This is a genomic window from Streptomyces sp. NPDC060232 (assembly GCF_042726555.1).
In the GTDB taxonomy this organism is placed as follows: domain Bacteria; phylum Actinomycetota; class Actinomycetes; order Streptomycetales; family Streptomycetaceae; genus Streptomyces.
Window position 1 is genome coordinate 1 of record NZ_JBHXAG010000034.1, and the last position, 54,920, is coordinate 54,920.

Below are 54,920 nucleotides of genomic sequence, written 5' to 3' on the forward strand. Positions count from 1 at the left end.
CACCCCCCACTCCCGACCCCGACCAGGGACACCACCCCCCAGCCCCGCCGGCGCTTGAGGCGCGACCACCGGCCCGCACCCGCGGAACAGGGGCAACCCCGCAGACGTGGGGCACGTCTCGTCGGACGGGACGGAAACGCGGCCCCGCCGTGACCTTTGTCATCCAGCGAGGCCGATTTTCCCCCGTGATGACGGCATATGACGGAGGCCCGCGCCAAGAACGGCATTCCGTTTGCGGGGCAGGGACCGCTAGGGTCTGCCGGACGAGCGCACCCTCGGGGGGAGGGAAGGAACCGGAAACGATGCCCGTACCCGTACCGCGGCAGAGGGAGACCCCCGCCACGGAGAGCGGTCAGGCCGTTCTGCACACCGCCGCACCGCCTGCCTCCACAGGTGCCGGCGTCGCGCAGGCGACCCCTCAGCCCACCGCCCTGACCCTCCTGGTCATCGAGGACGACCCCGCCGGCGGGCTCACCGTCCCCGAGATCCTCGACACCGACGGCCACCGCATCCGGCTCCGCACCGCCCGCAACCTCACCGAGGCCGAGCGGCTGCTCACCCCCGACGTGCACTGCATCCTGCTCGACCTGTCGCTGCCCGGGACCGGCGCCCGCATCCCGGCCGCCACGGCCGCCACGCCCGCCACGGCCGCGCCGACCGGGCCGGGGTTGGTCACCGCCACCGCCGACCCGCAGCTCGCCGTCCTCCACCAGGTGCTGCGCCTCGCCCCGCGCCATGCCGTCCTCGTCCTCACCGACGAGGACGACGCCGAGCGCGCCGCCGAGGCCGTCCGCGTCGGCGCCCAGGACTTCCTCTTCCGGGACGAGCTGGACGGCCGGCTGCTGAGCCGCGCCATCCGCTACGCCGTGGAGAGAAAACGGGCCGACATCGCCCAGTACAAGCTTGCAGAATCGAAACTGCGCGCCCAGGAGAACGCCCGCCTGGAGCGCGGCCTGCTCCCCACCCCGCTCCTGGAGGGCTCCGATCTGCGCTTCGCCGCCCGCTACCGCCCCGGCCGCAGCCGGGCCCTCCTCGGCGGCGACTTCTACGACACCGTCCGCACCCCCGACGGCACCGTCCACGCCATGATCGGCGACGTCTGCGGCCACGGCCCCGACGAGGCCGCCCTCGGCGTCGAGCTCCGCATCGCCTGGCGCGCCCTGACCCTGGCGGGCCTGTGCGGCGACGACCTGCTGGCCACCCTCCAGGAGGTGCTGGAGGTGGAGCGCCCGTGCGAGGAGATCTTCGCGACGCTGTGCACCGTCGACATCGCCCCGGACGGCCGCCGCGCGGGCCTGTGCCTGGCCGGCCATCCGGCCCCGCTGATCTCCCGGCCGGGCCGCCGCGCGCGGCTCCTCCCGTACGAGAACAGCGGCCCGGCCCTCGGGCTGCTGCCCCGGGCCCGCTGGCCGCGCCGGCAGGTCGAGCTCGGCGGCACCTGGAGCCTGATGCTCTACACCGACGGCCTCATCGAGGGACGGATCGGCGAGGGCAGGGAACGCCTGGGCCAGGACGGCATGGTCGAGATGATCAACCGCCACCTGGACCGCGGTCTGAGCGGCGAGGGGCTGCTGGAGGCATCCGTCACCGAGGCCCGCCGCCTCAACGGCGGCGAGCTCACCGACGACGTCGCCGTGGTCCTGCTCTCCCGCTCCGAGGGCTGACCTCCGCCGAGAACCGCGGCTGCCGGCTACCGTCCGCCGTTGTACGGGCCGTACGGGCCGTCGCTGCTGCTGCCACCGCTGCGGCGGCCGCCGCCCGAGACCTGCTTGAGGGCCGGCCGTACGTCCACGAAGAACACGATGGTCGCCACCAGGCCCGCGATCTGGAGGAAGAGCATCCCCAGGAAGGCGTCCACGAGCACGGTGATCCCGAGGATGACCAGCCAGAAGGTCTTGCTCTGCTTGTCGGCCGCCCGATAGGCGTCGTCCCGCGCCACCAGCGCGAGCCCGAACGCCACGACGGCGAGCACCAGCATGGCGAGCCCGAGAAGCGGGATCACCCCTCGATCGAACCCGTCCATCAACATCGCTTCGACCGCCTTCTCCTGCTCGTACCCGACACTTCCGGTGCCGCCTCACTCCACGCTACCGGCACCCGCCCCTCCATCAACCACAACGGGCCGGGCCCTTGAAGGGTGCCCGGCCCGTGATCGCCCATGCGGGCGTGCCCATGCGGGCGTGCGGGTCAGCTCGCGTCGTCCGCCGCGACGACGGCCTTCTTGGCCGTGGTCTTGCGCGCGGGCTTCTTGGCGGCGGACTGCTCCTCGGCAGCGTCCTCGGCCGCCGGCTCCGCGGCCCGCTCGGGCCGCGGCTCCACGACGACGGCGAAGTCGACGATCTCCTCGGAGACCTCGCCGCGCCAGGCCCGTACGGCCTGCTCACCGTGCTCGGCGACCTTGTCGTAGGTCTCCTTGGCGCGCACCGCGTACTCGGCGGCCACGCCGACACCGCGCAGCGCCAGGTCCTGGGCGCTCTCCCCGATCTTCTTCGGGTCGATCGCGCCGAGCACCTCGGCCACCTTGGCGGTGACCGCGTCCTGTACGGCCTTCGGGTCCGTGTTCTTCACGGCCTCGATGCGCGCGGGAGCCTCGGCGCGCAGCTGCTCGATGAGCTCCGGAACCTTCTTCGCCTGCTGCACGGCGAGATCGGCGGTGCCTGCGGCGAAGTAGAGGGGAGTGGGGTCGGTGAGGGTCTTCTTCAGGTCATCGGCGATGGCCATGTGCTGGTCCTCCCGGATCAACTTCAGTCGGTCTTCGACGGCATATCGTCAGCGGGAACGGCGGGAACTGCGGGAACATCGGGAACGGCGGGCTCGTCGAGCGCGTTCTCCTTGCGGAACGACTCGTAGATCTGGAGCAGCACCTGCTTCTGCCGCTCGTTGATGGACGGGTCGGCGAGTATGGCGGCGCGCGTCTCCACCTCGTCGCGGTCCCGCTCGTCAAGGATCCCGGCCTGCACGTACAGCGTCTCCGCGGAGATCCGCAGCGCCTTGGCCAGCTGCTGCAGGATGTCCGCGCTCGGCTTGCGCAGCCCGCGCTCGATCTGGCTCAGGTACGGATTCGACACCCCAGCGGCGTCGGCCAGCTGCCGCAGCGAGAGCTGCGCCTGCCGCCGTTGCTCACGGAGGTATTCGCCGAGGTTTCCGACGTTGAGCGATGCCATGCTGCAGATCCTGCCCGACGTCGCTAACTTTTGCAAGCAGATGCTTGCAACATCTCCCGCCGCGCCGCCGGATCCGGCCCCGACGGCAGGCCGGCTCAGGAGGTGCCGATCACCACCGTCGCGTACAGCTCCTCCGAGGTGACCGCGCGGACCGCGAGGCCCGCGGAGGTCAGCGCCGAGGCCGTCGACGGGGCCTGGCGCGCACTCGTCTCGATCAGCAGGTGGCCGCCCGGGGCCAGCCAGGGCAGGGCGCCCGCCGCGACCCGGCGGTGGACGTCCAGGCCGTCGGCCCCGCCGTCCAGCGAGACCAGCGGCTCGTGGTCGCGCGCCTCCGACGGCATCAGGCCGATCTCCTCCGTGGGCACGTACGGGGCGTTGACCACCAGCACGTCCACCCGCCCGCGCAGCCCGGCCGGGAGCGCGGCGTACAGGTCGCCCTCCCACACCCGGCCGCCGTACGGAGCCACGTTGCGCCGCGCGTACGCCAGCGCCGCCGGGTCGATGTCGGCCACGTGCAGCTCCACCCCGCCCGGGCACTGCGCCGCGACCGCCGCGCCCAGTGCGCCGACCCCGCAGCACAGGTCCAGCACCACCGCGCCCGGCCGGGTCAGCGCCACCGCCTCCTGCACCAGGAACTCGGTGCGCCTGCGCGGCACGAAGGCCCCCGCGCCCACCTGTACGCGCAGTCCGCAGAACTCCGCCCAGCCCACGACGTGTTCGAGCGGTTCGCCGCCCACCCGGCGGGCCAGCAGCTCCGCCAGGTGCGCGTCGTCCCGGGCGGCGCCGCTCAGCAACTCCGCCTCCTCCTCCGCGAAGACACAGCCGGCCGCACGCAGGGATTCCACAAGTGACGTCACAACCTCAGTCCCCAGTCCTCAGTCCTCAGCCTGCAGTCCTCAACACCCGGTATCCGCTGCCGGGTCGGCGATCTCAGAAGATGTCCGGGCACCACGGACGGCGCGCGGTGCGGAACACCGCGTCCGCCAGCGCGACCGCGCCCGGCCTCTCCTCGGCCACCCGCCCGAGCGCGGCCAGCCGTACCGCGGACGCGTCACCGAGGTACAAGGATCCCAGCACGGACACGTCCAGCCGCAGGTCGGCGGCCTCCTGCGTGCGCTCGCACACGCCCGCCGCCGCGTCCAGCCGGTACCGCCCCGCCGCCGGGCCCGCCTCGTCCGCGACCTCCAGGACGAGCACCCCCGGCACCTCGTACGTCCGCGCACCCAGCGCCCGTACGACGTCCAGCACCCGCACCCACAGGAAGTCCGCGGACGTCACCACCCGCGCCGACCGCGGGTCGGGCAGCAGCTCCGGGAGCAGGTCGTCGGGGGCGCGGTAGCCGGTGCGGACCCTCTGCACCCAGTCGATCGAGCACAGGAACTGCCACAGCGCCCGCTCCGCCTGCGGGGTGAGCGCCAGCAGGTCCCGCACCTGCACGGTGTTCTGCGGGACCTTCGCGTCCGTCCAGTGGTCGTCGGCGGTGTAGACGGCCACGCCGGCCACCTCGCCCCGCGCCGTGCGGTACACGGCGTGGAACTTCTCCTTGTAGGGCCGGTACGACATCTCCTCCAGCCCGGTCGCCACGTTCCACCAGCGCTCGTCGCGGTCCACCGCCCCCGGCACGGCCGCCCGCAGCCGGTCGTGCAGCCCGGGACCCAACCGCCGGAAGTCGGCAGCGTCCACCAGCTCGATCCGCCCGCCGTCCACCGGCGCCGACAGCCGCGGGTCCAGCCCGGTGCGCGGTACGTCGATCTCCCACTCCACGACGGAGGTGGCGGGCCCGAAGCCGTACCGCCCGTAGATCGGGTACTCGGCGGCGATCAGCGTCGCCAGCGCCTCGCCGCGCTCCGCGGCCGCGGCGAACTCGGCCCGCATCATGCGGGTCAGCAGGCCCTGCCGGCGGTGCGTGGGCAGCACGCCCACGTTGGAGATCGCGCTGGAGCGGACGGCCGCGCCGCCGGGCACGGTCAACTCCTGCGCGAAGGAGCGGAAAGCCGCCACGCAGCGGCCCGTGTCGGTGTCGAAGGCGCCCTGCATCCGGGCGAGGTCGTTGTACTTGGCGCGCTGCGCGACATCGGAGTCCGTCACCCGGGTCGCGGTCAGGAAACCGGTGTGGACGGCACGCAGCCAGTCGTGGAGGTCGGATTCGGCGATCGGCCGCACGTCAGCACTCATAACGGCCCACGCTAATCGCCCGACCGGCGCGGGTCGCCCGAATTTCCTTACACCAGCAGGTCGTCCACCTGCGCTTCTCCCTCCCGGTAGCGCCGGGTGATCTCCGCACTGCACTCGTCGACCGTGCGCTGGAGCTGCTGCCGGCGCCGCGAGACCTGCTGCTCGTAGCGCACCAGCCGCCCCATCCCGTCGTGCAGTTCGCCGTCCGTGCGTGCCTCCAGGTCCGACAGCTCGACGTCGGCGAGCATCTCCGCCGCCAGCACCCGGTACTCCTCGCTGTGCGGGGTGCCGAGCGTGACGTGCCGGGCGGAGGCGCTGCGGCTGGAGGGGGCGTCGGCGAGGATCACCGAGAGCCGGTCCACCACCGGCGCCTCGGGGTCGGTCCGCCGCGCCAGTTCGGCGCGCAGGATGTCGATACGGCCCTGCAGCAGTCTGCGCACGTAGCTCAGATCGGCCTCGTCGCGCTGCGCGTCGCGGCGCAGCGCCCGCAGTTCGGGCAGCCCGAGGGCGGTGGCCGGGGCCGCCGGCCCCTGCTCCTGTGTCTCGGCCGTGCGCTGCGCGGGCGGTCGTACCGCGGCAGCTGCGACGCAAGCGGGTGAGGCAGGTACGGAGGTACCAGAAGTATTCATACGAACGAGTCCGTCCCCTCGACCGGTGCGGCGCACCCGCACCGCCTGCGTGCATCGTGCCACTCTCCGTGGCCCTGGTGCAGTCCCACTCCACCCGATCGGCCCCGGACGGGTGCAAGGCTGATACACAGGTGGTATGCGAGCTGTGGTGCAGAGGGTGGACGGCGCGAGCGTCGTCGTGGACGGCGAGACCGTGGGCGAGATCGTCGGCGAGGGGCTGTGCGTGCTGGTGGGGGTGACCCACGACGACACGCCGGAGAAGGCGGCGGTTCTGGCCCGCAAGCTGTGGTCCGTGCGGATCCTGGAGGGCGAGAAGTCCTGCAGCGACAACGGCGCACCGCTGCTGGTGATCTCCCAGTTCACGCTCTACGGCGACGCCCGCAAGGGGCGGCGCCCCACGTGGAACGCGGCGGCGCCCGGCCCGGTCGCCGAGCCGCTGGTCGACGAGGTCGTAGCCCAGCTGCGCGCGTTGGGCGCGACGGTGGCGACGGGCCGCTTCGGGGCGGACATGCGGGTGTCGCTGACCAACCACGGCCCGTTCACCATCGTCGTCGACGTGTAGGTCGCCAGGCGCGGCGCGTCAGGGCGCTACGACGACCTCCTGCGCGGCGGCCGTCCCGCCCACCAGCAACGGCGCGTCGACCGGGACGTTCCGCTTGACCAGGGCGAGCGCGATCGGGCCCAGCTCGTGGTGGCGGACGGCGGTGGTCACGAAGCCCAGCTGGCGGCCCTCCTCGCCGTCCGCGGCGAGCCGTACCGGGGCTCCGTGGGCCGGGAGGACCACCTCCGAGCCGTCCAGGTGCAGGAAGACCAGGCGGCGCGGGGGCTTGCCGAGGTTGTGGACGCGGGCGACCGTCTCCTGGCCGCGGTAGCAGCCCTTCTGCAGGTGCACGGCGGTGCCGATCCAGCCCAGCTCGTGCGGGATGGTGCGGTGGTCGGTCTCCAGGCCGACCCGCGGCCGGTGCCCCTCGACGCGCAGGGCCTCGTAGGCGAGGAGGCCGGCGGCCGGGCCGTGCGCGGCGGCGAAGGCCTCCAGCTCGGTGCGGGGCAGGAAGACGTCACGGCCGTACGCGGTCTCGCGTACGACGAGCTCCTTGGCGACCTCGGCGATGGAGCCGGCCGGCAGGTGCACGACCGCGAACTCCTCGGTGCGGTCGGCGACTTCGACGCGGTAGAAGAACTTCATCGACTCCAGGTAGGCGATCAGCTCGCCCTGGGTGCCGGGCTCCACGTGCGCCCAGGTGGTCTCGCCGTCGTCGACGAGGTAGAGCGCGTGCTCGATGTGGCCGTTGGCGGAGAGGATCAGCGCCTCGGTGGCCTGCCCGGCCGGGAGCTCGGTGACGTGCTGGGTGATCAGCAGGTGCAGCCAGCTCAGCCGCTCCGGTCCGGTGACGGAGACGACCCCGCGGTGCGAGAGGTCGACGAAGCCGCGGCCGTCCGCGAGGGCGCGCTGTTCGCCGTACAGCTCGCCGTAGTGGGCGGCGACGCCCTCGTCGCGGCCTTCGGCCGGGACGGCGCCGGGAAGATGGAGCAAGGGGCTGCTGGTCATGCGACCAAGCCTACGACCCGGCTACGCGGAGGCGGCACCCTGTCCGGCGGCGCACTTCTTGCACAGCCCGAAGATCGCGAAGTGCTTCATGTCGGTCTCGAAACCGAAGGTCGTACGGAGCTTCGCGGTGAACTCGGCGGCGATGTCCACGTCCGCCTCGATGACGTCGCCGCAGTCGCGGCAGACCAGGTGGATGTGGTGGTGCCGGTCGGCCAGGTGGTAGGTGGGGGCCCCGTGCCCGAGGTGGGCGTGCGAGACCAGGCCGAGCTCCTCCAGGAGCTCCAGCGTCCGGTAGACGGTGGAGATGTTGACCCCCGAGGCCGTCTTGCGCACTTCCACGAGGATCTCGTCCGGCGTGGCGTGCTCCAGCGCGTCGACGGCTTCCAGCACGAGCTGGCGCTGCGGGGTCAGCCGGTACCCGCGCTTGCGCAGGTCGGCTTTCCAGTCGGCGCCCGGGGTTCCTTCGGTGCTCTCGGTGCTCACCACCCCGCCAGTGTATGTGTGCGAAGGGGACCGCGGTCGAGCCCGCGGTCCCCTTTCCTGCACAGCCTGTGGAGGTCTGCGCTCAGCGGAAGAAGGCGATGCCGTCGTCCGGCATGTCCGGGAGGTTGCGCGCCATCTCGGCGACCTCCTCGGGCGTGACGACCTTCTTGAGCTGGGCCGACATGTAGGGGCGCAGCTCGACCTCCGGGGTGGCCTTCTCGCCGACCCACATCAGGTCGCTCTTGACGTATCCGTAGAGCCGCTTGCCGCCGCTGTACGGGCCGGAGGCCGCGGTGCGGGCGACCGCGTCGGTGACCAGGTCGATCTGGGGCTTCTGGTCGGCGAGCTCGCCGTACCAGACCTCGACGACGCCCTGGTCGCGGACCATGACGATCTCGACCTTGCGGTCCTTGTCGATGCGCCAGTATCCCGCCTCGGACTCCAGCGGCCGCACCTTGCCGCCCTCGGCGTCGAGGACCCAGGTGTGGGAGGTGTAGTGCAGGAAGTCCCGGCCGTCGTGGCTGAAGACGACCTCCTGGCCGAAGTTGCACTTCTCCTCACCGGGGAAGTCGAAGACTCCCGCACCCTCCCAGTTGCCGAGGAGGAAGGCGAGGGGGACGAGGCCCGGGTTCAGGTCGGACGGGATCTGGATCATGAATGGCTGCTCAGGCGATCTGTGGGAGGGGTTCCGGGGCGGTCAGCTGAGCCGCTGCTCAGCGCTGACCCTGGTACAGCTTCTTGACGGCCAGGCCGGTGAAGGCCATGACGCCGACGCAGACCAGGACCAGCAGGGAGGTGAAGACTGCCTCAAGCACGGGGTGCTCCTCGGAATCGTTTCGGGGCTGTACGGGGCCGGTCCCCAAGCCTACTGGCCCGGGGACCGGCGCACGGTGTGAGGTGGGCCGTACGGCGCCCGCCCGCTGGTCAGCTCAGCAGCTGGCTCTGCAGGATCACCGTCTGGTGGAAGGGGACGGGCGCCACCTCGCCCTTGCGGGTCTGGATGACCATGCCCAGGACGTCACCCGTCCGGAGGCAGCCGACCTTGGTCTGCTCGTCGCCGAGGACGGGCTTGACCTCCTGGTACACGCTGAGGTCGGTGCCGTCGAAGTTGGCGGCCCCGGGGAAGTCCAGCGCGGTGCTGTTCATCTGCGTGTTCTTGGCCTTGCTCCAGAGGTCGTCCAGGTCGAGGGCCGAGACTCCGGCCAGCTGGGCGTTGCTGTCGCAGCCCTTGAAGGCGTCCACGAAGCCCGACGAGTGGAAGCGCAGCAGGTAGACGTGCGTACGTGTGCCGTCCGCCGTCGTCCAGCCCCGGCCGGCGATCTGCCGAAGCCCGTCCCATTCCAGGGACGCCTTGAGCTTCTCGCGGGCGTCGGGCGCGTACTCCTCCAGGAAGGAGTCGACCGGTACCGCCCCGTCCTTGTCCGCCTTGACCGCGTCGTCCGCCTTGGCGCCCTGGGGAGCGGGCAGGAGCAGGCCGGCGAGCGGCGCGTAGTGCGTGCCGTCCTTGTTGTCCGGGCCCTGGGGCAGGGGGGCGCCCGCGGGCAGCGCGGGCTGGGAGAGCTCCGGGTACGTCCAGCGGCCGTCACCCTCGGTGGACAGGCCGGGGACGTCGGTGCGCTCCGCCGCCGTGATCCCGTACGCGGTGCCCGCGCCGACCGCGGCGAAGACGGCGACGGCGGCGGTCCAGCGCAGGGCGGCGGCCAGCGCCCGCCGGTCCTTGGGCGGGGCCGGCGGGGCGGCCCAGGGGCCGGCCTCGGGCGCGGCCTGCGGGACGGGCGCGGACGCGGTCTCGACGACGGGCGCGGGCGCGGTCTCGGGCACGGCCTGGGGGGCGGCCGGGGGGACGGGCGCGGGTGCCGGCGCCGCTTCGGGCTCGGCCTCGGGCGCGGGCGCGGTCACCGCCTCGGGCTCGGCCTCGGGCGCGGTCACCGCCTCGGGCTCGGCCTCGGGGGTGGTGGTGTTCTGCTCGCTCACGCGGACTCCCCGGGGGACTTGAGGTGGTCGAGTTGCTGCTTGAAGAGGCTCGCGGCGTCCTTCACCGCGAATCCCTTGCTCCCGTACATGCGGAAGGTGACGAGGACGTCCCCTTCGACGGCCACGCAGTCGAGGGCGTCGATCTTCTCCTTGCCGTCCTTCCCGCCGGTGAGCGAGTCGTCCAGCCCGCACTTGGCCTGCGGATAGCCCTCCACCTGGGGCGCCTGGCCGCCGCCGGTGAGCTCGATGAGCTTCTTGGTGAACTCACCGAACTTGGCGAGCTGCTGCGGATCGGCCTGGATGATCCGGATCTCGGCGACGGCGGCGCCGTAGCCTTCGCCGCGTGCGTAGCTGCGCCCGGCCATGCCCTTGAGCTTCAGGTCCGCCAGCGACTTGTCCCGCTCGGCGCGCTCGCTGCTGGAGAGGCCCGTACGGGCGCCCTTGAAGCTCTGCAGCGCCTTGTCGCTCGGAAGGAAGTAGTGGTTGCCCTCGGGGTCGATGTCGGGGCCGGGCCAGTAGTCGGCGGGCAGCGGCATCAGCTTGCCCGTCAGGTCGTTCGGCGGCACGGACGGCACCGGGGCCTGCGTACCGCCGGTCGTGTGGTCCTCGGCCAGCCAGTACCGCGTCGGGGAGGTCCGGTCGGCATCCGCGAGCACGGCAGCGCCGGCGACACCGGCGCCCACGAGGACGACGACGCCCACGGCCGCCGCCACCACGGCGAGTGTCCTGCGGTTCGTCTTACGCGCGGGCTCGGCCGCGGGCGCAGGCTCGGGCGTGGCCACGGGCTCGGGTGCGGGCGTGGCCGTGGCCGTGGGCTCGGGCGTGGCCACGGGCTCGGGTGCGGGCGCCGACTCGGGCCCGGTTGCGTTCTGCTGCTCGCTCACAGCCGCTCCATCTGTCGCTTGGCCAGCTCGACCAGGGCCTTCTCGTCGACCTCGCCGCGGTTGTTCGTGTACTCGACGCTCATCACGATGTCGCCGCGGCGGACCAGGGCACGGCCCTGCCGGAGCGGGTGGTATCCGGGCTCCGTACGCGCCTTGGAGTCGATCCACAGGTGGCCGAAGTCCGCCGGGACACCCGGGAGGTCCTTGCCCGCGTTGCCCGCACGGTCCTTGTCGGGCATGTAGCTGACGGTGTCCGTGTAGAAGTCGTCGGCTCCGCCGCGGTCACTGAACTGGAGCAGGTTGATCTCGATGTAGTTCCGGTCGTTCTCGGACCACCGGGCGGTGGCGAGGCGCTTGCCCCGCCTGATGAGCGAGCCGACCGCCTCGGAGGGCTCCAGGAAGTACTCCGCCGAGAACGAGTCCGCGGAGACGGGCCCCGAGAAGCTGTCCTGTGCGCCGCCGGGGAGGTCCACCAGCTTCTTGGCCAGGTCCTCGTCCGCCTTGTGCCAGCGGTTGGCGTTGATCGAGCGGCGGCTCGTCGCATCGTTCATGGCCGCGGGCTTGGGCCCGGCCATCTTCTGCTGGGCCAGCGGCGGCAGCGCCGTGGGCTGGCGCTGGTACTGGACCGCGTAGCCGGTGACCGTGCCGGCGAGGACGCCGAGCACGGCCGCGCCCGCGATCAGGAGGGTCGTGCGGCCCATCCGGCGGCGGGGGGCCGAAGCGCCCGATTCCGGTACACTTTCCTCCCCTTTCCGCTGCTCAGGGATGGTCTGTTCGTGTTCCAACACTGTCCCCCACAAAACCGAAAAGCGCGGGCTGGTTACCCGCGCGTACCCCATGACCCGTAGCGGTGGGGAGCAGTTGTACGAGGGAAGATCACGTTCTCGTCTCGCAGGGTTTCAGTCCTCGCGGCGCCGCTTTCCGTCCAGTTCGTCCCACCACTCGTCGGACTTCGGGTCGCCCGAGGGGTCGTCCCACCAGCGGTCGTCCGGGCCGCGCCGGTTCGCGATCACCGCGGCGACGGGCGGGATGACCATGGCGACCACACACATGGCCACCGCCGCCTCGACCGACCACAGGCGCACGAAGGACCAGGCGGAGACGAAGAGGAACAGGCATCCGCCCATCAGCAGGAAGTAGGCGCGCCGGCGCCGGGCGTACATGCCTCCAGCGTAGAACCGCGCGCGCACGGCGCGAAGGGCCGCACCCCGTTCCAGTGGCGTCCAACCCCCGGGGGTGCGGCCCTTCGGCCGTTCGATCAGGCGATCACATAAGCGGTGCTCAGACCGCGATCGCCACGTCCGTCACGCCGCCGGCCTCGGCGACCACGACGGCACGGTCCGCCTGGGCGCCCGGGACGAGCGCGCGCAGCGTCCAGGTGCCGGTGGCGGCGTAGAAGCGGAACTGGCCGGTGGCCGAGGTCGGGACCTCGGCGGTGAACTCGCCGGTCGAGTCCAGCAGCCGCACGTAACCGCTGACGGGCTCGCCGTCCTTGGTCACCTGGCCCTGGATCGCGGTCTCACCGGGCTTGAGGGTCGCGAGGTCGGGCCCGCCGATCTGTGCTCCACACATGTTCTCTGTCCTGTCCTGGAGGGGTCGTACTACGAGGGCGTCGCGTGCCCGGGGAGGATTACTTGTTGGGGCCGAGCTCGATCGGCACGCCGACCAGCGAGCCGTACTCGGTCCACGAGCCGTCGTAGTTCTTGACGTTCTCCTGGCCCAGGAGCTCGTGCAGCACGAACCACGTGAGCGCGGAGCGCTCACCGATGCGGCAGTAGGCGATGGTGTCCTTCGCCAGATCGACCTGCTCGGCCTCGTAGAGCGCCTTGAGCTCGTCGTCCGACTTGAAGGTGCCGTCGTCGTTGGCGTTCTTCGACCACGGGATGTTGCGGGCGCTCGGCACGTGGCCGGGGCGCTGCGACTGCTCCTGCGGGAGGTGCGCCGGGGCGAGCAGCTTGCCCGAGAACTCGTCGGGGGAGCGTACGTCCACCAGGTTCAGGGAGCCGATCGCGGCCACGACGTCGTCGCGGAAGGCACGGATCGAGGTGTCCTGGGCCTTGGCCTTGTACTCGGTGGCCGGGCGGTTGGGGACGTCCTTGCCGTCGACCAGGTCGCGGGAGTCGAGCTCCCACTTCTTGCGGCCGCCGTCGAGGAGCTTGACGTCCTGGTGGCCGTAGAGCTTGAAGTACCAGTAGGCGTAGGAGGCGAACCAGTTGTTGTTGCCGCCGTAGAGGACGACGGTGTCGTCGTTGGAGATGCCCTTGGCGGAGAGGAGCTTCTCGAAGCCCTCCTGGTCCACGAAGTCACGGCGCACCGGGTCCTGGAGGTCGCTCCTCCAGTCGATCCGGACGGCGTTGGTGATGTGGTTCTTGTCGTAGGCGGACGTGTCCTCGTCCACCTCGACGATGACGACGTCGGCGTCGTTCAGGTGGGCCTCGACCCAGTCGGCGTCTACGAGGACGTCGCTGCGGCTCATGGTGTTCTCCTCCGGGGCAGTGTGCGGCGGGGCGGTGCGGGTTGCGCTGTGCTGCGTGCCTGCGGGTGCGCTCGGTCTCCTGCGCGGGGAGGCGTCAGGGGTCAGGAGGCAGGTGCGGTCACGCGGGGAAGGGCCGTTGGGGCCGTCGTCCGGCTGATGGAGCGGTTGCGCTCACACGTCACATGGATCGACAGAGCATGGCGGCGACGCGACACAGGTCTACTGCCCGTCGCTTCGTGAGGTCCGCCTGCTGATGCTTCATAGCCATGGATCGTAGGGACGAATCAGCCGCCCTGTCACCGGTGTGTCATATTTCGAGACAGGATCGTCCGCATGATGGGATGCGAGGCCCCGTTCCGGGCGCTCCGGCGCCCGTCCGGCCCGCCCTGCGGCCCGTCCTTCTGCGGATCGGACCGCTCCGTCTCACGATCCGGCCATCACCACGTTCGAGCCGCCCAGGGTGAGGTGTACACCGGCCTCGTCCGAGGTCAGCGTCGAGAGCTGGAGCCCGGCGGGGAGGCCGGTGCCGAGGTCGCGGTCGAAGTCGGTCCGCTTGCGCACCTGGCGCTCCAGCCCGGGGACGCCCTCGCCCGGCACCTCTTCGGCGTGCACCCGCACGATCTTGCCGCCCTTGGAGTCCGGCGCGTCCACGAGCGTGATCGTCGAGATCACGCTGCGCGACAGCGTCCTGCCGAGGATGTCCACCGACGCGGTGACCTTCACCTTGCCGGGCGCGCCGCCGTACGAGAGGGTCGCGCCGGTCTGGGAGGCCGCGGTCAGGTCGGCGTAGGTGATGAGCGCGGTGCCGGTGGCCCGCTCGGCCGTGCCGCCGCTGTAGTCACCGTTCAGCTTCACGCCGTGGAAGCTGGCGTCGAGCTCGGCGAGCCGCGTCTTGCGGCCGTCCGCCATGACCTCGACGCCCCGGAGTCCGAGGTCGACCCGGTCCAGGTCGTGGCTGAGCGCCTGGGTGAGGAAGGGGAACCCGTGGATCTCCACCTCGGCGGTGCCGGCCAACCCCTGGCGGGCCTGTATCCGCTCGGCCAGCCGGTTCTCGGCATAGCCGGCCGCCCACCGGTCCACTCCTGCGAACAGGCCCGCCAGTACCACTGCGACGATCACTACGACACGCAGAACCCGCACGCGCCCTCCCCCTGCTCATCAGTACGTGCGTTCTAGTTGACCATGCTCCGTGTCGGACGGGTGTCAGCCCACCACCCGCCCGATCAGGTAGACGGCGGGAGCGGCGGCCGCGAGCGGCAGCGCGACACCGGCCGTCATGTGCACGAACTTCGACGGGTAGTCGTACGCCGCCACGCGCAGCCCGACCAGCGCGCACACCCCGGCGGCCAGGCCGAGCAGCGCCCCGCCCACGCCGACGGAGGTGAGCCCGCCCACAGCGACGCCCGCGCCGGCGGCCGAGGCCAGCGAGACGCCGACCGAGGCGGCGGTGGGGAGCGGCAGCGCGCGGACGAAGACGGCGACCGCGACGGCGGCGGCGCCGACCGTGACGGCGGCGGTGTCGGCGGCCAGGTAGCCGGCGCAGATGACGGCGAGGGCGGCCGAGGCCACCGAGGCCATCAGCCCGTACATCCGCTCGTCGGGGTCCGCGTGGCTGCGCAGCTGGAGGACGAGGGTGAGCAGGACCCAGGCGCCGAGGGTGCCGACGATCGCGGCGGCCCCGTACACGTCCTCCACCGCGAGCACGGCCGCGTCCGCGACCAGGGCTCCGGCGAAGGCGAGGGCGATGCCCTGCCGGGCGGGCCACATGCCGTTGAGGCGGAACCAGCCGGCCGCGGTGAGGCCCTGGAGGGCGATCAGCGGCACGAGCAGGGCGAACGGCCCGAGGACGGCGGCCAGGGAGAGCAGCAGGCCGAGGGCGGCGGTCAGTATGGCCGACTGGGGGCCGGGGTCGATGATCGGCGACCGGCCCTCGGCACGGGCCTGGGCCGGGTCGACGGCGCGCAGGGTGTTCCCGCCGACGGTGGGCGGGGACCAGTCGGCGGCGGCCTCCGGAGCCTCGGCGGCGTTCCCGGCCGGAGCCCGGTCCGCAGCCGGAGCCGGGTCGGCGGCCGCCTGGGGCGGGAGGTAGGCGGTCTGCTCGGCGTCGGCCGGGTGGGGCCCGCGCTGCGGCTCGGGACCGGGGTACGGCGGCAGGTAGGCGGTCTGCTCCGCGGCGGCCGGGTGGGGCCCGCGCTGCGGCTCGGGACCGGGGTACGGCGGCAGGTAGGCGGTCTGCTCCGCGGCGCCGCCCTGCTCCTGCCCGGGACCCGGGTACGGCGGCAGATACGCCGTCTCGGCCGCCGAGACGGCCGTCCCGGCCCCCTGCGACCAGTCCTGCACCGGAGCGGGCGCGGCCGGAGCGGAAGCCTCGTCGCGGAACCAGCCCTCCGGAGCCACGGCCTGCTGCGCCGGGCCGGGGAACGGCGGCAGGTAGGCGGTCTGCTCCGCGGCGCCGCCCTGCTCCTGCCCGGGACCCGGGTACGGCGGCAGATACGCCGTCTCGGCCGCCGGGACGGCCGCCCCGGCCCCGTGCGACCAGTCCTGCACCGGAGCGGGCGCGGCCGGAGCGGAAGCCTCGTCGCGGAACCAGCTCTGCGGAGCCAGCCCCTGCGGCTCCGGGCCGGTGGCCGACCCCCAGGCGGGCCCCTCGGCCGGAACCTGCGCCTGGGGCTGGGCCTGGTACGACGGGTAGGCCTCGGCGTGGCCGGTCACGGCCTGCGCAGCCGGCCCGGCGGCGGAGCCGTCCGGCCACGGCACTCCCGCACCGCCGGCGGGAGCCTGGGCCGCGGCCCCGTCCCGGAACCAGCCCTCGGGCGCGACGGGCTGCCCCGGCACCGCGCCCAGCGGCGGGTGCACCGGCTGGTACCCGGTGTCCCAGGTGTCGGCCTGCCAGGTCTGGGTCCCGTACGGATCCTGCTGCTGCGGCGACTGCTGCTGTGGATGCGACTGCTGCTGTGACTGCTGCTGCGCGTACTGCCGGCGCTGCTGTTCCTCAGGCGTGCTCATCGGCTCCCGCTCACCCGCCCGCGAACGGCGGGAGCACCTCGACGGTGCCCCCCTCGGTCAGCGGTACGCAATCGTGCGGGCGCTTGCCCACAGGTTCTTCGTTCACGAGGAAGGAGCAGCGCAGCAGGACCCGGGTCAGCTCCCCGGGGTGGCGTTCCCGCACGCCGTCGAGCGCCTCGGCGAGTGTCCGCGCCGAGTACGGCTCCTCCGCAGTCCCGGCCGCGGCCTTGGCCGCCGCCCAGTAGCGGATGGTTCCGGTTGCCACTGCAGCTCCTATCGTCGGCTCTCTACCGTCGGCCTCCATGATGGCCCCTCGCGCCACCGCCCCCGGTGTGCCCCGACGCGCCGGGTGTGCGCCCGGGCCGGCGAGCGCGGCCGACGCGCACGCCTCCGATCCGGTGAAAACGGTGCATACGCAGGGCGGAAACGTGGCAGGAGGGTGGCAGGAACCACAGAAGAGGAAACAGAAGAGCCTCGGCCCCGCAACGGCGGGTGGGCTATTCTGCTGGCGAGAGGATCCGGGCAATGTGGCCCCCGGGTCCTTTTGTGCTTTCAGCACGTTGAACGAACCGAGAACAGTGGTATCCGAGCGGACTCCCGGGGCGCGGGGCCGTGAGGGCACCAGGCGACACGTACGAAGCAGTACCGCGCACGTCCTCGACGGGACCGAGGAGGAACCGACGTGATGGACCAGCGATCCGTGCACCACCGTCCGGCCCGGGCAGGTGGTCGGTCATGAGCTCGCTCCTGCTGCTCACCAACGCCCTGCAGCCGTCCACCGAAGTGCTGCCCGCACTCGGCCTGCTGCTGCACAACGTCCGGGTGGCGCCGGCCGAGGGCCCCGCCCTCGTGGACACCCCCGGCGCCGATGTGATCCTCGTCGACGGCCGCCGCGACCTGCCCCAGGTCCGGTCGCTGTGCCAGCTGCTTCGCTCCACCGGCCCCGGCTGCCCGCTGATCCTCGTCGTCACCGAGGGCGGCCTGGCGGCCGTCACCGCCGACTGGGGCATCGACGACGTCCTCCTGGACACCGCCGGTCCCGCCGAGGTCGAGGCGCGCCTGCGGCTGGCCACGGGCCGCCAGCAGCTCGGCTCGGACGACTCCCCCATGGAGATCCGCAACGGCGACCTGTCGGTGGACGAGGCGACGTACTCCGCCAAGCTCAAGGGGCGGGTGCTGGACCTCACCTTCAAGGAGTTCGAGCTGCTCAAGTACCTCGCGCAGCACCCGGGCCGGGTCTTCACCCGCGCCCAGCTGCTCCAGGAGGTCTGGGGCTACGACTACTTCGGCGGCACCCGGACGGTCGACGTGCACGTACGGCGGCTTCGGGCGAAACTCGGCCCCGAGCACGAGTCGCTGATCGGCACGGTCCGCAACGTCGGCTACCGCTTCGTCACGCCGGAGAAGGTCGAGCGGGCGGCGGCGGAGGCCGCGGCGCAGGCGGCGGCCAAGGTCGCCGCGGAGGCCGCCTCGGAGGGGTCCGTCCAGGCGTCGGGGGCCGCCACCCGGTCGGCCTAGGGTCTGTATCGAGTTGCCCCGTGGAGCAAGGAGCGGCGTTCGGTGCGTGCCCTCGGCGTGCGGGACGAATGTCCTCGTAGCGGAGCTACCAGGACATGTGGCTCGTGCGCCGAGGGTGCGTGTCGGGCGTCGCGACGCCGCGGGGCCACTCATACAGACCCTGAGGGGCCCATGACCGTCCGGTCTGCAGGACTCCCTGCCCAGAGGTAGGTCACCCCGCGTAGACTGCCGCGCGTGGCCAAGGTGACGCGGGATGACGTGGCGCGACTTGCGGGTACTTCTACCGCCGTCGTGAGCTACGTCATCAACAACGGACCCCGGCCGGTCGCCCCGGCCACGCGCGAGCGTGTCCTCGCCGCGATCAAGGATCTGGGCTACCGCCCGGACCGGGTCGCCCAGGCGATGGCGTCGCGGCGTACCGACCTCATAGGCATGATCGTCCCCGATGCCCGCCAGCCGTTCTTCGCGGAGATGGCGCACGCGGTCGAGCAGGCCGCCGCCGAGCGCGGAAAGATGGTCCTGGTCGGCAACTCCGACTACCGCACCGAGCGCGAGGTCCACTACCTGCGGGCCTTCCTCGGGATGCGGGTCTCCGGGCTGATCCTGGTCAGCCAGGGCATGAGCGAGCAGGCCGCCAGCGAGATCGAGGCCTGGGACGCCCGCGTGGTGCTCCTCCACGAGCGCCCGGAGGCGATCGACGACGTCGCGGTCGTCACGGACGACATCGGCGGCGCCCAGCTCGCCACCCGGCACCTGCTGGAGCACGGACACGAGTACGTCGCCTGTATCGGCGGCATCGAGAACACCCCGTCGGTCGGCGACCCGGTCGCCGACCACGTCGAGGGCTGGCGCCGGGCCATGCAGGAGGCGGGCCGCTCGACCGAGGGTCGGCTGATCGAGGCCCCGTACAACCGCTACGACGCGTACACGGTCGCCCTGGAGGTCCTGGCGCGGCCGGACCGGCCGACGGCCGTCTTCTGCGCCACGGACGACCAGGCGATCGGGGTGCTGCGCGCCGCGCGCGAGCTGCGCATCGACGTGCCCGGGGAGCTGGCCGTGGCGGGCTTCGACGACGTCAAGGAGGCGGCCCTCACGGACCCGCCGCTGACCACGGTCGCCTCGGACCGCCCCGCGATGGCCCGCGCGGCGGTGGACCTCGTCCTGGACGACGGCCTGCGCGTGGCCGGCTCGCGCCGCGAGCGCCTCAAGCAGTTCCCGTCGGCCCTGGTGATCCGCCGCTCCTGCGGCTGCAAGTAGGGCGCCGGGCCTCCTCAGTAGGCGAGGAGGGAGGCCACCAGGAAGAACACCGGGGGCAGCGCCGCGGCCAGCGCCACCGAACAGCCGCTCGGGGGATGGTCGGGATCGGCGACCGATGAGACCAGGAGCAGGAGCGCCGCCGCTGCGACGGGAGCGAGCCCGAAGGCGGCCCCGATCAGCGACACCCACAGCAGGACCATCCCGGTGAGCAGGCAGGCGCAGGTGAAGGCCGTCGGCGCGTGACGCGTGAGGAGCGGCAGCGCCACGACGGCAAGGGCCACCAGGTACGCGCGGGGCAGCACGCCCCCCGTCCCCACGATCGCCGACCACACCGCCGCGGCGGCCGTCACCGCGGTCGCCGTCACCGCCAGCCCCCACGGCACGCGGGACACCTTCCGCCGCACGACCTCGTCCATCCACGACCCCCCGATCAGATCTTGAACACGTTCACTTGAACGTGTTCAAGATAGGGGAAGGGGAAGGAAAGGGGAAGCGTCTTTACATCGGGCATACGCGGTTCTGTCGGGCTTCTCAGGCCGGACTCAGGAAGCTCTCATCAACGGCGAGCACAGTCGTGGTCATGACCGAGAGCTTCCGCCGCGAAGGCGAGTACCCGCAGGAACACCGCCCCCGGCACGCGCCGTTCGGCGAGGACTGGCAGCGCGGACGCGACCGGCTGACGCAGGAGGCCGGTGCCGGAGCCGGGACCGGGACCGGGGCGTATCCGCCGCCGCCCGCCTACCCGCCGGCCGCGCCCGGCTGGCACGAGGCGCACCGGCCGCCGGTCATCCGGGGCGAGACGGTCCCGGCCGCGGCCGACGGCGGCGAGGGCGGCGCCGGCAGCCCGCAGGGACCGGCCCACGCCGCTCCCGGCCGGCGCGCGAAGAAGCCCGTCGCCCTGCTGGCTGCCGTCGCGCTCGCCGCGGCCCTGGTCGGCGGCGGCACCGCCGCCGCCGTGCAGCAGCTGATGGACCGGCAGGCCGGCACCTCCGGCGGGGTCAGCGGCACGAACGTCTCGCAGTCCAGCACCGGCACCGTCGCCGGCATCGCCGAGCAGGTCAGCCCCTCGGTCGTCCGCATCGACACCCGCACCGGATCCGGCCAGGGCACCGGCTCCGGCTTCGTGCTCACCGCCGACGGCGAGATCGCCACCAACAACCACGTCGTGGACGGCGCCACCGAGATCCAGGTGACGACGAGCGACGGCAAGAAGTACCCCGCCAAGATCGTCGGCACCGACCCCGACAAGGACCTGGCCCTGATCAAGCTCCAGGGAGCGAGCGGCCTCAAGCCCGCCAGGCTCGGCGACTCCGGCAGCGTCAAGGTCGGCGACCAGGTCGTCGCCATCGGCTCCCCCGACGGCCTCACCGGCACCGTGACCAGCGGCATCGTCTCGGCCCTGAACCGCGAGGTGAAGGTGCCCACGTCGGAGCAGAGCTCCCCGCAGGGCCGGCAGCGGGGCGAGGGCAGCTGGCCCTTCTCCTTCGGCGGCCGCCAGTTCAACGGGGACACCGGCTCGGACACCACCTCGTACAAGGCCCTCCAGACGGACGCCTCCCTCAACCCGGGCAACTCCGGCGGCGCCCTGGTCAACATGAACGGCGAGATCGTGGGCATGCCCTCGGCGATCTACTCGCCCTCGACCGGCAACTCCGCCGCCGGCAGCGTCGGCCTCGGCTTCGCCATCCCCGTCGACACGATCAAGGCCGACCTGGACTTCCTGCGCAAGGGCGGCTCCGGTGGCAAGGGATCCTCCGGCGGCGACTCCTTCGCCAACGGCTTCGGCACCTCCTTCTAGGTCCCGCGAAGTAGGGGCCTGCTGCCGTGACCCGGTGAACCTCTCCGCTCCCAGCACTACCCGTCCGGCCCGTGCGAGGCTGGAGGCGCCGTCACCCCTCGGAGCCACCGGCCGACCACCACACCTGGAGACCCATCCATGAACCCCGCCGAAGGCGAAGCGCGGATCCTCGTCGTCGACGACGAACCGGCCGTACGCGAGGCCCTGCGCCGCAGCCTCGCCTTCGAGGGCTACGCCGTGCAGACCGCCGTCGACGGCCTCGACGCCCTCGACAAGGCGGCCTCCTACGCCCCCGGCCTGATCGTGCTGGACATCCAGATGCCGCGGATGGACGGGCTCACGGCCGCCCGCCGGCTGCGCGCGTCCGGCAGCACCACCCCGATCCTCATGCTCACCGCCCGCGACACCGTCGGCGACCGCGTCACCGGCCTCGACGCGGGCGCCGACGACTACCTCGTCAAGCCCTTCGAGCTCGACGAGCTCTTCGCCCGCGTCCGCGCCCTGCTGCGCCGCAGCTCCTACGCCGCCCCGCAGGCCGGCGCCGACACCCACGAGGACGCCCTGACCTTCGGCGACCTGCGCATGGACCTCGCGACCCGCGAGGTCACCCGGGCCGGACGCCCGGTGGAGCTGACCCGTACCGAGTTCACGCTGCTGGAGATGTTCCTCGCGCACCCGCGCCAGGTCCTGACCCGCGAACAGATCCTCAAGACCGTCTGGGGCTTCGACTTCGAGCCCAGCTCCAACTCCCTGGACGTGTACGTGATGTACCTGCGCCGCAAGACCGAGGCGGGCGGCGAGCCGCGCCTGGTCCACACCGTGCGCGGGGTGGGCTACGTCCTGCGCTCCGGCGAGGGCGGGCCCGAGTGAGCCCGCTCGCCCGCTTCCGCGCGCTCCCGCTGCGCTCCCGGCTGGCCCTGCTGGTCACGGTGGCGGTGGCGCTGGCCGTGGCGGGCGTGGCCGCGGTGTCCTGGGTGATGGTCCGCACCCAGCTGCGCGACCAGCTGGACAGCGCGCTGCGCGCCACCAACGCCGAGGCGCAGGCCAACCAGGTCTACCGCTCGCTCGGCTGCGTGGCCGTCACCGGCGCCCTCCCGGAGCGGCCCGCCAACAACCTCAGCGCCCAGGTGCAGATCGTGCTGCCGGACGGCGGCCACTGCTGGGTCGACGGCCGCAGCACCCTGCGGATCAGCGCCACCGACCTGGCGGTCGCCCAGCGGCGGCGCGGGGCCGCCCTCTACGACGCGACCACCTCCGACGGGGTGCCGGTCCGCGTCTACACCCAGCCCGCCCTGCTCGACGGGCGGGCCGCCGCGCTGACCGTGGCCAAGCCGCTCGCCGACATCGACAAGCCCCTGTCCACCCTCGCCTGGGTGCTGCTCCTGGTGTGCGGCGTCGGAGTGGTGGGTGCGGGCGCGGCCGGCCTGTGGGTGGCCCGTACGGGGCTGCGGCCGGTCGACGAGCTGACCGAGGCCGTCGAGCACATCGCCCGCACCGAGGACCTGACGGTGCGGATCCCCGACGAGGGCGACGACGAGATCGCCCGCCTGTCGCGGTCCTTCAACTCGATGACCGCGGCGCTGGCCTCCTCCCAGGACCGGCAGGCCCAGCTGATCGCGGACGCCGGGCACGAGCTGCGTACCCCGCTGACCTCGCTGCGCACCAACATCGAGCTCCTCGCGCGCAGCGAGGAGACCGGTCGGGCCATTCCGCCCGACGACCGGCGGGAGCTGCTGGTCTCGGTGAAGGCGCAGATGACGGAGCTGGCCTCGCTGATCGGGGACCTGCAGGAGCTGTCCCGGCCGGACGCGGCCGCCCCGGGCCGGCTCGGCGTGGTCGCCCTGCACGAGATCGCCGCGGCCGCACTGTCGCGGGCCCGGCTGCGCGGTCCGGAGCTGGTCTTCACCTCGGACCTTCAGCCCTGGTACGTACGGGGCGAGGCGGCGGCGCTGGAGCGGGCGGTCGTCAACGTCCTGGACAACGCGGTGAAGTTCAGCCCGCCGGGCGGCTCGGTCGAGGTGGCACTGCGGGCGGGCGAGCTGACCGTACGGGACCACGGGCCGGGCATCCCGGCGGAGGACCTGCCGCACGTCTTCGAGCGGTTCTGGCGGTCCCCGTCGGCCCGCGCCCTGCCCGGCAGCGGGCTGGGCCTGTCGATCGTGGCCCGTACGGCGGCCCGCGCGGGCGGCAGCGCCGAGCTGCGGGCGGCGGCGGACGGCGGCCCGGGCACGGAAGCGGTGCTCCGCATCCCGGGGGCGCCCACGCCGCCGCCCTCGGAGCCGTCAGTTGTGCCGGATCAGTGAGGCGACCAGGCCGGAGCGGGTGTGGGGGAAGTCCATGGGGACGATGCCCAGCCCGGTCCGGCCGGCCAGTTCCCCGCCGTCGACGAACGCGTGCACCTGCGGGTTGAGGCGGTCGGAGTTCCAGCGGGGCGGCATGTAGGCCGAGGTGCTGACGTAGTTGACGAAGAGCCGGCCGGGCTGCTGGACCGCCTTGCGGAAGTGGTTCTCGATCTTCCCGCGCTTGGCGAAGGGTTCGGCGTTCCAGTCGTCCTGGATGTCGAAGACGTTGCCGTCGCCGTAGCGCAGGCCCGGCAGGCCGCCGTTGTCCGCGAGCAGGACCACCTTCCCGCGGGCCTGCCCGAGGGTGGGCAGGGTGTCGGCGATCCGGAACAGCGGGCGCCAGCCGCGGTGGTCGAGGTAGTCGTCGAAGACGGCGCGGAAGGTGGCGTCGCTCTCCCCGGAGTACTCCTGCTTGACCCGCATCAGGACGGTCTCGCCGGGGTGGGCGGCGAGGAAGTTCCAGCAGGCGACGAGGACGTCCCCGAACATCAGGTCCTGGAAGAAGGACCCGTGGTGGATCGCGAAGGACCCGCCGGTGACCCGGCAGCGGACGTCGAGGAAGCGGATGCCGGAGTCGAGCTGCTGGGCGATCGAGGTGTTCTGGCAGGCGACATAGAGCCCTCCCTTGGTCGCGCCGGAGTCGTGCGTGCCGGGGATGGTCATCCGCTGGAGGGCGGTGGAGTCGCCGAGGCCGGACATCCAGTCCTGGGTGCCGAGGGCCGCCGCCGCGGCGGCCGGGGCGGATGCGGCCCCCAGCCCGGCGGCCGCTCCCGCGGCCAGCGCGCCGGCTAGGAACGCCCTGCGCCCCATGCCCGTGCGCGCGCCCGTGACCGCACTCGTGCCAGTGCCCCTGCTTGTACCCGTGCCCGTACCCATGCCCGCCCCTTCGCCGACCCGGTGATGGCCGGATTATGGCGTGCACACGTCACAGGCACTACCCGTCGGTAGCGGTCAGTCTTCGAGCAGGCCGACCATCTCGCGCAGCCCCCGCAGCAGCTCCCGGCCGTCCGGCGCCTGCTCCGGGTCGGTCAGGGTCTGCACCATCACCCCGCTCAGCAGCGCGATGTGCATCGAGCCCAGGGCGCGTACGTCGGCCTCCGACACCTCGGACTCCGGCACCCCGCGCAGCGCCGCGGCCACCATCCGGCGGTTACGGCGCTGCGCCTCGGCCAGGATCGCGAGCAGTTCCGGCGAGGACTGCGCGTGCACGAAGGCCTCGACCGAGGCCAGCCACAGCCAGCGCGTCTCGCCGAAGTCGCGGATCTTGCGGTCCCAGGTGTCGGCGTAGCGCTCCCCCGCGGTCCCGCCCTCTCCGGCGAGCCGGCCGGAGCCCGCGGCCCACTCCTCCATCGCGGCGAACAGCGCCTGGTTGAGCAGCGCCTCGCGCGAGCCGAAGTGGTAGCCGATCGCGGCCATGCTCACCTCCGCGGCCGTGGCGATGTCGCGCACGGTCGTGCGCAGGTAGCCCTTCTCCTCCAGGCAGCGGCGGGCGCCGGCCAGCAGGTCCTCGCGATTTCCCATGCCGGGATCGTATCCACCACCCCTCTTGGGCAAGCGCCCAATACAAGCGTATTGCGCGCTTGCCCAAACGCTGGCAGGGTGGAGCCACCGCAAAGATCCACAGGCCCACGGGAGGCAGGAACATGCGCCACGAGCTGAAGATCGACGACCGGACCCTCTCCTACCTGGACTTCGGCGGCACCGGCAGGCCGCTCCTCGCCCTGCACGGCGGCATGTCCGAGGCCCTCGCCTTCACCGGACTCGCCGCCGCCCTCGGCGACGGCTGGCGGGTCATCGCCCCCGACCAGCGCGGCCACGGCGCATCGGACCGGGCCCCCGACTACCGCCGCGAGGGCTACGTGTCCGACGCCGTCGCCCTCCTCGACCACCTGGGCCTGGACACCCCCGTGCCGCTCCTCGGCTACTCCCTCGGCGGACTCAACGCCTACCACCTGGCCGCCGCCCACCCGGACCGGATCTCCGCGCTCGTCGGCGTCGACGCCACCGTCGAGATCCGCATCCCCGACGGGCCGAACTGGTTCGACTTCCTCGGCGGCCTCCCCCACACCGCCGCCACCCGCGAGGAACTCCTCGCCGCCGCCGGACCGGCCGCGCCCTTCGTCGCCGACGGGCTGCGCCCCCTCCCGGACGGCACCGGCTGGCGCCTGGCGTACCACCCGCAGGACATGCTCGACTCCATCCACGCCTGCGCCGGCGACCACTGGGACACCTGGCTCACGAGCACCTGCCCGGCCCTGCTGGTCCACGGCACCCGCAGCCAGGCGCTCACGCAGCCCGTCGCCGACGCGATGACCGCCCGGCGCCCGAAGACCTCGTACGCACCCCTCGACGGCGACCACTTCGTACCGTTCACCGACCCGGACGGCTTCCACAGGGCCGTCGGGACCTTCCTGGCGGCCCTCTGATCCGCCCGGGTCCCCGCGCCACGGGGGTGCACGGGGAAACGCCGGAGGGGCGGCGGGCCGAGACAGGCCCACCGCCCCTCCGGGCGCGCTGTGCGCGGGTGCTACTTGATGACGGTGATCCGGTTCGCCGCCGGCGGGGCGATCGGCGAGGACTCAGTGGAGTTGTTCGTCAGGTAGGCGTTGAAGCAGTCCAGGTCGGACGCGCCGACCAGCTTGTTCTTGTGCTCCTTCAGGACGGTGAAGCCGTCACCGCCACCCGCGAGGAACTCGTTCATCGCGACCCGGTAGGTCTTGGCGGGGTCGATCGCGGCGCCGTTCAGCCTGACCGAGTCCACGACGATGCGGTCCGCGCCCGCCTTCGTCATGTCGAGGGTGTAGGTGAAGCCCTTCGACACCTGCAGGATCTTCGGGCTGGGCCCGTTGACCGGCCCGGTGACCTGCTGCTGGAGCGCGGTGATCAGCTGCGCGCCGGTCAGGTCCACGACGTTCATCATGTTGGTGAACGGCTGGACCGTGAAGGACTCGCCGTACGTCACCACGCCGTCGCCCTCGGAGCCCGCGGCCTTGTAGGCGAGGTCCGAGCGGATGCCGCCCGGGTTCATGAGGGCCAGCTGCGCGCCGCCCTTGTCCGCCGGGGCGAGTGCCTCCAGCTGGGCGTCGGCGATCAGGTCGCCGAGCGGCTTCTCGGGCTCCGCCGAGCCGCGGCCCGGGATGTCCGCCGCGATGAAGCCCTGCGGGCGGTTGGCGATCGGGGCCGCCAGGGCGTTCCAGCGACCGATCAGCTCGGTCATGTCCGGGGCCTTGGGCTGGTCGCGGTGGACGACCTTGTTGACCGGCTTGGGCGAGGCGACCGGCGTACGGACGATGTCCTTGGTCCGCCGGTCGTAGGTGAGGGTGGTCTCGGTGAACAGACGGCCGATGGAGGCGGCCGAGGTCACCGCGCGCGGGTTGCCCGCGGGGTCCGGGATGTTGCAGGCGTACGCCTGGTGCGTGTGGCCCGTGACCAGCGCGTCGACCTTGGCGTCGACGTTCTTGGCGATGTCCACGATCGCGCCCGAGATGCCGGCGCCGGCGCCCGGGACGTCACAGTCGTAGTTGTACGCGCCGTTCGCGGGCAGACCGCCCTCGTGGATCAGCGCGACGATCGACTTCACGCCCTGCTTGTTCAGCTCGGCGGCGTACTTGTTGATCGTCTCGATCTCGTCGCCGAACTTGAGGCCCTTGACGCCGTCGGCGGTCACGATGTCCGGAGTGCCCTCCAGGGTGACGCCGATGAAGCCGATCTTCACGTCGCCCTTCTTCCACACGTAGGTGGGCGACATCAGGGGGCGCTTGGTCTTCTCGTCCGTGACGTTCGCGGCGAGGTACTGGAAGGTGGAGCCCGTGAACTCCTTGCCGAACTCGTAGCAGCCCTCGACCGGGTGGCAGCCGCCGTACGCCATGCGGCGCAGCTCGGTCCTGCCCTCGTCGAACTCGTGGTTGCCGACGCTGGAGACGTTCAGGCCCAGCTTGTTCAGCGCCTCGATGCTCGGCTCGTCGTGGAAGAGACCGGACAGCATCGGGCTGCCGCCGATCATGTCTCCGGCCGCTGCGGTGACGGAGTACTCGTGGCCCTTGCGGGCCTCGCGCAGGCTGGTCGCGAGGTACTCGACCCCGCCCGCGGGTATGGCCTTGGTGGTGCCGTCGGCCTGACGTTCGGTCACGGTGCCGGAGGAGCCCTGCGGGGGCTCCAGGGTGCCGTGGAAGTCGTTGAACGACAGCATCTGCACCTCGACGGTCCGGCTCTTGGCCGCACCGCCACCACTCGCGGCACCGGCCGGCAGTGCGGCCGCGACCATCGCTCCGGCTCCGGCCGTGACGGCGAGGGCGGCGAAGGTCAACCGGCGGTTTCGGCGGTGCCGTTGTGGCGTCGCTGACATTTAGTCCCCTTTGCGGACAGCGATACTGCTTGGGAGGTCCGCCGCAGCCTATGGTCAACGCGCGTAGCTCTACCAGGGGGTAACGGGTATCGCGTTGGTTACGCGCAGAAGAAGGACCGACCCCCGCGCCCGTACTCCACCCGGCGGCCACGACGGTCGTAGGCTCGTTCCATGACTGACGCAAGCGCGGCCCTGGAGCCGGGACGGCAGATTGAGACCCTCGACGAGCTGACGGGGGAACAGGCCGATGCCGTCCTCGACCTGATCGAGGACGCGGCGCGTACGGACGGCACCACCGCCGTGTCCGAACAGGGAAGGCTCCAGCTGCGCGGAGGAGCGCGCGCGGGCGTCCGGCACTTCCTGCTCACCGACGGCGGCCGGCTCGCCGCGTACGGGCAACTGGAGGACACCGACCCGGTGGAGGCGCCGGCCGCCGAACTCGTCGTGCACCCCGCCCTGCGCGGCCGCGGCCACGGACGCGCCATGGGAATGGCCCTGCTGGCCGCCTCCGGCAAGCGGCTGCGGGTGTGGGCCCACGGCGGCAAGTCCGCCGCCCGGCACCTCGCCCAGGTACTCGGCCTGACCCTCTTCCGCGAGCTGCGCCAGCTGCGCAGGCCCCTGGCCGAAGGGGCCCCGCTGCCGGAGCCGGTGCTCCCGCCGGGCGTGACCGTACGGGCCTTCCAGCCCGGAAGCGACGACGCGGCCTGGCTCGCGGCGAACGCGGCCGCCTTCGCCCACCACCCCGAGCAGGGCTCGCTCACCCAGCGCGACCTCGACGACCGGATCGCGCAGCCGTGGTTCGACCCCAAGGGGTTCTTCCTCGCCGAACGCGACGGTGAGCTCGTCGGCTTCCACTGGACGAAGGTCCACGCGGCGGAGCAGCTGGGCGAGGTCTACGTGGTCGGCGTCCTGCCCGGCGCCCAGGGCGGCGGCCTCGGCAAGGCCCTCACCGCGATCGGCCTCCAGCACCTGGCGGCCCAGGGCCTGCCGACGGCCATGCTCTACGTCGACGCCGACAACCCGGCGGCCCTCGCCGTCTACGAGGGCCTCGGCTTCACCACCCACGAGGTGGACCTGATGTACCGCACGGAGAGCTGACCCGGGCAAGCCCCACCCGACCCCGCCGCCTCAATCAGCCCCGCCGGCGTTCGAGGCGCGGGGCCCGGGGCAGCGCCCCGGCAACGGCGCCGCACCGGACCCACGACGCCCGACCGGCACACACGACGCCCGACCGGCACAACGCCTGCGCCCCCGGGAAGGACTCGTGCGCCGGCCGGAGCCGGGAAGCCACGCGCCATTAACCGGGCATTCAGAAGCGCTTGCGACGCTCCCCCAATGCAGCCTCGACTCCGGCCGACGGCCGACACGTCCGACGCGCCTGTCCTGCCGCTTGCGCGGAAGAATGGAGTCATGAGCCACAAGCCCAGCGCCGGTCCCACCGAGGTCCCCGCCCAGCACCCGTCTCACACGTCCGCGTCCGCCGCCGACCAGGCCGGCAAGGCCGCCGGCAAAGACCCCGGCAAAGCCGCCGCCCTGGGCACCGGTGCCGGCACCGGCACCGGCACCGGCCGGCCCGCCGCCCCGGCGCCCGGCGTCGCGGCCCACGCCCGCATAGGCTCCATCGCCGCGCACCGCCCGCACGTCGATTTCGACCCCGACCTCGACGCCGACCTGGACGCCTACGACGACAAGGACGGCGGAGAACTCCCCCCGGGCCGCTTCCTCGACCGGGAGCGCAGCTGGCTCGCCTTCAACGAGCGGGTGCTGGAGCTCGCCGAGGACCCGACGACCCCGCTCCTGGAGCGCGCCAACTTCCTGGCGATCTTCGCGAGCAACCTCGACGAGTTCTTCATGGTCCGGGTGGCCGGCCTCAAACGGCGCATCGCGACGGGCGTCGCCACCCGATCGGCCTCCGGCCTGCAGCCCCGCGAGGTGCTGGACCTCATCTGGACGCGCTCGCGCGAGCTCATGGCCCGCCACGCCGCCTGCTTCCAGCAGGACATCTCCCCGGCGCTGGCCGAGGAGGGCGTCCACCTGATCCGCTGGCCCGACCTCACCGAGAAGGAGCAGGCCCGCCTCTTCACACTGTTCCGGAACCAGATCTTCCCGGTGCTGACCCCGCTGGCCGTGGACCCCGCGCACCCCTTCCCGTACATCTCCGGCCTCTCCCTCAACCTGGCCGTGGTCGTACGCAACCCCGTCAGCGGCCACCGCCACTTCGCCCGCGTCAAGGTGCCGCCGATCCTCTCCCGCTTCCTGGAGGCCTCCCCGCAGCGCTACGTCCCGCTGGAGGACGTCATCGCCGCGCACCTGGAGGAGCTGTTCCCCGGCATGGAGGTGCTCGCGCACCACATGTTCCGCGTGACCCGCAACGAGGACCTGGAGGTGGAGGAGGACGACGCCGAGAACCTGCTCCAGGCCCTGGAGAAGGAACTCATGCGGCGCCGCTTCGGCCCGCCCGTGCGCCTGGAGGTCGAGGAGTCCATCGACCCCGGCGTCCTGGACCTCCTCGTGCAGGAGCTGAACGTCAACGCCTCCGAGGTGTACCCGCTGCCCGGGCCCCTGGACCTGACCGCCCTCTTCGGGATCGCCTCCCTGGACCGGCCCGAGCTCAAGTACCAGAAGTTCGTCGCCGGCACCCACCGGGACCTCGCCGAGGTCGAGTCCGCTCACGCGCCCGACATCTTCGCCGCCCTGCGCGAGCGCGACGTCCTGCTGCACCACCCGTACGACTCCTTCTCCACCTCCGTGCAGAGGTTCCTGGAGCAGGCCGCCGCCGACCCGGACGTCCTCGCCATCAAGCAGACGCTCTACCGCACCTCCGGCGACTCCCCGATCGTGGACGCCCTGATCGACGCCGCCGAATCCGGCAAGCAGGTCCTCGTACTCGTCGAGATCAAGGCCCGCTTCGACGAGCAGGCCAACATCAAGTGGGCGCGCAAGCTGGAGGAGGCCGGCTGCCACGTCGTCTACGGGCTCGTCGGCCTCAAGACCCACTGCAAGCTCTCCCTCGTCGTCCGCCAGGAGGGCGACCAGCTGCGCCGCTACGCCCACGTCGGCACCGGCAACTACCACCCCAAGACCGCCCGCCTGTACGAGGACCTCGGCCTGCTCACCGCCGACCCTCAGGTCGGCGCGGACCTCTCCGACCTGTTCAACCGGCTGTCCGGCTACTCGCGCCGCGAGACCTACCGCCGGCTGATGGTCGCGCCCCGCTCGCTGCGGGACGGCCTGATCGCGCGGATCGACAAGGAGGCCGCCCACCACAGGGCCGGCCGCCCCGCGTACGTGCGCCTCAAGATGAACTCGATCGTCGACGAGGCCCTCATCGACTCGCTCTACCGGGCCTCCCAGGCGGGAGTGCCCGTCGACATCTGGGTGCGCGGCATCTGCGCCGTCCGCCCAGGGGTCCCGGGACTCTCGGACAACATCCGGGTCCGCTCGATCCTGGGCCGCTTCCTCGAACACTCCCGGGTGTTCGCCTTCGGCAACGGCGGCGAGCCCGAGGTGTGGATCGGCAGCGCCGACATGATGCACCGCAACCTCGACCGCCGGATCGAGGCACTGGTCAGGGTCGCCGACCCGGCCCACCGCGCGGCACTGGACCGGATGCTGGAGACCGGCATGTCCGACGCCACCTCCTCCTGGCACCTGGGCCCGGACGGCGAATGGACCCGGCACAGCACGGACGCGGACGGCCAGCCGCTGCGGCACGTACAGGAGACGCTCATAGACGCCCGGAGGCGCCGGCGTGGCTCAGCCAAACCATGACCCCACTGCGGCCGCGGGTGACGTGCTCGGCGCATACCTGCGCTCCCAGGCCACGGCTTTCCTGCGGGGCCTACGCCAGTACGGTCCCAGCGCTGCGAGCGGCGCCGACACCGCGGAGAGCGGCGTCGCGGCGCGCACGCTGCGGGGCGCCGCGCGCCGCATCAGCGGATCACTGGCCACGTTCCGGGTGGTGACCGAGTCGTCCTGGGCCGACGGACTGCGCACCGAGCTGGTGTGGCTGTCCTCGACCCTGGCCGACGAGCACGCCTACGCCGCCCGGCTGGCCCGGCTCATGGACGCACTGCACCGGCTGTCGGGGTCCCCCGTGCTCCCCGCTCCGCGCGGCGCGGACGGCGCCCTGACGGTGGGCTCGGCGCGCGCGGGCGCGCTGCTGGACCGCCGGCTGACCCTGGCCCGTACGCGCGCCCACTCCGCCACCCTCCAAGCGCTCGGCTCGTCCCGCTTCCACGCGGTCGCGGACGCGGTGGCGGTGCTCGCCTCCGAGGTCCCGCTCGACGCCGTCGCGGCCCGCGGACGGGTGGGAGAGGTCCTCGTGCCGCTCGCGGCCGCGGCCGAAACCCGACTGTCGGCCGCGGTCTCGACGCTGCCGCCGGTCGGCGGCTGCGAGGCGGCGCCGAGCCCGTACGACGCGGACCAGGACGGCCCCTGGCACGAGGTACGCCGCCTCCTGCGGGTCCACCGGTACGCGCAGGAGGTCCTCGGCGAGGACGTGACCCGGCCGGCGGCCGCGGGCGAGGCCCTGGACCGCCACCGGGACGCCGCCGAGGCCGCCGCCGCGGCCACCTCGGCCGCCCGCACCCCGCGCATCGCCCCGGCGACGGCCTACGCCCTGGGCGTCCTGCACGCCGACCAGCGCCACGAGGTCGAGGCGGCCCGGGCCGACTTCCAGCGCCTCTGGCTCCGGGAGCCGACGGCGGCCGCACGACGGTGACGGCGGGACGACGGATGATGGCAGACAGGTGCGGACGCACCGCAGCGCACCGGGTCGTCCGCCACGGTTCACCGTCCGTTCACTCGGGCCGGTCGGCTGCTTCACCTCTTCAGCCTAATTTCGGTCGTGCACGGAAACGGCGGCTCACAGAGCGGGGCGGCCGCCCCGCGCGACCCCGACGCAGTAGTCCTCTTCGCACGCCGCCCGGTACGAACGGAACGCGGCCGGCGGCTTCTGGAAGGAACACCCGAAAGTGAAGCTTCAGCGCAAGAACATGCTTCGTGCCTCCGCCCTCGGTGCGCTTGTCGTGTCCGGCGCCCTGGTCCTCACGGCGTGCGGCTCGGACGACAACACCAAGACCGGGGACGGCACCACCAAGGCCGCTCCGGCCGCCGGCGAGATCAAGTGCGACGGCGCCAAGGGCAAGCTGCTCGCCTCCGGCTCCTCCGCGCAGAAGAACGCGGTCGAGCTGTGGGTCAAGAACTACATGGCCGCCTGCCCCGGCGTCGAGGTGAACTACAAGTCCTCCTCCTCCGGTGAGGGCATCGTCGCCTTCAACCAGGGCACCGTCGGCTTCGCCGGCTCCGACTCGGCGCTGAAGCCGGAGCAGGTCGAGGAGTCGAAGAAGATCTGCACCGGCGGCCAGGGCATCGACCTCCCGATGGTCGGCGGCCCCGTCGCCCTCGGCTTCAACGTCGCCGGCGTGGACAAGCTGAACCTCGACGCCGCCACGATCGCCAACATCTTCAACGACAAGATCAAGAAGTGGGACGACGAGGCGATCAAGAAGCTGAACCCCGGCGTCACGCTTCCCTCCACCGCCATCCAGGCCTTCCACCGCTCCGACGACTCGGGCACCACCGAGAACATCACCAAGTACCTCAAGGCCGCCGCCCCCGACGCCTGGCCGCACGAGGCCGCGAAGAAGTGGGCCGCCCCCGGCGGCCAGGCCGCCTCCGGCTCCGCCGGTGTCGCCGCGCAGGTCAAGCAGGTGGACGGCGCCATCGGATACTTCGAGCTCTCCTTCGCCAGCGCCCAGGGCATCAAGACCGTCGACCTGAACACGGGCGCCGCCGCCCCGGTCAAGGCCACCGGTGAGAACGCCTCCAAGGCCATCGCCGCCGCCAAGATCGCCGGCACCGGCTCCGACCTGGCCCTGAAGCTCGACTACACCACCAAGGCCGAGGGCGCCTACCCGCTGGTCCTGGTGACCTACGAGGTCGTCTGCGACAAGGGCAACAAGGCGGAGACCCTGCCGACCGTGAAGTCCTTCCTGAACTACGCCGCCTCGGACGCGGGCCAGAAGGTCCTCCTCGAGAACGGCTACGCGCCGATCCCGGCCGAGATCAACGCCAAGGTCCGCGAGGTCGTCAACTCGCTGGGCTAGTCCTGAGCTCCGAGGCCCGGTCCGCCCCCTCCCCCGTGCGGGGACCGGGCGGGCCGGCCCCGGAGACACTCCCCCTCCACCCGGGGGAATCCGGTGCACCGCCGCCAGGGGGCTCGCCCCCCACACAGACCGGAAAGACCATGGCTTCCACCACACCCACCCAGATAGACAAGGCTCCGCCTGTCGCCAGGAGCGCACGGTCCACCGGCCGCGCCGGTGACAAGATCTTCGCCGGGCTCTCCAAGGGATCCGGCATCCTGCTCCTGGTGATCATGGCGTCGATCGCCGCCTTCCTCACCTACCGCGCCACGATCGCCCTGTCGGAGAACGAGGGGAACTTCCTCACCACTTTCGACTGGAACGCGTCGGCCAACCCGCCCGTCTTCGGCATCGCCGTCCTGCTCTTCGGCACCGTCGTCAGCTCGATCATCGCGATGGCCATCGCGGTTCCGATCGCTGTCGGCATCGCCCTGTTCATCTCGCACTACGCGCCGCGCAAGCTGGCCGCGCCCCTCGCGTACGTGGTCGACCTGCTGGCCGCCGTGCCGTCGATCATCTACGGCATCTGGGGCGCCCTCTTCCTCGTTCCGCAGCTGAACGGCCTGAACCTCTGGCTGGACGAGTACCTCGGCTGGACGTACGTGTTCGACAAGACCGAGGTCGGCGTCGCCCGCTCGCTCTTCACCGTCGGCATCCTGCTCGCGATCATGATCCTGCCGATCGTGACCAGCGTCAGCCGTGAGGTCTTCCTCCAGGTCCCGCGCATGAACGAGGAGGCCGCCCTGGCCCTCGGCGCGACCCGCTGGGAGGTCATCCGGATGTCGGTGCTGCCCTTCGGCCGCTCCGGCGTCATCTCCGCCTCGATGCTCGGCCTGGGCCGCGCACTCGGCGAGACCATGGCCGTCGCGACCGTCCTCTCCCCGAGCTTCCTGATCTCCGGCCACATCCTGAACCCGGGTGGCGGCACCTTCGCGCAGAACATCGCCGCGAAGTTCGACGAGGCCAACGAGTTCGGCCGGGACGCGCTGATCGCCTCCGGTCTGGTCCTCTTCCTGCTCACCCTGCTGGTCAACGGTGCAGCTCGCCTGATCATCGCGCGCCGCAAGGACTTCTCGGGGGCGAACGCCTGATGAGCCACGCAATCCAGGACAAGCGGCCCACCCGGGCCCCCCGGTCCGCCGCTCCCACCAGCCTCACCCGAGGCGGCCTGCCCCGCTGGGCCCCGGCCGGCATCGCGGTCCTCTCGATCGCCCTCGGCAGCGGCATCGGCCTCGTCCTCGACCTCGCGAGCAAGATCCAGTGGGGTCTGATCGCGGCCCTCCTGTTCGTCGCGATCACGTACACCGCCAGCGCGGTGATCGAGAACCGCCGCCAGGCCAAGGACCGCGTCGCGACCTCCCTCGTATGGGTCTGCTTCGTCCTCGCGGTCATCCCGCTGCTCTCACTGATGTGGACCACGGTCAGCCGCGGCCTGAAGATGCTGAGCGGCGACTTCCTCAGCCACTCCATGAACGGCGTGACCAGCTTCGACGAGGGCGGCGGCGTCTACCACGCCCTGCTCGGCACCATCGAGCAGATCGCCCTGGCCACCCTGATCGCGGCCCCGATCGGCCTGCTGACCGCCGTCTACCTGGTCGAGTACGGCAAGGGCACGCTCGCCAAGGCCGTGACCTTCTTCGTCGACGTCATGACCGGCATCCCCTCCATCGTCGCGGGTCTGTTCATCCTCACGACCTGGAACCTGATGCTCGGCTTCGGCCCCTCCGGCTTCGCCGGCGCGATGGCCCTGTCGATCCTGATGATGCCGGTCGTGGTCCGCTCCACCGAGGAGATGCTCAAGCTCGTCCCGAACGAGCTGCGCGAAGCCGCCCTGGCCCTCGGTGTGCCGAAGTGGCGCGTGATCCTCAAGGTCGTCCTCCCCACCGCCATCGGCGGCATCTCCACCGGCCTGATGCTGGCCGTCGCCCGCATCGCCGGTGAGACCGCCCCGATCATGCTGCTGGTCTTCGGCTCCCAGCTGATCAACGGCAACCCCTTCGAAGGCGCCCAGTCCTCGCTCCCCCTCTACATTTGGGAGCAGTACAAGGTCGGCAGTGAAGCCTCCTACGACCGGGCATGGGCCGCAGCGCTCGTCCTGATCGCCTTCGTCATGATCCTCAATCTGGTGGCCCGCGGCATCGCCCGCTGGAAGGCCCCCAAGACCGGTCGCTGACGCGACTGTATGAAAGCGAAGTGACCCCCATGGCGAAGCGAATCGACGTCAGCGGACTGTCCGCCTTCTACGGCAGCCACAAGGCCATCGACGACATCTCGATGACCGTCGAGCCCCGCTCGGTGACGGCCTTCATCGGCCCCTCCGGCTGCGGCAAGTCCACCTTCCTGCGCACCCTCAACCGCATGCACGAGGTCACCCCCGGCGGCCGCGTCGAGGGCAAGGTGATGCTGGACGACGAGAACCTGTACGGCGTCGGCGTGGACCCCGTCGCGGTCCGCCGCACGGTCGGCATGGTCTTCCAGCGCCCGAACCCCTTCCCCACCATGTCGATCTTCGACAACGTGGCGGCGGGCCTGCGGCTGAACGGCAACTTCAAGAAGTCCGAGCTGAGCGACATAGTGGAGCGCTCCCTCCAGGGCGCGAACCTCTGGAACGAGGTCAAGGACCGCCTGAACAAGCCCGGCTCGGGCCTCTCCGGCGGTCAGCAGCAGCGTCTGTGCATCGCCCGCGCCATCGCGGTCGAGCCGCAGGTCCTGCTGATGGACGAGCCCTGCTCGGCCCTCGACCCGATCTCCACCCTGGCGATCGAGGACCTGATCGGCGAGCTCAAGGAGCGCTTCACGATCGTCATCGTGACGCACAACATGCAGCAGGCCGCCCGCGTCTCCGACCGGACCGCGTTCTTCAACCTCGCGGCGGTCGGCCAGCCCGGCAAGCTCATCGAGATCGACGACACGGACCGGATCTTCTCCAACCCGTCCGTGCAGGCGACCGAGGACTACATCTCGGGCCGCTTCGGCTAAAGCGAGATGTGAGAGCGTCCCGCGGTGCTGCATGGCGGTGCCACCGCGGGACGGAGGAAAGAAAGAGGGCCGGCTCCCCCTGGGTGGGGGGAGCCGGCCCGCTTTCGTGTCCGTACGCCGTGCCTAGCCGAAGGCCAGGTTCACGATCCAGAAGCTGACCGCGGCGACCAGCGCCGCGGCCGGCATCGTGATGAACCAGCCCAGGATGATGTTCTTGGCGACGCCCCAGCGCACCGCGTTCACGCGCTTCGTCGCACCCACGCCCATGATCGCCGAGGTGATCACGTGCGTGGTGGAGATCGGCGCGTGGAAGAGGTAGGCCGAGCCGAACATGATCGAGGCGCCGGTGGTCTCCGCCGCGAAGCCCTGCGGCGGGTCCAGCTCGATGATCTTGCGGCCGAGCGTACGCATGATGCGCCAGCCGCCCGCGTACGTACCCAGCGACAGCATCACGGCACACGCGACCTTGACCCACACCGGGATCGGCGCGTCAGAGGTCTGCACGTCGGCGATGACCAGGGCCATCACGACGATGCCCATCGTCTTCTGCGCGTCCTGCAGACCGTGGCCGAGCGCCATCGCGGCCGCCGACACCGTCTGCGCGATACGGAAGCCGTGCTTCGCCTTGTGCGGGTTGGACCGGCGGAACATCCACAGGATGACCACCATCACCAGGTAACCGGCGACCAGGCCGACCACGGGCGAGACGAACATCGGGATGACGACCTTGTCGAGCACGCCCGACCAGATGACCTCCGTACCGCCGGCCAGGGCCGCACCCACCATGCCGCCGAAGAGGGCGTGCGAGGAGGACGAGGGCAGGCCGAAGTACCAGGTGATCAGGTTCCACACGATCGCGCCGACCAGCGCCGCGAAGAGGATCCACATGCCCGTGGAACCGTGCGGCGTCTCGATCAGACCCTGGCTGACCGTCTTGGCCACCCCGCTGCCCAGGAAGGCGCCGGCGAGGTTCATCACCGCGGCCATCGCGAGGGCGGCGCGCGGGGTCAGCGCACGCGTCGAGACCGAGGTCGCGATCGCGTTCGCCGAGTCGTGGAAACCGTTCGTATACGTGAAACCGAGCGCGACACCGATGGTCACGACCAGAGCGAAGGTGTCCACGAGGTTCAGGACTCCTTGACCGCGATGGTCTCCACCGTGTTCGCGACGTGCTCGAACGCGTCGGCTGCCTCTTCGAGCACGTCGACGATCTGCTTGAGCTTCAGCACCTCGATGGCGTCGTACTTGCCGTTGAAGAGGTGCGCGAGCAGCTTGCGGTGGATCTGGTCCGCCTGGTTCTCCAGCCGGTTGACCTCGATCCAGTACTCGGTGAGGTTGTCCATCGTCCGCAGGTGCGGCATCGCCTCGGCGGTCAGCTCCGCCGCCCGCGCCAGCACCTCGATCTGCTGCTCGACGCCCTTGGGAAGCTCCTCCACGTTGTAGAGGACGACGAGGTCGACGGCCTCCTCCATGAAGTCCATGATGTCGTCGAGGGACGACGCCAGGGAGTAGATGTCCTCGCGGTCGAACGGCGTGATGAAGGAGGAGTTCAGCTGGTGGAAGATCGCGTGTGTCGCGTCGTCCCCCGCGTGCTCCGCCGCCCGCATCCGTTCCGCGATCTCGGCCCGGGCGGAGGTGTCCGCTCCGAGCAGTTCCATCAGGAGCTTGGAGCCCGTGACGATGTTGTCCGCGGATGCGGCGAACATGTCGTAGAAGCTCGTCTCCCTGGGGGTCAGACGAAATCGCACGTGAGGTCCTCGGGGTGCATCGGATTTGGTCAGGCTGATGCTAGGCGCATCCCCCTGCCACGGCTAACCGGCCGTTCCTCAGTGTCCTCCATCAGGCAGAGTGAGGACCACGGGCCCCTGCCCGTCGGGCGCGAGCCCGGTATCCTATACCCATGAGGGGTATGCACCCCCTCGTTCTCGTTCGACCACGGGAGGACGTATGACGACCATCGAGGCGGAGGGCACCGGAGCCGGAACCGGCACGGCGGCCACCCCCGGCACCTCCCACGACGGCGGGGCCGTCCACGGCTACCACCACCAGAAGGACGAGCACCTCAAGCGGCTGCGCCGGATCGAGGGCCAGATCCGCGGCCTCCAGCGGCTCGTCGACGAGGACGTCTACTGCATCGACATACTCACGCAGGTCTCGGCCAGCACGAAGGCACTGCAGTCCTTCGCGCTCCAGCTGCTGGAGGAGCACCTGCGCCACTGCGTCGCCGCAGCGGCGGTCAAGGGCGGAGCCGAGATCGACGCCAAGGTCGAGGAGGCCACGAAGGCCATCGCGCGGCTCCTGCGCACCTGAGCCGCCCGGACCCCCGCCCGTCGGCAGCGGGCGGGAGCCACCGGCGCGGGCCGGAGCCGCCGGCCAGGGCGGGAGCTACCGGCCCAGCAGGACTTCGTCGATGCGGTCCAGGCTCAGCCTGTCCTCGGCGGCCGCGGACGCCGCGATGATCAGCTCACCGCACAGTTCGATCTCGGCGAGCGCCACGTGGTCCTGCACCGTCGTACCGCCTGCGGGAGTCACGCGTGTCACCTCGATCTGCCACCGGCCACCGGCCGTCGTCGGTCATGCCGCACCCCTGGGGTCATGCCGCACCCCTTGCCGGCGCCCGGCTTCTCAGCGTAGGGAGGGCGCCCCTCCCCCCGCATGACACGGATGGACCATTTCCGGATACCCGGCCATGGCCCGATCGCGCCGCTCCCGGCCCGCCCGCCCCGCTAGTCGGCGATCTTTCCGGCGTAGATGTCCCCGCTCGAGGGCAATACGACGGTCACCGGCACCCCGAATCCGTACAGGAGCGTGGTCGACGACACATCGATCACGCCATGGTTGACGTAGGTGAAGCGGTGCCTGACCTTCCGCAGCCGCCCCTCCTCGTCGAGGTAGGCGTCGAAGGGCACCGTGTGCTTGCTGAACCCTTTCGCTGCGGCCTGCAGCGCCCCGCGCATCTCCGCCGACGCGCTCCCGGCGGCCCGCCCGATGTCGGTGGTCCCCCGGTAGTGCCGCACCTTGGTGCCCGCCACCTCGGTCTCCCCCACGTACGTCACCCCCTGCGCGACCCGCAGCAGCTCGGCCGCGATCAGCGGGTCGGTGGCCCCGCCGGTGACCAGGTTCCCGTCGGCGAGGGTGGTCGTGTCGAGACGCACCCACTTGTCGGCGGGGACGCCCGCGCCGCGGTTCTTCATGTAGAGCGCGCCGGGCACGAGGAGTTCGGTGATGGACCGGTGCCCGTCCTCGCCCTTCACATCGGCCGGGAGCAGTACCAGGAGCTGCCCCATCCGCTTCTTGAAGTCGACGCCGCCCTCGCCGCGGATGGTGACCCGGGTCCCGCCGGTGGCCATCTCCATGGCCGTACGGGCTCGGGCGCTGCCCGTGCGCGCCAGGACGTCGGCGGCGCCGCGGACCGCCGCCGACGCCTCCGCCGGAGACCGGTCGTCGCTTCCGCCGCCGCCGGCGCACCCGCCCGTCGCCGTGACGGCCAGGGTGACTCCGGCGGCGAGCACCACCTCGGCCGCGCGTCCGCGCAGCAGCCTGTTCCGGTGAACCACCATCGCCTGCCAACCCCCAACGCGTGACCGCTGATTGCCCAGGTCCCCACCCGCTCCGGTTAACGAGCCCCCGGGTTTCGCGTCACGGGGCACACCTTGCCCGACCCCCGAGTGCCCCGGGTACCGTGGAGAAGTGGAACCGCACATCGACGCGACCCCGGTCCCTGCGCTGGACTCCGTGCCGCCCCCGCGGCCCCGGTCGCAGCCGCCGACCGCCCACACCACATCCACCGCCGACCGCGGATCGTTCTGCCTGGCCGTCTGCTCCTGCGGCTGGAAGGGCCCGGCCCGCCGCTCCCGCGACCTGGCCCGCAAGGACGCCGCGGGCCACGAGGCCGCGGAGACCGCCCAGTAATTTCCGGTCACAGCGCCAGGGAGGCGTCTCGCCCGTTCGGACGGCCCGACTGGCCGGGGGCCGCCGCAACGGATGCCCTTGACTCATGCCAGGTTCCGCAGCCCGCCTCGCCGCCCTCCTGTGGGCCCTGCTCATCGCGTTCGCCCCGGCGGCCGCGGCCGCCGCGGCCTGGGCCGGACCCGCGGGCTCCGCGGACGGCCCGGCCGACGTGGCGCTGGCCATCGGGCTCACCTCCGCCGCGGCCGCGGCCACCGTCCTGTGGCTGCGCTCCCGCCACCGCCGCGAGGGCGGCACCGACGCGGGTGACCGGTGACGCCCCGGCCCCGCCCGCGGGCGGTCCTGGTGTGCTTCGGGGTGGCCGCGCTGTGCCTGCTGACGGCCGTGCTGCTCGCCGTATGGGACTCCTACGGGACGCGCTGAACCGCGGCGGGGGTCAGGGGTGTCAGGCGGCGAGGTCGCTGTCCCGCGTGCGCCGGCCCCCCGGCGGGGTCTGGGGCTGCGCGAGGCCGACCGGCAGGGGCCGCACCCGCTCCCCGGCCCGTACGAGCCGGCCGAGGCGCGGGGAGGCGGCCACCGCCCGGACGACCGGGCTGAGCAGCGCCAGCGCGAGCGGCGCGAGGACGAGGACGACGGCAGTACCGAGCGCGAGGCCCCCGATCACGTCCGTCGGGTAGTGGACCCCCATGTAGACGCGGCAGAGGCCTTCGAGGAGGGCCAGTCCGATCCCGGCGAGGCCGAGCTTGCGGTGGGCGACGAACAGCCCTACGCCCAGGGCCATCGCGACGGTGGTGTGGCCGCTGACGAAGGAGTACTCGGTGTTCCCGAGTCCCACGCCCCAGCCGGGGTCGAGGACCTGCAGCCCCTCGTGCTGGCGGAACGGCCGCTGCCGCCCGACGAATGCACGCAGCGGCACGTTCACGAGCAGGGCCAGGCCGGCGGCGAGGGGGGCCCACACGAGCGCGGTGACGGTCTCGGCGGCGGCGGTCTCGTCCTGTCGGCGGGCGCCGCGCCAGCACCACAGGACCAGCAGCACCAGGGCCAGCAGGATGCCGTACTCGCCGGCCAGGCTCACGGCCGTGTCCAGCCAGGACGGGGCCCGCCGGGCCGCTCCGTTGACCTCGTACAGCAGGCTGACATCCACGTTCGGCCCACCTGTTGTGAGTCCAGCCATGGTGACGCGGCCCCTTGCTCTTGCCGTGGTTCCCCTGCGGGCGCACCCGGGTGTGCGCCCCTTCGACACCCTCTTGATCAACCCCGCGTTCATGGAACGCCCGTTCTCACGACCGGGTTCCACTCTCCACCGAATGATCACGGCAACGTTATCGAAGAGTGACTGGCCGTCGCAGCTCAGGGCCTTTGCCTCACGGAGAGTTGCCAGGACGGCCGGCGGCCGACCGCACCGGAAGGGCTTCCGCCCCGTCCTTCGTCACGCGGGTCGCACCGAAGTAGTCGGGCGTGTCGATCTTGTCGAAGCGGATGACCGCCCCGGTATATGGGGCGTTGATCATGTATCCGCCGCCCACGTAGAGCCCGACGTGCCGGATCTCCCGGGAGTTCGTCAGATCATCGGAGAAGAACACCAGGTCTCCGGGCAGGAGTTCGTCACGCGCGGGGTGCGGACCGGCGTTGTACTGGTCGTTGGCCACGCGCGGCAGCTCGATCCCGACCGTCTCGTACGCCGCCTTGGTCAGCCCCGAGCAGTCGAACCGCCCGCCGTGGTCGGGCGTACCGTTGCCGCCCCACAGGTACGGCGTGCCCAGCTGCTTCTGCGCGAAGTAGATGGCTCCGGCGGCCTGTTGCGAGGGCGCCACCCGGCCCACGGGCCGCGCGAAGCTCTTCGCCAGCGTCGTGATCGCCTTCACGTACCCCTGGGTCTCCTTGTACGGCGGCACTCCCCCGTACTTGATGACCGCGTAGGCGCCGGCGTTGTAGGCGGCCAGCATGTTCGACGTCGCGTCACCGGGCACGCTCCGCACGTCCTTGGCGAGCTGGCAGTCGTACGAAGCGGCCGAGGGGATCGCGTCGTTCGGGTCCCAGATGTCCCGGTCCCCGTCCCCGTCCCCGTCGATGCCGTGGCCGGCCCAGGTGCCCGGGATGAACTGCGCGATGCCCCGCGCGTCCGCCGGACTGACGGCGCTGGGATTCCAGCCGCTCTCGGAGTACAGCTGCGCGGCGAGCAGGGGAGGGCTGATGGCCGGGCAGAGGTTGCCCCACTTCTCCACCAGCGCCTGGTACTTCGCGGGCACGGCCCCCTTGGTCAGGCCCACGGCACGGCCGCCGGCACCCGCTCCCACGAGCCCCGCCGCCGCCGAGTACGTCCCCACGACGAGGAGCACCACGAAGGTCAGACACAGCCCGATCCCGATCCCGCCGGCCATCCAGAATCTGCGCACCCGTCAACCCTCCCCCATCACGGTCACTTCACCGTGTGATTCGGCCGTGTCGCATGTCCTACTACCCCACTTGGAAGCCGGTGCAGGCGATGCTCGCGTACTTCGCAGGGTCATCCTCGACGTGGTAGAAGACGACCGTCCAGTCCCCGCGGTCGGCGGACAGGGGCACGGCGGGCCAGGTCCTGCCCCCGCCGTGCATCGAGAAGTCGTCCGGATACGTCAGCTCCACGTCCCCGCCCGACTGCCAGTGGGTGTAGATGTCGACGGGCTTGCTGGTGTATCCGACGGCCCGGTTGTCCGTGGGGAAGGGCTTGCCGGTGCCCGGTTCGATGTCGTGCGGGGACTTCACGGCCACGGACACGTGGTACGGGGCCGGCCTGGTCTTCTCCATCTCCGCGTACTTGATCCGCATCTTGATGCTCGCGGTATCGCCCGGCACCCCGTTCCGGCTCGTCGTCGACACCGACGACTGGAACCCGGCCCCCGGGGACTTCTCCTCCGCCGGCTGGTTGCACTGGCCGATGCCCTGGGCCGCCTGCACCGGATCGGGGGCACCCGTCCACAGGTAGCGCGAGACCCTGTTGCCCTCGATGTACTCGGCGGGGGGCTTGCCGCCGCCCTGCGGGGCGGCCGGAGCGGGCGTGGCGGGTGCGCCCGTGCGCCCCTGCGCGGAGGCCCCGCCCCCGCCGGGCCCTCCGGCTCCCCCGTCCCCGGCCGGAGGCATCAGCTTCCAGGCCGCCAGGGCGAGGGCCGCCACCACCGCCACCCCGGCCGAGGCCCACAGACCGCGCCGCCGCCCGCCCCGCCCGGCGCGCGTGGGCACGTACGGCACCCCGGGCCCCTCGGTCGGCATCGCGTGCACCCCGGCCACCGCCTCCACCGGTAGGGGTATGGGTACGAGTGCGGGCACATGGGCGGGCGCGGGTACAGGCTCCGCGAGCGCCCCCAGCCCCGCGTACACCGGATCGTCCACCAGCGCGTCCCGCACCCCGCAGCGGCGGACCACCTCCGCCGGATCCGGGCGCTGTGCCGGGTCCTTCGCCACGCACGCCCCGATCAGCGCCGCCAGGCCCGGCTCCACCCCGGCCAGGTCGACCGGCTCGTGCACCGCCCGGTAGCTCACCGTCGCCGGGTCGCCCGTACCGAACGGCGCACGCCCGGTCGCCGCGTACGCCATCGTCGCGCCCAGCGCGAAGACGTCCGCCGGCCCGCCGTCCCCCGTCCCGGTGCCGACGAGCACCTCCGGCGCGGTGAACCCGGGCGTGCCCGGGGCCTGGCCGTCCTGCGTGAGCGCGGTGGCCCCGACCCCCTTCGCGATGCCGAAGTCGATCAGTTGTGGGCCCTGTCCGCCCAGGATGACGTTGTGCGGCTTCAGGTCCCGGTGCGTCACCCCGTACGCGTGGACGCTCGCCAGCCCCTCGGCCAGGGCCGCGAACAGCCGCAGGCAGGTGTCCGCCGGCAGGGCCCCGCGGGCCGCGACAGCCCGGCCCAGCGTGGGTCCGGCCACGTACTCCGTGGCCAGCCAGTACGGCGGGGCGGCGAGCGAGGCGTCGATCAGGTTCGCGGTGTAGGCCGACCTGACCGCCCGCACCGTCTCGGCCTCCCGCCGGAACCGCGCCAGCGCCTCCGGATGCCCCGTGATCTCGTCCCGGATCACCTTGACCGCCACCAGCCGCCCGCCGGGCGAACGCCCGAGGTACACCTGCCCCATGCCCCCGGCCCCCAGGCGGGCCAGCAGCACGTGCTCCCCGATCCGGGCGGGATCGGTCCCCTTCAGTGCCTCCATGCGCACGAGGCTGCCATACCGACTCCCCTGCCCAACACCGGGGTTGGCGCCCGACGCCGCTTCAGCGCGGTGCGACGTACAGGCTCTGCGCGCTCCGCCCGATCGGGCCCTTCTCGTCGTGGAGCTGTGCGTCCGCCAGCCCGATGCCCGCCGCGTCCACGCTCGTACGGGCCTGCACGCACACCCACTCGCCCACCGGGTGGCGGTGCAGGTGGACGGTCAGGTCGCTGTTGATGAAGACATAGGCCCCGAAGTCCATCACCGCGCTGATCCCGTTGCCCGAGTCGGCGGCGATCAGCGCCCGGTCCAGCGGCCTGGTCTCCTCCCCGGCGATCAGCGGCACCTTCATCCGCATCCAGCAGGTGCCGGGGCCCGGCTCGACGAAGGCGCCCTCGGTGAACCGGGTCTCCATGGCCGAGTGGTAGCCGGTCTCCCACGGCACCGGGAAGAACGGTGTCACCTCCACCTCCCCCGGCGTCGGCAGCTGCGGCCCGCTCACCACGGCCGGTACGGACTCCTCGGCGACCCGGATCCGCAGGGCCCGCGCCAGCATCACGGGCGCGGCGCCCACCGGGCCGAGCGCCGCCTCGACCACCTCGGTGCTGCGCCCGGAACGCAGCACGCTCGTGGTGACCTCCAGCTCGCCGATCGGCACCGGGCGCAGGATCTCGTACGTGATCCGGGCGATCCGCATGCCCGCGCGCGCATCCGGCCGCTCCTCGACGGCCCGCCCCAGCAGCGCGGCCGGCGGACCGGCGTGCTGCGAGCCCGCGTCCCACGGCCCGCGCGTGTACTCGGTGGCCCGGAAGCGCCCGGGACCGACCCGCTCGAAGAACCCCTCGCACCCCTCGGCAGTACCCATACCCGCCACGCTACCGACTGGTAACCACGTCCACCAGCCCTCCGCGAAGGGTCAGCGGGCGAACCCCAGCCCCACCCCCAGCCCCACCAGCACCGACCCGATGGCCCGGTTCAGCGCCTTCTGCGCCTTCAGCATCCGCTCACGCAGACTGGAGACGGAGAAGAACACCGCCACCGCACCGAACCACCCCAGGTGCGCCGCCGACATGAACAGCCCGTAGCCGGCCTGCTGCCACAGCGGCGTCCCCGGATCGACCACCTGCGTAAAGGTCGACACCACGAACAACGTCGTCTTCGGGTTGAGCACATTGGTCAAGAACCCCGACCGCATCGCCCCCAGCCGGGTCAGCTGCGACTTCGGCTCCAGGTCCACCGTCACCTCCGCCCGCGCCCGGAAGGTCCGTATCCCGATCCACACCAGGTACGCCGCACCCGCCAGCTTGATCACGGTGAACAGCGCGGTGGAGGAGGCGATCAGCAGACCGACCCCCAGCATCGTGTACGAGACGTGGACCAGCACCCCCGCCGCGACCCCCGCGGTGGCGAACAGCCCCGTGGGCCGGCCGTAGAGATAGCTGTTGCGCACCACCATGGCGAAGTCCGCACCAGGACTGATCACGGCGAGCAGGGTGATGACGGCGACTGCGATCACTTCTGTCATACGCCGATGCTCGCCGCCCCCCTCCCTCTCGATCAACCCCCGTCCTCCAGCACACACGTGACGCATGGACCTGCGACAGCCCCTCACCCTGCGCCCCTTCCACCCCGCGGTCGACGCCCCCGCGCCGCGCCGCTGGATCCCGGGACCCACCGACCTCATGACCTGGGCCCGCCCGGACCTCCGTCGGCCGCCGGACGACGCCCAACCCGCCGCGTACGCCGCGGAGCCCGGCCGCCGGATGCTCATCACCGCGGCCGACCGGCGACAATGAAGGCGTGTCCCACAGCCTGCCGCTCCTGCAAGCCGACTGCGCGAACTGCTTCGCGCTCTGCTGCGTCGCCCTGCCGTTCGCCAAGTCCACCGACTTCGCCGTGGACAAGCCCGCCGGAACCCCCTGCGAGAACCTCCGCAAGGACTTCCGCTGCGGCATCCACACCCGGCTGCGCGACCAGGGCTTCCAGGGCTGCACCGTCTTCGACTGCTTCGGCGCGGGCCAGCAGGTCTCCCAGGTCACCTTCGGCGGCCGCGACTGGCGCACCCACCCCGAGACCCGCGCGGAGATGTTCGACGTCTTCCCGGTGATGCGACAACTGCACGAGCTGCTCTTCTACGTGGACCAGGCGCTGGCCCTCCCCGACGCCGCCCCCGTCCACCCCGAGCTGCGCCGCGTGCTCGCCGAGACGGAGCGGTGGACGCGCGCCGACGCCGGCGCCCTCGCGGACCTGGACGTCACGGACCTGCGGGGCCGGATCAACACGCTGCTCCTGAAGACCAGCGAGCTGGCCCGCGCCAAGGTCCCGGGCCGCAGGAAGAACCACCGCGGCGCCGACCTGATGGGCGCCCGTCTCGCCGGGGCGAACCTGCGCGGGGCGAACCTCCGCGGCGCCTACCTGATCGCCGCCGACCTCTCCCGCGCCGACCTCCGCACGGCCGACCTGATCGGCGCGGACCTCCGCGACGCGAACCTGCGCGGCGCGGACCTCCGCGGAGCGGTCTTCCTCACCCAGCCCCAACTGAACGCGGCCCACGGCGACCCCGGCACCCGGATCCCCCCGACCCTGACCCGCCCCGCCCACTGGACCTGACGGCTACCGCCTCCCCGCCGCCCCGCCCGGCCCCGCGGGCGTGCGAGGCACGGGGTCCGGGGGTGCGGGGGTCCGGGGGTGCGGGGGTGCGGGCGGGGGGTGGCAGGGCCCCCGCAAGGGCACCGCACCCGCGTGCGTACGCGGCGCGAGCCCCGGATCCGCCCCTCCCGCGGCAGGCGCCGGTCAACCGGCCGAAGGCGGAATCTCCTTCATCCGGTCGACGACACTCCGCGACATCACGGCGTTGGTGAACACCACCGTGCCCTCCTTGATCAGCCCGTCCTCGCCGGAACTGCCACGCACCTGGACGACCCGCTCGCCGAGGAACACCAGCGTCTCCCGATCGAAGATCCACTCCTCCCGCCGGCCGGTCTCCTCGTCGAGCCGGGCGACCGCGATCCCGTGCCGGCCCGCGGCATCGACGGCGTCGTCCACCGTCACCACGCCGGGAATCTTCGCCGCGGTCCTGTAGAGCGCGGCCGTCAGCTCCGCCGGCGCATACGTGCCGCGCAACAGGTCGCCGATCGTGGTGAAGGCCTGCTGGTCGGGGCTGCGGCCCATCCCACGGGTCTCCTCGTAGATCCTCTTCAGCAGCACGTCGGGGTCGGTGGGCAGCCCGGCGAGATAGTCATGGCTGGGAGCGTTGAGGCTCGGCTGCACGGCCTTGCCCTCCTCCTCGGGCCGATCCAGGGTCACCCCTCCCGGGCCGGTGGCGCCGGGCTCGATCAGCCAGCCCTTGCGGCCGTCCGGTGAGTTCCACGTGTGGCGCATGTGCAGTTCCTGGCTCACCAGGCTGCTCTTGTCGTCGACGATCTTCACGTAGGTGTCGGCCGTCTTGCTCCCGATGTAGATGAACTGGTCCGGGCGGACCTGCACGCCGGGGCCTGCGGAGGCGGCCGCCAGGGAGATGCGGTCCAGGAGCTGCGCCGTGCCCCTAGCGTCGGCGGTGCCGATCCGGGTGGTCATCGCCGGACCCGTGGCGATCGTGGAGCCCGTTCCGTCCGCCGCGCCCCGGTCCACGTAGGTGAGGAAGCCGGCGGCGAGCGCCCCGGCCAGGGCGAAGGCCCCGACGGGGATCAGGATCGCCTGGCGCAGGAAGGGGTTGCGCGGCCTGGCCGCACGGGCGGGGGCGGGGCCGGCGTCGCCTTGGCCGGCTCGCAGGTCTTCGTGGATCTGGGCCATCAGTCGCTCCTTGTGGAACTGGTGGCGGCCCGCGGGAAGTTCCCGTTCGGCGAACGGCAGGGGGAGGGTGTTCTCCTCCCGGCCGGCCGGGCGGCGCCGGAAAAGGTCGGCGTTCATCAGATTCCCTCCTGTGCGGACCGGACCGCCTTCGCGCGGTCCTCATATGTCTGTCGGGACCGGGCCGCCAGTTCCCGCCTGTTCTTCTTCATTTCCGCGTCGGCGAGCCTGCGCAGCTTCGTACGGGCCCGCGACAGCCTGGAACGCACGGTGCCTACCGGAATGCCGAGGACCCGGGCTGCCTCGGCGTACTCCAGGCCCTCGCACAGGCACAGCAGGAGCACTTCGCGCTCGGGCCGGCGCAGCGCACTCAACTGCGCCAGCGTGGCCGCGATCTGCAGCCGGTCGTCCAGCCGCCCGGCCACCTCGTCGGCATGGTCGGGGACGGCACCGACACCCGCGGCCGCCGCGGCGGCCGCGGCGGCGGCCCGGAAGCGGCGGTTGCCGCGGCAGTGGTTGCGGGCGATGTTGGTGGTGATCCCCAGGAGCCAGGGCCGCAGGGAGCCGCCTTCGGGATCGACCGTGCCGCGCAGCCGCCACGCCTCCAGGAAGGCCGCCGACATGACGTCCTCCGCGACGCCCCAGTCCCCGGTCATCCGGAAGGCATGGTTGTAGAGGGTGCGGGAGTAGCTGTCGAACAGCTCCGCATAGGCGTCCGGATCACCGGACCGCACCCGAGTTCGCATGTCTGTGGTCACTCCTGTCGGCTGTCCGGCAGCCCCGGCGGAGTTCCCGTGACCCGCGTCACACCCGCCGGGCGGCCCAGGGGCACTCTACGAACCACTCACCGCCGGACCGCCCCCAGGGGGTGGCGCCCCGGAGGCCAGGACCGGACCCGACACCTGCGACCGGACCGCCGACCGGGCAGGGCCGGACGTCCGCGCACGGCGGCCCGGCGGCGATCAGGCGCGGGCCCCCCGCCCCACCCGCGCCAGAAAGCCCCGCACGGCGGCGAAGTACCCCTCCGGATCCCCGACCCGCACGGCGTGCCCCGCCGGCAGCTCCACCAGCCGCACCCCGGGCCTGCGCACCGTCATCTCCCTCGCGTGCTCCGCCGACAGCACCCCGCTCCGGTCCCCCCGCACCAGCAGCGTCGGCGTCCGCACCCGCAGCCAGTCCGCCCAGTGGTCACCGTTGAGCCCCTGCTGGGACTCGACCATGTCCTCCACCTCGAACGCGGCCCCCCACCCGTCCGGGTACTCCCGTACCGCCCCCTCCAGATACGGCGCGGAGCTCCCCAGCCCCGCCAGGAACCCGGCCCGGGTCGTGGCCCGCCGCGGCCAGGCCCGCGCGAACGACAGGTCGCCGTCGACCACCGCCCCGATGTCCTCGACCACCACCGCCCGCACGAGGTCCGGCCGCCGCGCGGCCAGCTGGTAGGCGTTGACCCCGCCCAGCGAATGCCCCAGTACCACCGCGGGCCCCAGCCCCACGTGCTCCAGCAGGGCGGCCGCGTCCGCGACGTACCCCTTGCGCGTGTACTCCCCCGCCCGGTCGGAATCCCCCTGCCCGCGCTGGTCCAGGGCGATCACCCGCCACGCCGGGCCCACCTCGCGGGCCAGCCTCTCGAAGTCCGCCCCCGCCCCGAAATGCCCGTGCAGCGCCAGCAGCGGCGCCCCCGGCCCGCCGAAGTCCGTGTAGGCGAGACGCCGCCCGTCCCGCGCCACCATCACCCCCGGCAGCGGCCCCAGCTTGTCGGTCACCCGCTGCCGCAGCAGCTGGTACTCCTCCCACCGCCGCTTCAGCCGCCCGCCCGGCCGCTTCACCACCCGTCCGGGCGTGACCGTCTCACCCCGCCGGAACTGCTCCCGCGTCAGATCGACCCGGATGCCCCCGGGGAGCAGGTTCCACCAGTGGTAGCCCTCCTGCCGCCCCTCGTGGAACACCTCGCCCAGCACCAGGTCCCCGCCCACGAGGTCCTGCACGACCAGGGCGGTGATGTCACATTGCCCCCAGGCCGGATTCTCCGGAGTCCAGGGCACCCGGCTGATGTCGGCCGGCTCGCAGGTCTCGACGGACCATCCCGCCCGAATGGCCGCCTCAAGATCCGCAAGAGTCCAGGTAGTCGTCATCCCCTCAGCGTGCCGCACCCCACTGACAACGCGGCGGGCCGCGGCCTCGGGTCGGCGTCAGCGTGCGCGAGGACTCGAAGACTCGAAGACCACCCGGCGGTGGTGAGCACCGCCCCGCGGACCCGGCGGGCGACCTCGACGGCCACCCTGAGGAGGTGGAGCTCACCCGCGATCCGGCCTACGGATGGAATACTGACGGAATGTCGGACTTATGTCAGCGAGCCGGCCCAACGACACGCGACCCCGCTGCTCCGAACGGCGGCCCCTCGCCCCGCCCCCCGTACGCCGAGAGGACAATCATTGCCCGGCGTCACCCCCCGTGATACACAGAGTGACCGCACGTTCTTGCGGATGGACGGCAGCCCGGCCCAGGTCAGAGCGCGGAAGCCGGGCGCGGGCCGCGAGATCGGGTAAAGAGAGCCGACAAGTCGACGACGGCGGCGGTTTCATCAGCGAAGATAGTGCGTGACCCCTGCCGTCGGGCAGCGGGCCTCCGGAACTACCCTTACAGGGGCGGTGAGTTACATGATCCTGGCAGCCGAAAAGGGCGACATCACCACCATCATCGGCGGAATCGCCCCGAATTGGGGGCCGTTCGGCAGTCTCGGCAACGAAGCGAAGGTCATGATCGAGGTGGTCATGGCCGTGGCGATCCTCCTCTGCCTCGGCATCGCCATCTGGGGCGCGGCCAAACAGCGCATCGGCGCCACCGCCCTGCGCGACACGTTCAGCGCGGAACAGGGCAAGGGCCTGATCGTGGCCGGCCTCACGGGCGTCTTCATCATCGGCTCCCTCGGCACGCTCTTCACGATCGTCTACGGAATGGCCGTCTAGCCCGACCGACCACCGGTGGCCCCGACCTGATGAGAGGTCACCACACCGCATCCACGCGGGAACCAGCGCTACCGTCGTACGACGCGGAGGGGGCGGAAACGGAAATGAGCAACGACGACCAGTACGGCGGCGCCGGCTACGGCGAGGTCGGCGGCACGGGCCAGACCCGCACCCGCCTCCCGGACGCCCCCGCCGACCCGTACGGCCCCGCCCGCCGCACCTCCCGCACCCCCCGCAGCCTGGTCACCGTGGTCGGCGTGGTGGTCCTCCTGATCGCCGCCATCGCGTTCGCGAACCAGGCCCCGGACACCCCCGACCCCAAACCCTCGGACGACACCCCGTCCGCCACCTCCACCTCACCCACCGGCACCGACCCCGTCACCGGCAAGCAGGCCGGCATCCCGAAGGGCTTCGCCCACGACGAACAGGGCGCCCAATCGGCCGCCGCGAACTACGCGGTGGCCCTCGGCTCCGACGGCATGTTCAAGAAGGCCACCCGGCACGCCCTCGTCGACGGCATCTACGCACCCGACGTCGCGTCCAGAATGAAGGCCCCGCAGGACGCGGCCTACTCGACGGCCTTCCTCGCCCAGCTCGGCCTCGACGCGAACGGGAATGCCCCCCAGGGCAGCACCTTCGTCACCCGCACCGTCCCGATCGGCACCCGCGTCGAGAGCTACACGCCGACCGCCGCGAAGGTCTCCGTCTGGTACACCGGCCTCATCGGCATGTCCGGCGCCAAGTCCACCGACCCGGTCCGGACCCTCTGGAAGACCTGGACCTTCGAGCTGAGTTGGATCGGCGAGGACTGGAAAGTCGTCGACGACACCCAACAGGACGGGCCCGCCCCGGTTCCCGGCGATGTCCCCGTGTCGACGTCCGACGACATGAGCAAGGCCATCAAGGAATTCGGAGGATTCACCTATGCCCGCTAGCCTCCGGCTCCCCGCCCGGCTGGGCGTGATCGCCTCCGCCCATGCCGCCCTCGTCGCCCTGGCCACCCGCGCCTACGCCGCCCCGGACCCGACACCGACCCCCACACCGCAGACCTCCAACGACCCCTGCGCCCTCCTCGACGGCCCCTCCAAGCAGTACTGCCAGAGCGGCACGGGCACGTCCGGGGGGACCCCCCGGACCGGACTGGCCCCCAGCGACGGCTCAGCCGACGCCCTCAACCCCCTCGCCTCCCTCGCCAAGGGCTGCGCCGACGCCGCAGCCTGGATCGTCACCAAGCTCAGCGAAGCGGTCAAGGGCAACGCCAACGTCGACTTCACCAACGCCACCTTCCTCAAGCAGTACGCCGTCGTCTTCGCCGCGTCCACCATCCTCACGCTCGTCCTGTGGCTCTTCGCCGTCGCCAAGCGAGCCGTCCGCGGCGTCCCCCTCACCACCGCCATCTCCGAAGCCATCGGCTTCCTCTGGCTCACCGTCCTGGCCTCCGCCTTCACCCCCCTGATCCTCTACACCGTCGTCTCCGCCACCGACGGCGTCACCGAGGTCATCGCCTCCGCCACCGGCGGCCAGACCGACGTCTTCTTCGGCTCCTTCTCCGAAGCCCTCAAGAAGGGCGACGACATCGGCGGCGGCCCGATCATGCTCATCGTCGTCGCCCTCGTCACCGTCCTCGCCGCCGGCATCCTCTTCCTCGAACTCTTCATCCGGGCCGCCCTCCTCTACGTCGGCGCCCTCCTCGGCGTCGTCGTCTACTCCGGGCTCGTCGACCGCAACCTCTGGGGCCACGTCCGCCGCTGGGCCGGCATCATGATCGCCGTCATCCTCGTGAAGCCGGTCATCGTCATCGTCCTCGGCCTCGCCGGAGCCCTCACCGGCGAACAAGGCCCGGGCGCCTTCTCCGCCGTCGTCACCGGCCTCTCCATCATCCTCCTCGCGATCTTCGCCTCCGCCATGATCTACCGCTTCGTCCCCGGCTTCGGCGACGAGATCGCCTCCGCCCGCGCGGGCCGCAGCAAGGCCACCGACGGAGCCCAGGCCGCCGCCGTCATCAGCTCCCCGGCCTCCCTCGTCTCCCAGGGCATCAAGACCCACAGCAGCCGCGGCGCCCACCGCGGAGGCGACGGCGGCGGCAGCACGCCCCGCCCCGCCAACCCCCTCTCCGGAGGCGTGGCCGCCCACAGCAGCCGCCCCACCTCCGGCGGCGGGGCCGGCGGCGGATCTGTCCCCTCCGCCGCACCCCCGCCCCGCACGAGCTCGAGCACGAGGAACACAGGAGGTGACGGGCGTTGACGACCCAGTCCCACCAGCTGCACCCGGTCGCGCCCCGCCGCACGTATCTCATCGGCCGCGCCCGGCCGAACGCGATCGTCGGCAAGAACCGCGAGACCGGCGAGATCGCCCTCATCATCACCGGGGCGTTCTTCGGCATGATGAGCGGACTACTCGTCCCCGGCCTCACCCTGCGCATCGTCAGTCTCGTCGGCTTCCCGCTCCTCGCGCTCGCCGCCGTGTACGTCCCGTACAAGGGCCGCACCTTCTACCGCTGGTTCGAGATCAGCCGCAGCTACAAGCGCACCCTCCGCCGCGGCACCACCTACCGCTCCGGCGCCATGGAAGCCGGCGTCCGCGCCGCTGACGGCCGCGAGGTCGAGGTCGGCCCGCCCCCCGGCATCGGCCGCATCAACTGGCTCGCCGCCCCCTTCGGCCCCGACGAGATCGCCGTACTCCTCCACGCCGACCGCCGCACCGTCACCGCCGCCATCGAGATCGAGGGCCCCGGCGTAGGCCTGCGCGACAGCGAGGACCAGGAGGCCCTCGTCGACCGCTTCGGCACCCTCCTCAAGCACGTCGCCAACGGCGACGGCTTCGTCACCCGCCTCCAGATGCTCGCCCGCACCCTCCCCGCCGACCCCGACGCCCACGCCAAGGACGTCGCCCAACGCGGAGACACCCAAGCCCCCGTCTGGCTGCGCGACTCCTACGACCAGCTCCAGTCGATGGTGTCCACCTCCTCCGAACAGCACCGCGCGTACCTCGTCGCCTGCATGCACTACACCCGCGACCTGGCCGCCGAAGCCGTCACCATCGCCCGCGCGACCACCCCCCACAAGGGCCGCAAACTCGACCGCGACTCCGGCCTCGCCATCGTCATGGCCCGCGAGCTCACCGACATCTGCGCCCGCCTCGCCGAAGCCGACATCCGTGTCCGCCAGCCCCTCGGCCAGGGCCGCCTCGCCTCCCTCGTGCACTCCATGTACGACCCGGACCACCCCATCGACCACATCCAGGCCATGACCAAACGCAACGCCTGGCCCGCCGAACTCGACGCGGTGGAACCCACCTTCCTCCAGGCCAAGACCCGCGAGTCCTCCACCCGCGCCCCCTGGTGCCACGC

Annotated in this window: 59 protein-coding genes (1 of these 59 running past the window's edge); 24 read left to right on the forward strand and 35 right to left on the reverse strand. The window is 72.1% G+C overall.

What is annotated here, in order from left to right:
• The first annotated feature begins 302 nt into the window (after positions 1-302).
• The gene (locus ACFWFZ_RS31740; protein WP_387126998.1) at positions 303-1,664 is read left to right on the forward strand and encodes a PP2C family protein-serine/threonine phosphatase; all 1,362 of its coding nucleotides are present in this window, start codon (positions 303-305) and stop codon (positions 1,662-1,664) included.
• Between the two features lie 26 nt (positions 1,665-1,690).
• Here ACFWFZ_RS31740 and ACFWFZ_RS31745 read toward each other — a convergent pair whose 3' ends face one another.
• The 6 genes from ACFWFZ_RS31745 to ACFWFZ_RS31770 all read right to left on the reverse strand — a co-directional run bounded on the left by ACFWFZ_RS31745 (position 1,691) and on the right by ACFWFZ_RS31770 (position 5,968).
• Positions 1,691-2,029 (reverse strand): DUF2516 family protein, encoded by a 339-nt coding sequence (locus tag ACFWFZ_RS31745; protein WP_387127000.1) that lies wholly within the window; start codon positions 2,027-2,029, stop codon positions 1,691-1,693.
• Between the two features lie 158 nt (positions 2,030-2,187).
• The gene (locus tag ACFWFZ_RS31750; RefSeq protein WP_387127002.1) at positions 2,188-2,721 is read right to left on the reverse strand and encodes a hypothetical protein; all 534 of its coding nucleotides are present in this window, start codon (positions 2,719-2,721) and stop codon (positions 2,188-2,190) included.
• Between the two features lie 23 nt (positions 2,722-2,744).
• Complete coding sequence (locus ACFWFZ_RS31755) at positions 2,745-3,164, reverse strand: helix-turn-helix domain-containing protein (RefSeq protein WP_387127004.1); 420 nt, start codon at positions 3,162-3,164, stop codon at positions 2,745-2,747.
• A 95-nt stretch (positions 3,165-3,259) separates the two neighbouring features.
• Positions 3,260-4,021: a putative protein N(5)-glutamine methyltransferase gene (locus ACFWFZ_RS31760; protein WP_387127006.1), complete on the reverse strand. Its 762-nt coding sequence runs from the start codon at positions 4,019-4,021 to the stop codon at positions 3,260-3,262.
• Positions 4,022-4,094: 73 nt separating this feature from the next.
• A complete protein-coding gene (locus ACFWFZ_RS31765) occupies positions 4,095-5,339 on the reverse strand; it encodes a GNAT family N-acetyltransferase (protein ID WP_387127008.1) in 1,245 nt (414 codons plus the stop codon).
• Between the two features lie 47 nt (positions 5,340-5,386).
• On the reverse strand, positions 5,387-5,968 hold the full coding sequence (locus ACFWFZ_RS31770) for an AmfC protein (protein ID WP_387127010.1): 582 nt from the start codon (positions 5,966-5,968) through the stop codon (positions 5,387-5,389).
• 136 nt (positions 5,969-6,104) lie between these two features.
• Here ACFWFZ_RS31770 and dtd point away from each other — a divergent pair, with 136 nt between their 5' ends.
• Entirely contained in the window at positions 6,105-6,530 is a 426-nt protein-coding gene (dtd, locus tag ACFWFZ_RS31775; RefSeq protein ID WP_387127012.1) for a D-aminoacyl-tRNA deacylase, read from the forward strand.
• Positions 6,531-6,548: 18 nt separating this feature from the next.
• Here the strand turns inward: dtd and ACFWFZ_RS31780 are convergent, their stop codons facing one another.
• From ACFWFZ_RS31780 to ACFWFZ_RS31840, 13 genes are all read right to left on the reverse strand, one after another.
• On the reverse strand, positions 6,549-7,517 hold the full coding sequence (locus ACFWFZ_RS31780) for a YgfZ/GcvT domain-containing protein (protein ID WP_387127014.1): 969 nt from the start codon (positions 7,515-7,517) through the stop codon (positions 6,549-6,551).
• A 21-nt stretch (positions 7,518-7,538) separates the two neighbouring features.
• On the reverse strand, positions 7,539-8,003 hold the full coding sequence (locus tag ACFWFZ_RS31785) for a Fur family transcriptional regulator (protein WP_387127016.1): 465 nt from the start codon (positions 8,001-8,003) through the stop codon (positions 7,539-7,541).
• Positions 8,004-8,082: 79 nt separating this feature from the next.
• Positions 8,083-8,655, reverse strand: a complete 573-nt coding sequence (locus tag ACFWFZ_RS31790; RefSeq protein WP_387127018.1) for an FABP family protein — start codon at positions 8,653-8,655, stop codon at positions 8,083-8,085.
• 269 nt (positions 8,656-8,924) lie between these two features.
• Entirely contained in the window at positions 8,925-9,974 is a 1,050-nt protein-coding gene (locus ACFWFZ_RS31795; protein ID WP_387127020.1) for a hypothetical protein, read from the reverse strand.
• Positions 9,971-10,858, reverse strand: a complete 888-nt coding sequence (locus ACFWFZ_RS31800) for a hypothetical protein (RefSeq protein WP_387127022.1) — start codon at positions 10,856-10,858, stop codon at positions 9,971-9,973. Before ACFWFZ_RS31800 ends, ACFWFZ_RS31795 begins: the two co-directional genes overlap by 4 nt.
• Positions 10,855-11,559 (reverse strand): hypothetical protein, encoded by a 705-nt coding sequence (locus ACFWFZ_RS31805; protein WP_387127024.1) that lies wholly within the window; start codon positions 11,557-11,559, stop codon positions 10,855-10,857. Before ACFWFZ_RS31805 ends, ACFWFZ_RS31800 begins: the two co-directional genes overlap by 4 nt.
• A 198-nt stretch (positions 11,560-11,757) precedes the next feature.
• Positions 11,758-12,021 (reverse strand): DUF3099 domain-containing protein, encoded by a 264-nt coding sequence (locus tag ACFWFZ_RS31810; protein WP_387127026.1) that lies wholly within the window; start codon positions 12,019-12,021, stop codon positions 11,758-11,760.
• Between the two features lie 118 nt (positions 12,022-12,139).
• Positions 12,140-12,430 (reverse strand): DUF1416 domain-containing protein, encoded by a 291-nt coding sequence (locus ACFWFZ_RS31815; RefSeq protein ID WP_327284077.1) that lies wholly within the window; start codon positions 12,428-12,430, stop codon positions 12,140-12,142.
• Between the two features lie 58 nt (positions 12,431-12,488).
• Positions 12,489-13,334 (reverse strand): sulfurtransferase, encoded by an 846-nt coding sequence (locus ACFWFZ_RS31820; protein ID WP_387127028.1) that lies wholly within the window; start codon positions 13,332-13,334, stop codon positions 12,489-12,491.
• A gap of 178 nt (positions 13,335-13,512) precedes the next feature.
• Positions 13,513-13,602, reverse strand: coding sequence for an Ms5788A family Cys-rich leader peptide (locus tag ACFWFZ_RS31825; RefSeq protein WP_350875872.1), 90 nt, complete (start codon positions 13,600-13,602; stop codon positions 13,513-13,515).
• A 155-nt stretch (positions 13,603-13,757) separates the two neighbouring features.
• On the reverse strand, positions 13,758-14,474 hold the full coding sequence (locus tag ACFWFZ_RS31830; RefSeq protein WP_387127030.1) for a DUF2993 domain-containing protein: 717 nt from the start codon (positions 14,472-14,474) through the stop codon (positions 13,758-13,760).
• A 63-nt stretch (positions 14,475-14,537) separates the two neighbouring features.
• Positions 14,538-15,764 (reverse strand): hypothetical protein, encoded by a 1,227-nt coding sequence (locus ACFWFZ_RS31835; protein ID WP_387127115.1) that lies wholly within the window; start codon positions 15,762-15,764, stop codon positions 14,538-14,540.
• Between the two features lie 586 nt (positions 15,765-16,350).
• Complete coding sequence (locus ACFWFZ_RS31840) at positions 16,351-16,605, reverse strand: MoaD/ThiS family protein (protein WP_030030863.1); 255 nt, start codon at positions 16,603-16,605, stop codon at positions 16,351-16,353.
• A gap of 470 nt (positions 16,606-17,075) precedes the next feature.
• Between ACFWFZ_RS31840 and ACFWFZ_RS31845 the strand changes: the two genes are divergently transcribed.
• Together ACFWFZ_RS31845 and ACFWFZ_RS31850 are read left to right on the forward strand one after the other, a co-directional pair.
• On the forward strand, positions 17,076-17,858 hold the full coding sequence (locus ACFWFZ_RS31845) for a response regulator transcription factor (protein ID WP_387127033.1): 783 nt from the start codon (positions 17,076-17,078) through the stop codon (positions 17,856-17,858).
• A 234-nt stretch (positions 17,859-18,092) separates the two neighbouring features.
• Positions 18,093-19,115, forward strand: coding sequence for a LacI family DNA-binding transcriptional regulator (locus ACFWFZ_RS31850; RefSeq protein WP_387127035.1), 1,023 nt, complete (start codon positions 18,093-18,095; stop codon positions 19,113-19,115).
• 14 nt (positions 19,116-19,129) lie between these two features.
• Here ACFWFZ_RS31850 and ACFWFZ_RS31855 read toward each other — a convergent pair whose 3' ends face one another.
• On the reverse strand, positions 19,130-19,531 hold the full coding sequence (locus ACFWFZ_RS31855; protein WP_387127037.1) for a hypothetical protein: 402 nt from the start codon (positions 19,529-19,531) through the stop codon (positions 19,130-19,132).
• 164 nt (positions 19,532-19,695) lie between these two features.
• Between ACFWFZ_RS31855 and ACFWFZ_RS31860 the strand changes: the two genes are divergently transcribed.
• The 3 genes from ACFWFZ_RS31860 to ACFWFZ_RS31870 all read left to right on the forward strand — a co-directional run bounded on the left by ACFWFZ_RS31860 (position 19,696) and on the right by ACFWFZ_RS31870 (position 23,216).
• Positions 19,696-20,913, forward strand: coding sequence for a S1C family serine protease (locus ACFWFZ_RS31860; protein WP_387127039.1), 1,218 nt, complete (start codon positions 19,696-19,698; stop codon positions 20,911-20,913).
• A gap of 138 nt (positions 20,914-21,051) precedes the next feature.
• Positions 21,052-21,783, forward strand: coding sequence for a response regulator transcription factor (locus ACFWFZ_RS31865; protein WP_387127041.1), 732 nt, complete (start codon positions 21,052-21,054; stop codon positions 21,781-21,783).
• Positions 21,780-23,216, forward strand: coding sequence for a sensor histidine kinase (locus tag ACFWFZ_RS31870; RefSeq protein WP_387127043.1), 1,437 nt, complete (start codon positions 21,780-21,782; stop codon positions 23,214-23,216). Before ACFWFZ_RS31865 ends, ACFWFZ_RS31870 begins: the two co-directional genes overlap by 4 nt.
• On the opposite strand, the gene ACFWFZ_RS31875 is transcribed toward ACFWFZ_RS31870, so the two are convergent.
• Entirely contained in the window at positions 23,196-24,065 is an 870-nt protein-coding gene (locus ACFWFZ_RS31875; protein WP_387127045.1) for a phosphatidylinositol-specific phospholipase C, read from the reverse strand. The two genes, ACFWFZ_RS31870 and ACFWFZ_RS31875, sit on opposite strands and share 21 nt — an antisense overlap.
• Before the next feature lie 141 nt (positions 24,066-24,206).
• Entirely contained in the window at positions 24,207-24,776 is a 570-nt protein-coding gene (locus ACFWFZ_RS31880; protein ID WP_387127048.1) for a TetR/AcrR family transcriptional regulator, read from the reverse strand.
• 122 nt (positions 24,777-24,898) lie between these two features.
• Between ACFWFZ_RS31880 and ACFWFZ_RS31885 the strand changes: the two genes are divergently transcribed.
• Entirely contained in the window at positions 24,899-25,681 is a 783-nt protein-coding gene (locus ACFWFZ_RS31885) for an alpha/beta fold hydrolase (protein ID WP_387127050.1), read from the forward strand.
• Between the two features lie 101 nt (positions 25,682-25,782).
• On the opposite strand, the gene ACFWFZ_RS31890 is transcribed toward ACFWFZ_RS31885, so the two are convergent.
• Positions 25,783-27,600 (reverse strand): bifunctional metallophosphatase/5'-nucleotidase, encoded by a 1,818-nt coding sequence (locus ACFWFZ_RS31890; RefSeq protein ID WP_387127052.1) that lies wholly within the window; start codon positions 27,598-27,600, stop codon positions 25,783-25,785.
• Positions 27,601-27,771: 171 nt separating this feature from the next.
• Here ACFWFZ_RS31890 and mshD point away from each other — a divergent pair, with 171 nt between their 5' ends.
• The 7 genes from mshD to pstB all read left to right on the forward strand — a co-directional run bounded on the left by mshD (position 27,772) and on the right by pstB (position 36,728).
• On the forward strand, positions 27,772-28,698 hold the full coding sequence (gene mshD / locus ACFWFZ_RS31895; RefSeq protein WP_387127054.1) for a mycothiol synthase: 927 nt from the start codon (positions 27,772-27,774) through the stop codon (positions 28,696-28,698).
• 312 nt (positions 28,699-29,010) lie between these two features.
• The gene (locus ACFWFZ_RS31900) at positions 29,011-31,371 is read left to right on the forward strand and encodes an RNA degradosome polyphosphate kinase (protein ID WP_387127056.1); all 2,361 of its coding nucleotides are present in this window, start codon (positions 29,011-29,013) and stop codon (positions 31,369-31,371) included.
• Complete coding sequence (locus ACFWFZ_RS31905) at positions 31,352-32,323, forward strand: CHAD domain-containing protein (protein ID WP_387127058.1); 972 nt, start codon at positions 31,352-31,354, stop codon at positions 32,321-32,323. Before ACFWFZ_RS31900 ends, ACFWFZ_RS31905 begins: the two co-directional genes overlap by 20 nt.
• Positions 32,324-32,576: 253 nt before the next feature.
• Complete coding sequence (gene pstS, locus ACFWFZ_RS31910; protein ID WP_387127060.1) at positions 32,577-33,710, forward strand: phosphate ABC transporter substrate-binding protein PstS; 1,134 nt, start codon at positions 32,577-32,579, stop codon at positions 33,708-33,710.
• Between the two features lie 140 nt (positions 33,711-33,850).
• Positions 33,851-34,840, forward strand: a complete 990-nt coding sequence (pstC, locus tag ACFWFZ_RS31915; protein WP_387127062.1) for a phosphate ABC transporter permease subunit PstC — start codon at positions 33,851-33,853, stop codon at positions 34,838-34,840.
• Positions 34,840-35,922 carry a phosphate ABC transporter permease PstA gene (pstA, locus tag ACFWFZ_RS31920; RefSeq protein WP_387127065.1) on the forward strand — a complete coding sequence of 361 codons (1,083 nt, stop codon included), beginning with the start codon at positions 34,840-34,842 and terminating at the stop codon, positions 35,920-35,922. The genes pstC and pstA overlap by 1 nt, the downstream gene beginning before the upstream one ends.
• A gap of 29 nt (positions 35,923-35,951) precedes the next feature.
• Positions 35,952-36,728 (forward strand): phosphate ABC transporter ATP-binding protein PstB, encoded by a 777-nt coding sequence (pstB, locus tag ACFWFZ_RS31925; RefSeq protein WP_387127067.1) that lies wholly within the window; start codon positions 35,952-35,954, stop codon positions 36,726-36,728.
• A gap of 123 nt (positions 36,729-36,851) precedes the next feature.
• Here pstB and ACFWFZ_RS31930 read toward each other — a convergent pair whose 3' ends face one another.
• Positions 36,852-37,850 carry an anion permease gene (locus ACFWFZ_RS31930; RefSeq protein ID WP_387127069.1) on the reverse strand — a complete coding sequence of 333 codons (999 nt, stop codon included), beginning with the start codon at positions 37,848-37,850 and terminating at the stop codon, positions 36,852-36,854.
• Between the two features lie 5 nt (positions 37,851-37,855).
• Positions 37,856-38,476, reverse strand: coding sequence for a DUF47 domain-containing protein (locus tag ACFWFZ_RS31935; protein ID WP_031154207.1), 621 nt, complete (start codon positions 38,474-38,476; stop codon positions 37,856-37,858).
• A 199-nt stretch (positions 38,477-38,675) separates the two neighbouring features.
• Here ACFWFZ_RS31935 and ACFWFZ_RS31940 point away from each other — a divergent pair, with 199 nt between their 5' ends.
• A complete protein-coding gene (locus tag ACFWFZ_RS31940; protein ID WP_387127071.1) occupies positions 38,676-39,038 on the forward strand; it encodes a metal-sensitive transcriptional regulator in 363 nt (120 codons plus the stop codon).
• Between the two features lie 75 nt (positions 39,039-39,113).
• Here ACFWFZ_RS31940 and ACFWFZ_RS31945 read toward each other — a convergent pair whose 3' ends face one another.
• Both ACFWFZ_RS31945 and ACFWFZ_RS31950 read right to left on the reverse strand, forming a co-directional pair.
• Positions 39,114-39,260: a hypothetical protein gene (locus ACFWFZ_RS31945; RefSeq protein WP_167350610.1), complete on the reverse strand. Its 147-nt coding sequence runs from the start codon at positions 39,258-39,260 to the stop codon at positions 39,114-39,116.
• 194 nt (positions 39,261-39,454) lie between these two features.
• A complete protein-coding gene (locus tag ACFWFZ_RS31950; protein ID WP_387127073.1) occupies positions 39,455-40,288 on the reverse strand; it encodes a hypothetical protein in 834 nt (277 codons plus the stop codon).
• Between the two features lie 130 nt (positions 40,289-40,418).
• Between ACFWFZ_RS31950 and ACFWFZ_RS31955 the strand changes: the two genes are divergently transcribed.
• Together ACFWFZ_RS31955 and ACFWFZ_RS31960 are read left to right on the forward strand one after the other, a co-directional pair.
• A complete protein-coding gene (locus tag ACFWFZ_RS31955; protein WP_387127075.1) occupies positions 40,419-40,640 on the forward strand; it encodes a hypothetical protein in 222 nt (73 codons plus the stop codon).
• Positions 40,641-40,725: 85 nt separating this feature from the next.
• Positions 40,726-40,953 (forward strand): hypothetical protein, encoded by a 228-nt coding sequence (locus tag ACFWFZ_RS31960; protein ID WP_387127077.1) that lies wholly within the window; start codon positions 40,726-40,728, stop codon positions 40,951-40,953.
• Positions 40,954-41,082: 129 nt separating this feature from the next.
• Here ACFWFZ_RS31960 and ACFWFZ_RS31965 read toward each other — a convergent pair whose 3' ends face one another.
• From ACFWFZ_RS31965 to ACFWFZ_RS31985, 5 genes are all read right to left on the reverse strand, one after another.
• Entirely contained in the window at positions 41,083-41,811 is a 729-nt protein-coding gene (locus ACFWFZ_RS31965) for a phosphatase PAP2 family protein (protein ID WP_387127079.1), read from the reverse strand.
• A 190-nt stretch (positions 41,812-42,001) separates the two neighbouring features.
• Positions 42,002-43,018: an NlpC/P60 family protein gene (locus ACFWFZ_RS31970; RefSeq protein ID WP_387127117.1), complete on the reverse strand. Its 1,017-nt coding sequence runs from the start codon at positions 43,016-43,018 to the stop codon at positions 42,002-42,004.
• A 76-nt stretch (positions 43,019-43,094) separates the two neighbouring features.
• Positions 43,095-44,819, reverse strand: a complete 1,725-nt coding sequence (locus ACFWFZ_RS31975) for a serine/threonine-protein kinase (protein WP_387127081.1) — start codon at positions 44,817-44,819, stop codon at positions 43,095-43,097.
• Positions 44,820-44,880: 61 nt separating this feature from the next.
• Complete coding sequence (locus ACFWFZ_RS31980; protein ID WP_387127083.1) at positions 44,881-45,681, reverse strand: thioesterase family protein; 801 nt, start codon at positions 45,679-45,681, stop codon at positions 44,881-44,883.
• 51 nt (positions 45,682-45,732) lie between these two features.
• Positions 45,733-46,341, reverse strand: coding sequence for a LysE family translocator (locus ACFWFZ_RS31985; RefSeq protein ID WP_387127085.1), 609 nt, complete (start codon positions 46,339-46,341; stop codon positions 45,733-45,735).
• A 64-nt stretch (positions 46,342-46,405) separates the two neighbouring features.
• On the opposite strand from ACFWFZ_RS31985, the gene ACFWFZ_RS31990 reads away from it, so the two are divergent.
• Both ACFWFZ_RS31990 and ACFWFZ_RS31995 read left to right on the forward strand, forming a co-directional pair.
• Complete coding sequence (locus tag ACFWFZ_RS31990; RefSeq protein WP_387127087.1) at positions 46,406-46,612, forward strand: hypothetical protein; 207 nt, start codon at positions 46,406-46,408, stop codon at positions 46,610-46,612.
• Between the two features lie 4 nt (positions 46,613-46,616).
• Positions 46,617-47,426 carry a pentapeptide repeat-containing protein gene (locus ACFWFZ_RS31995; RefSeq protein WP_387127089.1) on the forward strand — a complete coding sequence of 270 codons (810 nt, stop codon included), beginning with the start codon at positions 46,617-46,619 and terminating at the stop codon, positions 47,424-47,426.
• Positions 47,427-47,609: 183 nt separating this feature from the next.
• On the opposite strand, the gene ACFWFZ_RS32000 is transcribed toward ACFWFZ_RS31995, so the two are convergent.
• The 3 genes from ACFWFZ_RS32000 to ACFWFZ_RS32010 form a co-directional block, all read right to left on the reverse strand.
• On the reverse strand, positions 47,610-48,725 hold the full coding sequence (locus tag ACFWFZ_RS32000; protein WP_387127091.1) for a CU044_5270 family protein: 1,116 nt from the start codon (positions 48,723-48,725) through the stop codon (positions 47,610-47,612).
• A complete protein-coding gene (locus ACFWFZ_RS32005) occupies positions 48,725-49,351 on the reverse strand; it encodes an RNA polymerase sigma factor (RefSeq protein ID WP_387127093.1) in 627 nt (208 codons plus the stop codon). The genes ACFWFZ_RS32000 and ACFWFZ_RS32005 overlap by 1 nt, the downstream gene beginning before the upstream one ends.
• Before the next feature lie 216 nt (positions 49,352-49,567).
• Complete coding sequence (locus tag ACFWFZ_RS32010) at positions 49,568-50,737, reverse strand: alpha/beta fold hydrolase (RefSeq protein ID WP_387127095.1); 1,170 nt, start codon at positions 50,735-50,737, stop codon at positions 49,568-49,570.
• A gap of 525 nt (positions 50,738-51,262) precedes the next feature.
• On the opposite strand from ACFWFZ_RS32010, the gene ACFWFZ_RS32015 reads away from it, so the two are divergent.
• The 4 genes from ACFWFZ_RS32015 to ACFWFZ_RS32030 form a co-directional block, all read left to right on the forward strand.
• On the forward strand, positions 51,263-51,571 hold the full coding sequence (locus ACFWFZ_RS32015) for a hypothetical protein (protein WP_008742356.1): 309 nt from the start codon (positions 51,263-51,265) through the stop codon (positions 51,569-51,571).
• Positions 51,572-51,675: 104 nt separating this feature from the next.
• Complete coding sequence (locus ACFWFZ_RS32020; RefSeq protein WP_387127098.1) at positions 51,676-52,506, forward strand: hypothetical protein; 831 nt, start codon at positions 51,676-51,678, stop codon at positions 52,504-52,506.
• Complete coding sequence (locus ACFWFZ_RS32025) at positions 52,496-53,815, forward strand: hypothetical protein (protein ID WP_387127100.1); 1,320 nt, start codon at positions 52,496-52,498, stop codon at positions 53,813-53,815. Before ACFWFZ_RS32020 ends, ACFWFZ_RS32025 begins: the two co-directional genes overlap by 11 nt.
• Positions 53,812-54,920, forward strand: the 5' portion of a protein-coding gene (locus ACFWFZ_RS32030; protein WP_387127102.1) for an SCO6880 family protein. 454 nt of this gene lie beyond the right edge of the window; only the first 1,109 of its 1,563 coding nucleotides appear in the window; its start codon is at positions 53,812-53,814; its stop codon lies off the right edge, out of view. The genes ACFWFZ_RS32025 and ACFWFZ_RS32030 overlap by 4 nt, the downstream gene beginning before the upstream one ends.

Coding starts and splice junctions, on each gene's coding strand:
- ACFWFZ_RS31740 (WP_387126998.1), top strand. CDS start 303: ATGCCCGTACCCGTACCGCGGCAGAGGGAGACCCCCGCCACGGAGAGC.
- ACFWFZ_RS31745 (WP_387127000.1), bottom strand. CDS start 2,029: ATGTTGATGGACGGGTTCGATCGAGGGGTGATCCCGCTTCTCGGGCTC.
- ACFWFZ_RS31750 (WP_387127002.1), bottom strand. CDS start 2,721: ATGGCCATCGCCGATGACCTGAAGAAGACCCTCACCGACCCCACTCCC.
- ACFWFZ_RS31755 (WP_387127004.1), bottom strand. CDS start 3,164: ATGGCATCGCTCAACGTCGGAAACCTCGGCGAATACCTCCGTGAGCAA.
- ACFWFZ_RS31765 (WP_387127008.1), bottom strand. CDS start 5,339: ATGAGTGCTGACGTGCGGCCGATCGCCGAATCCGACCTCCACGACTGG.
- ACFWFZ_RS31770 (WP_387127010.1), bottom strand. CDS start 5,968: ATGAATACTTCTGGTACCTCCGTACCTGCCTCACCCGCTTGCGTCGCA.
- dtd (WP_387127012.1), top strand. CDS start 6,105: ATGCGAGCTGTGGTGCAGAGGGTGGACGGCGCGAGCGTCGTCGTGGAC.
- ACFWFZ_RS31780 (WP_387127014.1), bottom strand. CDS start 7,517: ATGACCAGCAGCCCCTTGCTCCATCTTCCCGGCGCCGTCCCGGCCGAA.
- ACFWFZ_RS31790 (WP_387127018.1), bottom strand. CDS start 8,655: ATGATCCAGATCCCGTCCGACCTGAACCCGGGCCTCGTCCCCCTCGCC.
- ACFWFZ_RS31805 (WP_387127024.1), bottom strand. CDS start 11,559: ATGGGCCGCACGACCCTCCTGATCGCGGGCGCGGCCGTGCTCGGCGTC.
- ACFWFZ_RS31810 (WP_387127026.1), bottom strand. CDS start 12,021: ATGTACGCCCGGCGCCGGCGCGCCTACTTCCTGCTGATGGGCGGATGC.
- ACFWFZ_RS31815 (WP_327284077.1), bottom strand. CDS start 12,430: ATGTGTGGAGCACAGATCGGCGGGCCCGACCTCGCGACCCTCAAGCCC.
- ACFWFZ_RS31820 (WP_387127028.1), bottom strand. CDS start 13,334: ATGAGCCGCAGCGACGTCCTCGTAGACGCCGACTGGGTCGAGGCCCAC.
- ACFWFZ_RS31825 (WP_350875872.1), bottom strand. CDS start 13,602: ATGGCTATGAAGCATCAGCAGGCGGACCTCACGAAGCGACGGGCAGTA.
- ACFWFZ_RS31845 (WP_387127033.1), top strand. CDS start 17,076: ATGAGCTCGCTCCTGCTGCTCACCAACGCCCTGCAGCCGTCCACCGAA.
- ACFWFZ_RS31855 (WP_387127037.1), bottom strand. CDS start 19,531: ATGGACGAGGTCGTGCGGCGGAAGGTGTCCCGCGTGCCGTGGGGGCTG.
- ACFWFZ_RS31860 (WP_387127039.1), top strand. CDS start 19,696: ATGACCGAGAGCTTCCGCCGCGAAGGCGAGTACCCGCAGGAACACCGC.
- ACFWFZ_RS31865 (WP_387127041.1), top strand. CDS start 21,052: ATGAACCCCGCCGAAGGCGAAGCGCGGATCCTCGTCGTCGACGACGAA.
- ACFWFZ_RS31875 (WP_387127045.1), bottom strand. CDS start 24,065: ATGGGGCGCAGGGCGTTCCTAGCCGGCGCGCTGGCCGCGGGAGCGGCC.
- ACFWFZ_RS31880 (WP_387127048.1), bottom strand. CDS start 24,776: ATGGGAAATCGCGAGGACCTGCTGGCCGGCGCCCGCCGCTGCCTGGAG.
- ACFWFZ_RS31885 (WP_387127050.1), top strand. CDS start 24,899: ATGCGCCACGAGCTGAAGATCGACGACCGGACCCTCTCCTACCTGGAC.
- ACFWFZ_RS31890 (WP_387127052.1), bottom strand. CDS start 27,600: ATGTCAGCGACGCCACAACGGCACCGCCGAAACCGCCGGTTGACCTTC.
- mshD (WP_387127054.1), top strand. CDS start 27,772: ATGACTGACGCAAGCGCGGCCCTGGAGCCGGGACGGCAGATTGAGACC.
- ACFWFZ_RS31900 (WP_387127056.1), top strand. CDS start 29,011: ATGAGCCACAAGCCCAGCGCCGGTCCCACCGAGGTCCCCGCCCAGCAC.
- pstC (WP_387127062.1), top strand. CDS start 33,851: ATGGCTTCCACCACACCCACCCAGATAGACAAGGCTCCGCCTGTCGCC.
- pstA (WP_387127065.1), top strand. CDS start 34,840: ATGAGCCACGCAATCCAGGACAAGCGGCCCACCCGGGCCCCCCGGTCC.
- pstB (WP_387127067.1), top strand. CDS start 35,952: ATGGCGAAGCGAATCGACGTCAGCGGACTGTCCGCCTTCTACGGCAGC.
- ACFWFZ_RS31940 (WP_387127071.1), top strand. CDS start 38,676: ATGACGACCATCGAGGCGGAGGGCACCGGAGCCGGAACCGGCACGGCG.
- ACFWFZ_RS31950 (WP_387127073.1), bottom strand. CDS start 40,288: ATGGTGGTTCACCGGAACAGGCTGCTGCGCGGACGCGCGGCCGAGGTG.
- ACFWFZ_RS31960 (WP_387127077.1), top strand. CDS start 40,726: ATGCCAGGTTCCGCAGCCCGCCTCGCCGCCCTCCTGTGGGCCCTGCTC.
- ACFWFZ_RS31965 (WP_387127079.1), bottom strand. CDS start 41,811: ATGGCTGGACTCACAACAGGTGGGCCGAACGTGGATGTCAGCCTGCTG.
- ACFWFZ_RS31970 (WP_387127117.1), bottom strand. CDS start 43,018: ATGGCCGGCGGGATCGGGATCGGGCTGTGTCTGACCTTCGTGGTGCTC.
- ACFWFZ_RS31975 (WP_387127081.1), bottom strand. CDS start 44,819: ATGGAGGCACTGAAGGGGACCGATCCCGCCCGGATCGGGGAGCACGTG.
- ACFWFZ_RS31980 (WP_387127083.1), bottom strand. CDS start 45,681: ATGGGTACTGCCGAGGGGTGCGAGGGGTTCTTCGAGCGGGTCGGTCCC.
- ACFWFZ_RS31985 (WP_387127085.1), bottom strand. CDS start 46,341: ATGACAGAAGTGATCGCAGTCGCCGTCATCACCCTGCTCGCCGTGATC.
- ACFWFZ_RS31990 (WP_387127087.1), top strand. CDS start 46,406: ATGGACCTGCGACAGCCCCTCACCCTGCGCCCCTTCCACCCCGCGGTC.
- ACFWFZ_RS32000 (WP_387127091.1), bottom strand. CDS start 48,725: ATGAACGCCGACCTTTTCCGGCGCCGCCCGGCCGGCCGGGAGGAGAAC.
- ACFWFZ_RS32005 (WP_387127093.1), bottom strand. CDS start 49,351: ATGCGAACTCGGGTGCGGTCCGGTGATCCGGACGCCTATGCGGAGCTG.
- ACFWFZ_RS32010 (WP_387127095.1), bottom strand. CDS start 50,737: ATGACGACTACCTGGACTCTTGCGGATCTTGAGGCGGCCATTCGGGCG.
- ACFWFZ_RS32015 (WP_008742356.1), top strand. CDS start 51,263: ATGATCCTGGCAGCCGAAAAGGGCGACATCACCACCATCATCGGCGGA.
- ACFWFZ_RS32020 (WP_387127098.1), top strand. CDS start 51,676: ATGAGCAACGACGACCAGTACGGCGGCGCCGGCTACGGCGAGGTCGGC.
- ACFWFZ_RS32025 (WP_387127100.1), top strand. CDS start 52,496: ATGCCCGCTAGCCTCCGGCTCCCCGCCCGGCTGGGCGTGATCGCCTCC.